The following is a 57,438-nucleotide window of genomic DNA, read 5'->3' as shown; positions in this document are numbered from 1 at the left end:
CGGCGGCGATGCCGCGTGCCGCCAGCGGCAGCGTCACGCGGAAGAACACGGCGGCCTCGGGCAGGCCCAGCACGCGCGCGGCGTTCTCCTGTTGATGATCAACGCCCTCGAAGGCCGCGCGGGCCGATTTCATGACCAGCGGAAACGCCACCACCGTTGAGGCGATCACGGCGCCCTGCCAGGTAAAGACGAGCTGGATACCAAGGCTGTCGAGCCATGCGCCGATCGGGCCGCGCCGGCCCAGCAGCACCAGCAAGTAATAGCCCAGCACCGTGGGTGGCAGCACCAGCGGCAGGGTCAGCAGCGAGTCGATCAGGTCGCGCAGGCGGCTGCGGGTGCGTGCCAACGCGTAGGCCGCAGCCACACCCAGGACGAGGTTGAGGACGGTCGCCCAACCGGCCACTTTCAATGACAGCAGCAGGGGCGTCCAGATGGAATCGGTCATGCGTTGCGAAATCGCTATGGGCCGCAGGAGGATCCCGTTGGTCGCCAGCGACGAATCAAGTGTGTTATGCGCAATATAGAGTTGACTATAACGGGCGGTCAATCCTTGAGCATTGATGTCCGGCATATGATCCTGCCACGGCGCCGGCTGGCCGGCCGAGCGGGTTTCCCAACATGACCGGAGGACGACAATGGCCGCCGCACATCGCTCGGATGGTTTGCAGGCAGTACGTTTTCCCCGCGCTGAAGACTTGGCGCCCCTACTGGACAGGCGCGCCACACTCAAGGGCGCGCAGCCCGGCATTTCCACCCCGCGAGCGCTTCCGTCCAGATTGACCTGGATGCGCGGCCCGCCCCGGGAGGGCGTGGCACCGTTGCCCGGGGCACGCCGACGCACTCTTTGAACGCGTTGCTCCGGACCACGCAGCCAATGGCGACCGCTCTTTCGTGCCGCTGCCGCCGGGCACGGAGATCATCCCGGTCGAAGAACATGCGCTGGTGTTCGAGTCCGCGCCGGCACAACCCGGCCGCCTGCACCTTGCCACGGAGCTGCTGGCCGCCCGTGGCGTGCCCGAACGCGCGCGCATCGTATCGGGGCTGCTGGGGCTGATGGGCTTTTCGTCGCTCACCTATGCTCTGACCGAGCGGCATGAAGGCGGGCCGCCGGCTGCTGCCATGCTGCAGAACTAGGTAGCACCGCGTTTCGCGCAGCGGTATTGCAATGAACGCTTGCTTGCCGTCGACCCACGCCTGCCGGTGGTGTTTGCTACCGGGTTGCCGCTGGTGTGGGATCTGGCATCGCTGGCGCGCAGCCAGCCGCGCATGGAGCCGGCGTTGCGCACGTTTCTGCAGGCGATGGACGAGCACGGCCTGCGCAGCGGCGTGATGTTCAGCCTGGGCGCGGGCAAGGGGACGAGCGACGCGGTGGTCAGCCTAGCATCGCCGCATGCGGGGCGCGAGTGGATCACCGATAGCGTGCTCGGCCAGTCGATCCTGTTCGGCACGGCGCTGCACCAAGTTTGGCGGACGCCGCTGCAAACGTTCACGCGCAACGCCCGCATGTGCCCGGCAGAGACCGCGTTGTCGGCCATTCAACGCAGGGTGGTGACTTGCCTGGCCGCCGGCATGAGCGACAAGGAGATCGCCATCAGGCTGCACACCACCGCGCACAACGTGGACTATCACCTGCGCCTGATCTGCCGCCGTTATGGCGCGTCCAACCGGGCGCAACTGGCCTACATTGCCGGTCGGCTGAACCTGATCTGATGGATGGAACGCTGCCGCCCTATAGGATCCCCTCGGAGCTGATTCCGCGGCAAACGTTGCCGGTATCCGTCAACTTCAAGATCGACCGCGCCAAACTGGCGCAGGATTACCGTGACATGCAGCTCAACCCAATCCGGCACACCGAGGGTGAACGCAATGGATGAACGCCGTTCTTCCTGGCGGTGTGCCGCGCTGGCCCTGGCCCTGTCCGGAATAGCGAAGGGCGGGGCGGTCGCGCAGGAGCTTGCCGGCGAGCCACTCGTCGATGGCTTACTCAAGCATCCGCTGCGGAAGACGCCGGGATTGGCGCTGGAGGCGCCGCAGTCACCGTCGAAGATCGGTTCGGGGCAGGATTCTTAGGCGCCCGGAACGCAGTGGCGACTCGGACATCGGCGTCGAGCAAACCTGCATTGAAAAACGCCTTGGCATGTGAGCGCGTGATCAAAAAAAAGCGCGGCCGAAGCCGCGCAGAGTCTCGCTTTCCAGAGAGAGAAGGAGAGAGTGTCCTTACTGTTGAGCCACCGTCGCTTGAGGCTTCGGCAGGTCACCCCACCCCCCGCCCAGCGCCTTGATCAGCCCCACCGTCGCATTCACGCGCGCACCGGTCAACTGCACGCCGATGCGTTCGGCCGAGAGCATGTTGCGCTCCGCGTCGATCACGTCCAGATAGTTGACCGAGCCCGCGTTATAGCGCGTGCGTGAGAGCTGCGCGGCGCGCGACGAGGCACGCACGGCGTCATCCTGGGCCTTGGATTGATCGGCCAGCAGGCGCAGGTCCGACAGGTTGTCTTCCACCTCGCGGAAGGCGACGAGCACGCTTTCGCGGTAATTGGCGACGTTCTCTTCATACGCGGCACGCGCTTGCTTCACGCCGGCGCTGCGGGCGCCACCGTCGAAGATCGGCAGCGACAGCGCGGTGCCGACCAGCGGCCCGAGAATCCACGTGCGGCTGCCCCACTTGAGGAGGTCGCCGATGTCGTGCGACTCGTAGCCGAAGCCGCCCGTGAGCTGCAGTTGCGGGAAGAACGCCGCACGCGCCACGCCGATGCGCGCGTTGGCCGCAGCCATCGAGCGTTCGGCGGCGGCAACGTCGGGGCGGCGCTCCAGCAGGGCGGAGGGCAGGCCGGCCGGTACGCGCACATCGGCCGATTGCAGCGGGTCTGTGCCCATCGTGAAATCGGCCGGTGCCTTGCCCAGCAGCGTTGCGAGCGCGTGTTCCAGCACCGCACGGCGGCGCTGTACGCCGATGCGGTCGGAGCGCGCCGTGGCCAGTTCGGCATCGGCGCGGGCGACGTCCAGTTCGCCAATGTCGCCCGTGTTGAAGCGGCGCTGCACCAGCTTGAGCGCCTCTTCACGGCCGACCAGCGTGCGCGAGAGCAACGCCTCTTCCGCATCCAGCGTGCGCAGGCTGAAGTACGTCTGCGCCACGTCGGCCTGCAATGACAGACGAGCCGCGCGGTACAGCGCTTCGACGCGCTCGGCGTCGGCGCCGGCGGCATCGATGTTGTTGCGCACGCGGCCGAACAGGTCGACCTCATACGCCACCGTGGACTGCGCGCGCCAGTACGTCTGCGGCTGCACGTTCGCGCCGACCGGCAAGCCGGCCGATGCCGCCGAAGCCCGCTGGCGCGTCGGGCCGAAGCCCGCATCCAGTTCCGGGAACAGCGATGCACGGTTGGCCTGCACGAACGCGCGCGCCTGCGTCACGCGGGCGGCGGCAGCGGCCAGCGTGGGGCTGGCTTCAGCGGCCTGCGCTTCGAGCTTGTCGAGCGTTGGGTCGTTGAAGATCTTCCACCATGCGCCGTCGGCGGGCAGGGCGGGCTCGGCGGTCTTCCACTTGCCTTGCTCGCCTGCGGTCAGGGGTGCATCAGCGGGTTGTGCCGCTTCCTTGAAGGCGTTGGGCGTGCCAACGTCCGGCTTCTCGTAGGTCGGGGCGAGCGAGCAGGCCGCGAGGAACAGCGCGGCGGCCAGCGCCAGCGGAGTCCAGCGGCCCGTGCGCATGGCCGGACCTGTTTGTTGTTGTGTCGACGCGTTCATAACGATGTCTTGATGAGTGTTGACCTTAGTGCTGGGCCGACGGTACGGGCAGCGCACCATCCAGGTCCAGATCACGATCGGGTGCATCTTCCGAGCGCTGGCCGCGGCGTGCCGCCAGCGTGCGCAGCAGCACGTAGAACACCGGCGTGAGGAACAGGCCGAACAGCGTCACACCCAGCATCCCCGCGAACACGGCCACGCCCATGGCATGACGCATTTCCGCACCGGCGCCGGTCGACAGCACCAGGGGCACCACGCCCATGATGAAAGCGATCGACGTCATCAGGATCGGGCGCAGACGCAGGCGGCAGGCCTCGATGGCGGCTTCCACGATGGTGCGACCTTGCAGCTCGAGCTCGCGCGCAAACTCCACGATCAGGATGGCGTTCTTGCACGCCAGCCCCACCAGCACCACCAGACCGATCTGCGTGAAGATGTTGTTGTCTCCATGCGAGAGCCAGACGCCCAGCATGGCGGCGAACAGGCTCATCGGCACGATCAGGATCACGGCCAGCGGCAGCGTCAGGCTTTCGTACTGCGCAGCGAGCACCAGGAACACCAGCAGCACGCAGATCGGGAAGATCCACACGGCCGAGTTGCCGGCCAGGATCTGCTGATACGTCAGGTCCGTCCACTCGAAGCGCACGCCCTTGGGCAGCGTTTCATGCGCGATGCGTTCCACGGCCGCCTGTGCTTGGCCCGACGAGAAGCCCGGGGCCGGGCCACCGTTGATGTCGGCAGCGGTGTAGCCGTTGTAGCGCACGACCATGTCCGGCCCGAAGCCTTGCGACACGCGCAGCAGCGACGACAGCGGAACCATCTCGCCGGCGGTGTTGCGCGTCTTCAGTTGCAGGATGTCTTCTGCATGGGCGCGGAACGGCGCGTCTGCCTGCACCTTCACCTGATACGTGCGGCCGAAGCGGTTGAAGTCGTTCACGTACAGCGAGCCCAGGTACACCTGCATCGTGTCGAACACATCCGTGACCGGCACGCCAAGCTGCTTGGCCTTCACGCGGTCCAGATCAGCATTCAACTGCGGCACGTTGATCTGGTAGCTCGAGAACGATGGGCCCAGCTCAGGCGTCTTGCGTGCCTTGGCCATGAAGGCCTGCGTGGCGGCAAAGAGTTGCTCGTAGCCGACCGAGCCGCGGTCTTCCAGTTGTAGCTTGAAGCCCCCCACCGTGCCGAGGCCTTGCACCGGCGGCGGCGGGAACACGGCAATGAAGGCGTCCTTGATGGCGCCGTATTGCTTGTTCAACTGGCCTGCAATCGCACCGCCCGACAGGTCGGCACTCTTGCGCTGGTCAAACGGTTTGAGCGTGACGAACACGATGCCAGCGCTCGGGCTGTTGGTGAAGCCGTTGATGGACAGGCCCGGGAAGGCCACGGCGCTTTCCACGCCGGGGTGCTTCAGAGCGATGTCGGACATGCGGCGGATCACGTCTTCTGTGCGGTCAAGCGAGGCGCCGTCCGGCAGCTGCGCGAAGCTCACGAGGTATTGCTTGTCCTGCATCGGCACGAAGCCGCCCGGCACCTTGTTGAACAGCAGCGCGGTCGCCCCGATCAACGCCAGGTAGATGCCCAGCATTACCGCCTTGCGGCCGATCACGCGCGAGGTGCTGCGGCCGTACGATTCGGATGCGGCACCAAACACGCGGTTGAACGGACGGAAGATCCAGCCCAGGCCCTTGTCCATCGTGCGCGCTAGCCAATCCTTCGGCGCGTCATGGCTCTTGAGCAGCAGGGCGGCCAGCGCCGGCGACAGCGTGAGCGAGTTGAAGGCCGAGATGACGGTCGAGATGGAGATCGTCAGTGCGAACTGCTTGTAGAACTGACCGGTCAGGCCCGTCATGAAGGCCAGCGGCACGAACACGGCAATCAGCGTCAGGGCAATGGCGATGATCGGGCCGCTCACCTCGCGCATGGCCTTGTACGTGGCCTCGCGCGGCGATAACCCTTCGGCGATGTTCCGCTCGACGTTTTCCACCACCACGATGGCGTCGTCCACCACGATCCCGATCGCCAGCACCAGCCCGAACAGCGACAGCGCATTGATCGAGAAGCCGAACATCAGCATCAGGCCGAACGTACCGATGATGGACACCGGCACCGCCAGCAGCGGAATGATCGATGCGCGCCACGTCTGCAGGAACAGGATCACCACCAGCACCACAAGCGCCACCGCTTCCAGCAGCGTGTGCGTGACGGCTTCGATACTGGACCGGACGAACTGCGTCGGGTCATAGACGATGCGGTAGTCGACGCCTTCGGGAAAGTCTTCCTTCAGCTCGGCCATCGTCTTGCGCACGTCATCCGAAATCTGCAGCGCATTGGAACCCGGTGCCTGGAAGATCGGAATGGCCACCGCCTGCTTGTTGTCCAGCAGCGAGCGCAGGCCATATTCCGACGCAGCCAGCTCGATACGGGCCACGTCACGCAGGTACGTGACGGCGCCATCGGGCGAACTCTTCAGGATGATGTCGCCGAACTCCTGCTCGGTCTTCAAGCGGCCCTGTGCGTTGACGGACAGTTGCAGGTCCGTGCCCGGCACCGACGGCGAGCCGCCGATCACGCCCGCTGCCACCTGCACGTTCTGGTCACGGATGGCCTTGACCACTTCGTTGGCAGTCAGGCCACGCTCGGCCACCTTGTTCGGGTCGAGCCACACGCGCATCGAATAGTCACCCGAGCCGAACAGTTGCACCTGGCCGACGCCGCTGATACGCGCCAAACGGTCTTTGACGTTCAGCACGGCGTAGTTGCGCAGGTACGTCATGTCGTAGCGGTCGTTGGGCGACAGCAAGTGCACCACCATCGTCAGGTCGGGGCTGCTCTTGACGGTGGTCACGCCCAGGCGTTGCACCACGTCGGGCAGACGCGGCAGCGCCTGCGACACGCGGTTCTGCACGAGCTGCTGTGCCTTGTCCGGGTCGGTGCCCAGCTTGAAGGTGACCGTCGTGGTCAGGTTGCCGTCGCTGTTGGCCTGCGACTGCATGTAGAGCATGTTTTCGACGCCGTTGATCTGTTCTTCGAGCGGCGAGGCGACGGTCTCGGCAATCACCTTCGGGTTGGCGCCCGGGAACTGCGCGCGCACCACCACCGAAGGCGGCACGACCTCGGGATACTCCGAGATCGGCAATCGCCAGATCGAGATGATCCCGATCAGCAGGATCAGCGTGGATAACACGCCCGCAAAGATCGGGCGGTCCACGAAAAATTTAGAGAAGTTCATGGCTGTGAGCGATGAGTTTCAGTCGCAATCAGGCGCGGTCGGCCGGAAGGCGTTGGGCGTTGGCTGCGGTCTTGGCGTTCGCGGGCTTGGTTTCAGCCTTGGCGGCAGGTGCGGCGGGTGTGTCGGCTTTGGCTTCGGCGGCGAGTTCGGCCGATTGGGCCGGTGCGTCAGGTTGTGCCCCCGGCAGCACCACGCGCTTGGTGACCAGGCTATCCATGGTCACCGTGTTGGGTGCCACGGCGTCGCCCGGGCGCACGCGCTGAATGCCGTTGACGACAATGCGCTCGCCGGCCTTCAGGCCCGACTTGACCACGCGCAGGCCGTCAATGGAGGCGCCCAGCACAACCGGGCGATAGCTCGTCTTGTTGGCGGCATCCACCACCAGGACGAACTTCTTGTCCTGGTCCGTACCGATGGCCTTGTCGGTGATGAGGATGGCGTCGTGCGGTGCCCCGGTGCTCATGCGCACGCGGGCGTAAAGACCCGGCGTGAGGCGGCCGTCGGCGTTGTCCAGCGTGGCGCGCACGCGGATGGTGCCCGAGCGCACGTCCAGCCGGTTGTCGACGGACTGGATCACGCCTTCGCGCGTGTAGCCGTCTTCATTGGCCAGCCCGATGTAGACCGGCGTCTTTGCACCCTGGGCCGCCTTGGCGGAGTAGCGCAGGTAGCTTTGTTCATCCGCATCGAACGCCACGTACATCGGCGAGACCGATACCAGCGTCGTCAGCACCGGCGCAGCACCACCGGCGGAGACGACGTTGCCGACAGTGATTTCTGCGCGCGACACGCGGCCCGCGACCGGCGCCACGATGTGCGTGTACTCCAGGTTCAGCCTGGCGGCTTCCAGCGCGGCGGCGGCGCCTTGCAGGTTGGCTTGTGCTTCGCGTGCGGCGTTTTCCTTCTCCTCAAACTCGCGGCGCGCGATGGCGTTGTCGGCCACCAGCTTTTGCGCACGGTCCAGCTCCGAAGTGGTGTAGGCCACGCGCGATTTGGCGGCGGTCAACGCAGCCTGCGTGCGGGCCACTTCGGCCGCATAGGGACGCGGGTCGATGGTGAACAGCGCGTCGCCCTTCTTGACGATGCTGCCGTCCTTGAAGCGGACGGCGGTGACGGTGCCGCTCACCAGCGGGCGGACTTCAACGCGTTGAACGGCTTCGATGCGGCCGGAAAACTCGTCCCATTCGGAAACGTTCTTGGCCAGCACCGGCGCCACATCCACCGGCGTGGCGGCGGGGGCGGCCGCTGGCTGCTGCGATGCGCCGGCACTGGAGACCAGACCGTAGGTGCCCACAGCTGCAACGCCGAGCACGGCGGCAACCGAAATGGCGAGTGTGCGTTTGGACAGGCTCATGATGACTCTCTCGATTTTGTTGGGGTAAGCAAAGAGAAAAGACTGGATCAAAGCGCTTTGGCCGCAGCGTAGAAATACGCGGGCGGCCTCGCACTCCGTTTCTTGTTGTATGGGTTCAGCCAGGCGTCTCCCCGGTCGGGTCAATGGAGGTGCGGTCCTTCCGGTCCGCACGTGGACGGCGTTTGCGGGGTGCTGCTGCCTGCCGCGTCATCCCGAGGTGCCAGCGCAGGAAGCACGTCATCTCGTCTTGCGCCACTGCGCTCATGGCAATCGAGTCATGGCAGGCCTCGTTCACGCGCACGACCTGCGTGACGACGCCCGCCTCAATCAGGCACGCGGCATAGCGCTCGGCTTCGGTGCGCAGCAGGTCTTGCGGCGCGGTGAGCAGCAGGGCGGGGGGCAGGCCCTGCAGGCGGCGCGATTCCACCGGCGCGGCGTAGGGGTGCACGCGCTCCGTCGGCCGGGGCAAGTACTGGCGATAGCAATCGGCGCAGACTTCGGCCGAGTTGTCGGCATCGGCCAGGTGGTCTGGGCGTACGCGGGCCATGGTCGGATCGAGCATCGGCGCGATCAGGACCTGCGCGCGCAGGTTCGGGCCGCCACGGTCGCGCGCAATCATCGACAGCGCGGCAGACAGGTTGCCGCCTGCGTCATGTCCGGCCACCGCGATGCGGCGACGGTCGATGCCCCATGCCTCGGCATGGTCGGCCATGCAGCACAGCGCGGCGTACACATCTTCCGGCGCGGCAGGGAAGGGCGCAGCCGGCGCCAGCGAGTAGCCAACCGTGACCACCACCGCCGGCAAGGTGGCGGCAAGGAGGCGCGCCGGCGCATCGGCATCGTCAATCGAGCCGCGCACGAAACCACCGCCGTGCAGGTACAGCACGCCGGGGCGGCGCAGCGGCGCGGCGGCATCGTCGGCGTGCATTTCAGGGCGGAACACACGCAGGCGGATGCGGCTGGCGTAACCCTGCGTCCAATAGTCTTCGGTTGTGACGTCGCGCGGCAGTGGCACCGCGCCGGCCGTTTCCTTGCACGCGGAAGCTTGCTCAGGCAGCGTTGATGCTGCACCGCGCAAATTGTTATTCAGTGCAACATTTGTGGCGGCGGGCGTGGCGTACGGTCGTGCTGGACGAACAGCGGCCTGTGCCGCATCGCTGGTGAGCGAACGATCCGAAACAACGAGGCGCGGAGGAGAAGAACCCATGATGTCAGGCGGGGCTTACCTTTGCGGATAACCCGGATATCGATGGGCTGAATGATGGTGATTAGACGAACGCGGATAAATGCCTATAATCAGACATCACTATTAGTTGCAGCCGAACAATCAAAATTTACGGTTGTGCTACAAAGTGTCATTGCTCGAGGCCGATCTTGTTGCACTGCGAAAACCCGTAGTCGCCGCCTTCCTGATCGCGCCAACCGGGTGCACCCCTTCAGACTCCACTGGTTGTACGCATTGCCGTTTTGATCTCGGCAGTGCGCACGCTCCGTGGAGTCCGACCCTCAGGAGCCGCAGATGGATCGATTGCAGGCCATGCAGGTTTTCACGCGTGTCGTGGAGGCCAGCAGTTTCACCAAGGCTGCCGACAGCCTTCAGTTACCCCGCGCCACGGTGACGAACCTGGTGCAAAGCCTTGAGGCGCACCTCGGCGTGCGCCTGCTGCACCGGACCACGCGCCGCGTGAATGTCACCGCCGATGGCGCTGCGTACTACGAGCGCTGTGTGCGTCTGCTCGGCGATCTGGAAGAGACCGAGGCTGCGTTCTCGCAAAGCGCATCGGGCGCACGTGGCACCTTGCGCATCGACGTGCCTGCGTCGATTGGCAAACGGTTGCTTGTGCCGCGCATTCGCGATTTTCACGAGGCGTACCCCGATCTTCAGTTGGAGATCGGCATGAGCGATCGCACCGTCGATCTCGTGCAGGAGGGTGTGGATTGCGCCGTGCGCGGTGGCGAGTTGCAGGACTCCAGCCTCGTCGCGCGCCGCATCGGCCAACTATCGATGGTCAATTGCGCGTCGCCGGAATACCTTGCGCGCTGCGGCACGCCCAAGACGTTGGAAGACCTGCAGGACCACACGGCGGTGAATTACTTCTCTGCGCGCAACGGCCGCCGCATGGACTGGGATTTCGTGATCGATGGGCAGAAGCAGATCCACAAGGTGCGCGGCATGGTGTCCGTCAATGATGCCGAATCGGCAGTGGCATGCGGCCTGCATGGCCTGGGGCTGCTGCAGACCTCGCGCTTCCTGGTGTACGAGCACCTGATGTCGGGCGCGCTGGTGGAAGTGCTGCCGGATCATATTTCCGAGCCGGTGCCTGTGTCGGTGGTGTATCCGCACAACCGACACCTGTCGCCCAAGGTGCGGGTGTTTGTGGACTGGGTGGCGACGCTGTTTGCCGACCATCCGTGCCTGCAGCTCAAGGAAAATCCGCGGCTGCAGATTGTTAGCGCCGCCTGAACAGTTATTTCTGCAAAGTCGCATTTATCAGACGGGAGCAACGATCTATTCTGCCCTCCAAGCGCAACAACGAGCGCAACGAACAAGGAACAGATCATGAACTCCCGCCTCTTCTCCGCTTTCTCCCGCCGCGCCGTTCTGGCCATGGTGGCCACCGTATCGGCTTCCGCCGCACTGCTGTCGGCCCAGCCGGCCGCCGCTTCGGTCCAGCCCAATTTCGACGCCCCGTCCGCCACGCAGGCTGGCCACTTCGACCCCTACACCCAGGGCGCTGCCGCCAAGTTCGACCCATACACGCAAGGCACGGATCGCCAAGCCGACACCTACGGCTACCTCTCGTGGAACGGCGATACGAGCTATCCGAAGGACAGCTCTGCATCGCGCGCTTAAGCTGTCCAGCAGTTTTTTTCCTCCTCCCTTGTTTGCGGCGTGGTTTTTTGAAGCCACGCCGCTTTTTCATTTCCGCGCTGACTTAGGTGCCGACAGGCCCTTAGGAGTATCGTGGCAGGCATGCAGACCGTCGCTTTCACATTCGATGCCAGCCTGACGCCGCTTCTGCCGCCCGCCTTGCGCGGGCGGACTGCCGCGCGCACGTGGGCACAAGGCGCCACCTTCAAGCATGCCATCGAGACACTCGGCGTGCCGCATACCGAGGTGGGGCGGGTGATGCTGGACGGCCGTGCCGAGGCGCTGGAGGCCATGCTGCCGACACGCGGCCACGTTGCCGTCTCCGGGGTGGAGCCCACATTGCCGGACGCACCGCTGCACTTCCTGTGCGACGCACATCTGGGCGCTACCGCGCGCCTGCTGCGCATGGCCGGCTTTGATACCGCCTACGACAACAATTACGCCGACGCCGCCATCGAAGTGCTGGCCCTGGACGAAGACTGGATCGTGCTCTCGCGCGACCGTGAATTGCTCAAGCGGCGCGGCATCCGTCGTGGCGCGTTCATCCGCGCGCAGGAACCCGGGGCGCAGATGCGCGAGATCGTCGCGCGCTACCGGCTGGCCAATGCGGCACGGCCGTTCTCGCGCTGCCTGAAATGCAACGCGCCGCTGCGCCTACTGAGCGCGGAAGAGGCCGCCGGCAGCGTGCCGCCGCGCGTGCGCGAGCGGCAGCACCTGTTCAGCACGTGCGACGTCTGCCGACGCATCTACTGGCCGGGTTCGCATTGGGCGCGCATGAACACCGTGCTGGCTGGCATGTTCATGCCCCCGGCCGACGAGGCACCCGAGGCCGTCGAGCGCATCCTGCGCAGTGGCTGCGCGGGCGCTTGAACGCAAAAAACCCGCCGCACATCACTGCGGACGGGGTCTTGTTCAACGTGCAATCGCTCAGACCAGGCTCAGGCGCACGTCGATGTTGCCGCGCGTGGCGTTCGAGTATGGGCAGACGATATGGGCGCGCTCGATCAGCGTTTGCGCTTCGGCGCGGTCCATGCCCGGCAGGCTGATCGCCAGGTCCACCTCAATACCGAAGCCGTTCGGGATACCGCCAATGCCCACGCTGCCTTGCACGCTGGCATCTGCGGGCATGCGCAGCTTGTCGCGTGCGGCCACGAACTTCATCGCGCCGATGAAGCAAGCGCTGTAGCCGGCCGCAAACAACTGTTCAGGGTTGGTGCCTTCGCCGCCCGCACCGCCGAGTTCACGGGGCGTGGCCAGACGCAGATCCAGTCGGCCATCGCTGGTGATGGCGCGGCCGTCACGGCCACCGGTAACGTTGGCTTGAGCACGGTAGAGGACGTTTTCGATCGACATGGCGGTTCTCCTTGAGAAGGGTGGGAAAACATGCAGCGGCTGTCGGGGCCGATGCACTGAGAGTAAAGTCGCTTGCTATTAAATTGCGTGCAATATATTGGATTCAAAAAAACGGATGCGTTGCGGCATCCGCCGGGGTGTTCAATTCAGGCCGCGTGCTTGAAGAGCTTGCCGCGTATGTCATTCAACTGCGTTCGCAGTGCCTCCAGCTCGCCAGGCGCAAATTCCATGGCAGCGCCCAGGCAGGTCGGGATGTCCTTGGCGCGATCTTCCAGGCGCCTGCCTGCGGCCGACAGCGAGATGATCACCTGCCGCTCATCCGCCTCCGAGCGCCGACGTTCGATCAGGCCTGCCGTCTCCAGCCGCTTCAGCATGGGCGTAAGGGTGGCGGAATCGAGAAACAAACGATCGCCGATTTCTGACACGGTCTGCGCGTCGCGCTCCCATAGCACCAGCATCACAAGGTATTGCGGATACGTCAGGCCCAGCGGCTTGAGCAGTGTCCGATACACCTTGTTGAGCCCGATCATGGTCGAGTACAGCGCAAAGCACAGTTGCTGATCCAGGGCCAGGTTGGGGTGCGAGAGAGCGGTCTTGCGTGCATCCATGCCCGGCATATTAGATAGTGCGCTATCTAATAGCAAGCTAATTTTGTGTAACAGCCGATGTGACGCCGCGTGCTGAGTGTGCGGGCGAGTTGCGCAGGTCGGCCACGAAGCGCTCGCGCCAGACCGTGAGATTGGCCGAGCGCAGTCGATCCATCATGTGGGCGTAGCGCGCCTTGCGTTCCTCCAGCGGCATCGTCAATGCGCGGTTCAGCGCCTCGGCCATGCCGCGCGTGTCGTACGGGTTGACGATGAGTGCGGCGTCCAGTTCGCGCGCCGCACCGGCAAAGCGCGAGAGCACCAGCACGCCGGGGTCTTCCGGGTCTTGCGCGGCGACATATTCCTTGGCGACCAGGTTCATGCCATCGCGCAGCGGTGTCACGTAGCCGATGTGCGCGCTGCGGAACAGCGCCATCAGCACGCGCCGTTCGTATTGCTTGTTGATGTAGCGGATGGGAGTCCAGTCCAGCTCCGAATGCTTGCCGTTGATGCGGCCGGATTCCGACTCCAGCCGCTGGCGGATCTGCTGGTAGCTCTGCACGTCCTGGCGCGAGGTCGGCGCGATCTGGATGAAGGTCACGTGCCGGCGGTGGTCGGGAAAATCGTCCAGCAATTGTTCGAACGCATGGAAGCGCTCGGGTAGGCCCTTGGAATAGTCCAGCCGGTCCACGCTCATGATGAGCTTGGGCTGACCGCAGCTGTGCCGCGCGAACGGGTTGCGCCGCGCCAGCGACGACACCGCAAGTTGCGCAATCTCGTCCGGATGCACGCCGATCGGGTAGACCTCGGCGCGCAGCGTGTGGCCAAAGGCGTGCACGGCGCCGTTCTGCTCCTTGTGCTCGATGTAGCCGCGCGCTTCGCGCTCGATGTAGTCGTAGAAGGCAATGCGGTCGGTTTCGGTCTGGAAGCCGACCAGGTCGTACGCGCACAGCGCGCGCATCAGGTCTTCGTGCGGAGGGATCGTCGCCAGAATCTCCGGCGTCGGAAACGGAATGTGCAGGAAGAACCCGATGCGGTTGGTCAGGCCCAACGCGCGGCATTCGGCAGCGAACGGGACCAGGTGGTAGTCGTGCACCCAGAGGATGTCGTCGGGCTCCACCAGCGCCTTGAGCTGATGCGCGAACTGTGCGTTGACGCGCCGGTAGCCGTGGTACTCCTGGCGCTGGAAGCGCGCGAGGTCAACGCGGTAGTGAAACACCGGCCACAGCGTCGCGTTGGCGAAGCCGCGGTAGTACTGGTCATAGTCGCGCCGGCTCAAGCCGACCGTGGCGTACGTGATGTTGCCCTTGTCGACGATGGCGGGCTCGGTGGATGCGGTGGGCGCCTGCGGGAGCACCTCGCCGCTCCAGCCGAACCAGATGCCGCCGGTCTCGCGCAGCGCGTCGAATACGCCCACGGCGAGGCCACCCGCACTGCCCTGGCCTTCGGTGATGGGCGCAACGCGATTGGAAACCACGATGAGCCGGCTCATGCGTCGCCACCCCTGTGCCCATGCCCGGTCAGCCAGACCAGTCCCGCGAGCCAGGCGCGCAGCGCCGCCGGATCGTCCACGCGCCAGCGCGCCTGGCTTGGACCCGTGCCTACCTTGATCGACCAGCCGCCCAGTGCATTGACGGCGTAAAACGCGCTCTCGTCGGTCAGGTCGTCGCCCGCGAACAGCACGTTGCGGCCCAGGAAGGGAGGCTCGGTCATCAGCGCGTGCACCACGTCGCCCTTGCTGGCGCCGCACGGCTTGAGCTCGACGACCATCTTGCCGGCTTGCAGGCGCACGTGGTCGGCATGGCGCCGTGCGAGGCGGTCGGCCAACGCGAGCACCGCGCTCTCGGCATCCGGCGCATGGCGGTAATGCAGCGCGAAGGCGATGCCTTTGTTCTCCAGCATCACGTTGGCGAACTGCGCGGATGACCGTTTGCAAAGTTGTGCGAGTTCGGCACGCAGCTCACGTTCGAGCGCGGCGAGAGCGTTGGCATCGGACCCCGTTCGGACGAAGCTGCCGTCGGCGTAGCGGCGTTCGGCGCCGTGCACGCCGGCGATCACGAGGCCGGGCAAAGAGAGCCGCGATTCGACGTCGTCCACCGTGCGCCCGCTGATGACGGCCAGCGCGCCGCCGCTGGCAGTGTGCAGGGCTGCCAGCGTTTCGCGCAGCGGTGCCGATACCTGCACGGCATCGGGGTGGGGTGCGATGTCGACGAGCGTGCCGTCAAAATCCAGCAAGAAGGCCGTGCGGGCAGGGTCGACGTGGGGCAGGGGTGCCGCGTTGGCGGAAGGAGAAGGGGAAGCGCGCTTGGACAAACCGGTTCATGTGAATGTGCGGGATGCGCCTGTTCACGCAAGAACCGGGCCGCCTGCGTCAGGCGTTGTCATTGCGCCATTCGTGGCCGGCCTGAAGCGAGATGACGTTGTAAAAAGCGGGCGAGTGGTGCAAATCCTTTACACCACACGCGTCCTAACCATCACAGCGTCAGAGCGATGCGGCCAGCCGTGTGCCCTGATCAATCGCGCGCTTGGCATCGAGTTCACGCGCTTCGTCCGCGCCGCCGATCACGTGCACCTTGGCGCCGCCGGCTTGCAGCGGTTCGACCAGTTCGCGCAACGGTTCCTGCCCGGCGCACAGCACGATGGAATCGACCGGCAGCCATTCGGCGGCTTCGCGCTTGTCGCCGTAGCTCACCAGCAGGCCTTCATCGCCGATGCGCTCATAGTTGACGCCGCCCACCATGCGCACGCCCATGTTTTTCAGGCTGGTGCGGTGGATCCAGCCGGTGGTCTTGCCCAGGCTTGCGCCCAGCTTGCCGGCTCGCCGCTGCAGGAGCGTGATCTCGCGTGCGGGCGCTTCGGGTTGCGCGCGGACGCCATCCACACCGCCGCGCACCTGTGTCGGATCGCCGACACCCCATTCGGTGCGCCACGTTTGCAGATCCAGTGTGGGCGAATGACCGTCCAGCGCCAGAAACTCCGCCACGTCAAAGCCGATGCCGCCCGCACCGACAATCGCCACGCGCTTGCCCACCGGCTTGCGATGGCGCAGCACGTCGATGTATGACAGCACGCTCGGATGATCCTGTCCCGGGATCTTCGGATTGCGCGGCGACACGCCGGTGGCGATGATGACCTCGTCGTACTTGCCCGCCAGCAGTTGCTGCGCATCGACGCGCGCACCCAGGCGCAGCGTTACGCCGGTGGACTCCACGCGGCGCGTAAAGTAGCGCAACATCTCGTGGAACTCTTCCTTGCCCGGAATCGTCTTGGCCATGTTCAACTGGCCGCCGAGTTCCGGCGCCGAGTCGAACAGGTCCACTGCATGGCCGCGCTCGGCCAGTGTGATCGACGCCGACAAACCTGCCGGGCCGGCGCCCACCACGGCAAAGCGTCGGCGGGCTGGCGTCTGGCGGATGACGAGTTCCGTCTCGTGACACGCACGCGGGTTGACGAGGCAGCTTGCGATCTTGGCCTTGAATGCGTGGTCCAGGCACGCCTGGTTGCAGGCGATGCAGGTGTTGATGTCCTGCGCGCGATTCGTCGCGGCCTTGCGCACGAAATCGGGGTCGGCCAGCAGCGGGCGTGCCATCGACACCATGTCGGCGCAGCCATCGGCCAGCACGCTCTCGGCCACCTCCGGCGTGTTGATGCGGTTGGACGTGACCAGCGGAATACCCACCTCGCCCTTCATCTTCTTGGTTACCCACGCAAACGCCGCGCGCGGCACGCTCGTCGCAATGGTGGGAATGCGCGCCTCGTGCCAGCCGATGCCCGTGTTGATGATCGTGGCGCCGGCGCGCTCCACGGCCTTGGCAAGCTGCACGACTTCTTCCCACGAGCTGCCGTCCGGGATCAGGTCGATCATCGACAGGCGATAGATGATGATGAAATCGCGGCCGACCGCCTCGCGCGTGCGCTGGACGATTTCCACGGGCAGGCGCATGCGGTTCGCATAGCTGCCGCCCCAGTCGTCGGTGCGCTTGTTGGTATGTGTGACGAGGAACTGGTTGATGAAGTAGCCCTCGGAGCCCATGATCTCGACGCCGTCGTAGCCGGCTTCGCGGGCCAGTTGGGCGCAGCGCACGAAGGCTCGGATCTGCCGCTCGATGCCTCGCGCGGACAGCTCGCGCGGCGTGAACGGGCTGATGGGCGAGCGCAGTGCGGCGGGCGCCACGGCAAACGGGTGATAGCCATAGCGGCCGGTGTGCAGGATCTGCAGCGCGATCTTGCCGCCTTCCTGATGCACGGCGTCGGTCACGGCGCGGTGACGGCGCGCTGCACCATGCGTGGCCAGGCGCCCGGCAAACGGCTTGGTCCATCCGGCAATGTTGGGCGCGAAGCCGCCCGTGACCATCAGGCCGACGTCGCCCCGGGCGCGCTCGGCAAAGTAGGCGGCCAGGCGGTCGAAGTGGTTGCCGTCTTCCAGCCCGGTATGCATCGACCCCATCAGCACGCGGTTCTTGAGCGTGGTGAAGCCGAGGTCGAGGGGGCTGAGCAGGTGGGGGTAGGGCGCGGAAGGTGTGGTCATGGCCGGCACATTATGTGGCGTGGGAACGCGCCGGACGGTAGCACCCCGACACCCGTTGGAACAACAGGGCGGGGTTCTAGTTTTGCTGGGTGCGTGTCAGGACTTGTCCTGTTCGGGCGCCGGTTTGCCGAGCAGCGCGGTGAGCAGCTTGTTCTTGTGAACTGGCTTGCTGCTGCCCTGACCTGGCTTGCCGATGCGCTGGGCGTCGCGCTTCAGGTTGTTGGCGATTTTGAGGCCTTTGAGCTTTTCGAGGTCGGTTTTCTTCATGATGCAATCCGATGACGGCGTGTTACGCTCGGCAGGATACGCTAAATGCCCACGCCGGCCCGCATCTGCCCCTGTTTTTCCTGCATGTCGTCCGTTTTTACGCCGCCCGCCGTGCCCGCGCCTGACCTCTTTCAGCCCAGCCTTCAGGACTGGGCTGACCAGCCCGCGCAAGCCTTCGAGCACTGGCTGGCCGCACGCGGTTACCGTGAATCGTCCGCCACCGTGTACCGCGCAATGTGGCGCAAATGGCTGCGCTGGGCCGAATCGCACCAGCGCGCGCTGGCCGACTGGAGCGCAGGCGACATCGCTGCCTTCCTCGACGAGTCGGGCCTCACCAAGTTGCATCGCTACCGGTACGCGCGCCTGATCGAGCGCGTCTTTCATCAGATCGAGCTGTTGCGTACCGGCATGCACAATCCCGCCAGCGTTGCCGTCAAGCAGAAGCTGGCCGAGGGCGAGAACGATCCGACCACCTTCCTTTCAGCCGTCGAGCGTGCCGCCATCGAGGCCTCGCTGGAGGTGAGCGTGCGCGCAAGCGAGGCCGCTGCCAATGCCAGCGCCTTCAAGCTCGCGCGCGATCGCGCACTGGTGGCGGTGTGCCATGGCGCAGGGCTGAAGGTGGCACAGGTGCAGTCGCTGCTGCTGCGCCAGGTGGACGAGGCGCTGGAGACCATCACCATCGAGCCACCGCGCGGCTCGTCATATCGGGCACCGTTGCTGGAAGCCGCGCGGCCTGCGCTGGCCGCCTGGCTGGCCGTGCGTGGCCAGGCCCAGGTGCCGGGCGAGCGCGTCTTCGTGGCCGACGCCGGCGGGCGCGTCATGCATGCGGCATCGCTGTACCGGCGCGTGGAGGCGTGGCTGGCCGCGCTGCCGGCATTGATGCATCGCAGCGAACGGCTCTCGCCGCAGACGCTGCGCAACGGGTATGCGGCAGCGCTGTTCGACGCGGGTGCCGCCCCCGCCGAAGTGGGGTACGCGCTGGGCCTGCGTGACGCGACCTCAGCCTGGCGCCTGCGCGCCGCCTATGCCGACTGGCAGGCAGCCGCCCATCCGGATGCCCACTCGGGCGCCCGGCCGGATGTCGCCCTGTAGCGCTGTTTTTTGCACAAGATTGCCCGCAAACCCTTGCCGGGCTTTGCTATGATCGCGCTGTTCCGCGCGCAGCAAACCCGGGCGACGCGGCGCAACACGATGCCGCGCTCGAACCGGCACGCCAAACACCGCCTTCCTCGATACCTCGCACCCAATGACCGAAACCATCTTGCTGACCGGCGCCACCGGCTATATCGCCTCGCACACCTGGGTAGAACTGCTGGACGCGGGCTATCAGGTCATTGGCCTGGATAACCTGTGTAACAGCAACGCCGCCGTGCTTGCGCGCATCGAGCAGATCACCGCCAAGACGCCCAAGTTCGTGCAGGGCGATGTGCGTGACCGTCGCCTGCTCGACGATCTCTTTGCCAGCACGCGCATCTCGGCCGTCATCCATTTTGCGGCGCTCAAGTCGGTGGGCGAATCGGTGCAGAAGCCGCTGGCCTACTACGACAACAACATGGGCGGGCTGGTGACGCTGTGTGCGGCCATGGCGCATGCCAACGTGCGCCAGTTCGTGTTCAGCTCGTCGGCCACCGTCTATGGCAACCCGCATACGGTGCCGATTACCGAGGCGTTTCCGCTGTCGGCCACCAACCCGTACGGCCAGACCAAGCTGATGGGCGAGCAGGTGCTGCGCGACCTGGAGATTTCCAATGCCGCCTGGCAGATTGCCTACCTGCGCTACTTCAACCCGGTCGGCGCGCACCACAGCGGCCTGATCGGCGAAGACCCGCGCGGCATTCCCAACAACCTCATGCCGTACGTGGCCCAGGTGGCAATCGGCAAACGCGAGAAGCTCTCGGTCTACGGCGGCGACTGGCCCACACCGGACGGCACCGGCGTGCGCGACTACATCCACGTGGTGGACCTCGCGCGCGGGCACCTCTCGGCGCTCGATGCCCTGCGTCGGGACGGCCGCGGCTTCACCGTCAACCTGGGCACGGGGCGCGGCTACTCGGTGCTGGAAATCGTGGAAGCCTACAAGCGTGTCAGCGGCCGCCCGATCCCTTACGAGATCGTCGATCGCCGGCCGGGTGACATCGCGGCCTGCTATGCCGATCCGGCGCTTGCGGCATCGCTTCTGGGCTGGCGCGCGCAATACGGCATCGAGCGCATGTGCGAAGACTCGTGGCGCTGGCAAAGCATGAATCCAGAAGGTTTTCAGACGCGCGGCTGATGCCTGACGTTCTTCTTTTTCCTGACACTCCAAGAACAGGAGACGCTTCGTAGTGGATGACGCGTTTGTCGCTCACCTGACCAGCACGCTTGCTGGCGCGTTGCTGCCGTTTGTCGTGGCGTGCGGCGCAGGCAGCCTGCTGCTGCGCCTGCTGGACGACTTGCGCAGCGCCGCCGCCGCGCGTGCGCGCCTGCCGCTGACGATGACAGCGCTGTTTTCTGCGATTGCCTTGTGGACCGTGCCGCTGCTGCCGCTGGTCGCGCACTGGCCGTTGCATGATGTGTCGGTGCTGCTGGTGATGACATTCGCCTCGTTCTGCTGGAGCCTGGCGGTGGCCGCGCTGTGGTGCGTGCTGGGTGGTCGGGCCGGCACGGTGCGCGCCCTCCTGCTGGGGGCATTGCTGAGCGCGAGCGGCCCCGTGGCCGTCTTGCTGCTGGCAGGCGTGACCAGCTTTGGCACAGCGGCCTGGCAGGACGCCGGGCTCCTTGGCATCGTCATGGTGCTGTCGGCGGCGGCTTGTGCGGCGGCGTTGCAGTTTGCGTTCTCGGCGCAGTCGGGTGCCATGGGTGTGGCCGTCCGTCGGCCCGTGGTGAGCCTGTTCGTGAGTGCGTTGCTCGGTATCGGGCTGACGCTCAATGCGGCGTATGCGGTCTCGCTGGCGGGCCCGTCTTCCACTGGGACCGGCAGTGCGCCGGCTTGGTTGCAATTGTTGCTGGTGGCCGGGGCGGTGGCGACGGTGCTTGCCGGTTTCCTGCTCGGCTACCGCGACCGCGCGGCTGGCGACACCTCCGCTGCGATTGCCGCGCGCGAAATCCGTCGGCGCAAGGAAACCATGCAGGCGCTCAACGACCTCGAACAAAGCTATCGCCAGCGCGAGGCTGAGCTGGTCGCGCGTCATCGGCTCCTGCTCGAAGGCGCGGATGTCGGTTTGTGGGAATTCGATCTGGTCACGCGCAGCGCACAGTTCTCTGCGCGCTTTGCCGGCATGCTCGGCTACGCGCTCAAGGAGATCGGACCGAGCACGAGCGAATACCTGCGCCTGGTGCATCCGGACGACCTGCCGCTGGTGCTCAATCGCATCCAGGCTCATGTCGACGGCAGCGCGGCGGCCTACACCGCGGAATTCCGCATGCGGCACAAGGACGGCGGCTACCGCCGGATCGCCGCGCACGGCGTGGCGCTGCGCGACGCTGGCGGCCACGCCACACGCATGGCTGGATCGCACGTGGAAATGGCCCTGAGCGCGTCCACAGTCGTAGCCGCAGCAGATACTGCCTTGGCAAAAATGGCATCAACCGCGATCGAGCCCCAACCGCTTCGGCGCGAGGCGCCTTGGGAATCGTGGTCGCCGCTGGACACTACGCCCGACGGGTCGGTGGCAGCCGAGCCTGCCCCCGCCCACTCTGCTGGCGGCGCGTTGCCCAGCATCAATCCCCACGCCCTGCGTTGAAGTCTTCCCCTCAGGCGGGTGCTTGGCCACCCGCGCTGCTCAAGTTTTCCTGTTGTCTGCCCGATAGCGCATATAGAGCGCGTGCAATCGCGCCGGGGAGCGCCGCCAGCATCACGCGGACAAAAGAAACGTTTGGAGGAAGGGAAGATGAACCGACTCACGCTTCGGCAGAAGCTGTGGCTGCCGCTCGTGCTGAGCTGGCTGTGCTTGCTGGTGATTACGTTGTGGAGTGCATGGAGCGCACGCACGGTGCGTATGGAGGAGCGGCAGCGCGATCTCCAGAATGTGAGCGCGACGGCGTTCAGCGTCATCAAGGAATACGCGCAACTTGCGCAAGACGGCAAGATGACCGTCGAGGAGGCCAAGGCCCAATCCATCGCGCGCCTGAAGGACATGCGCTACGGGACCGACGGTTATTTCTCGCTCTCGACCTCCGATACCGTCTCGGTCATGCATCCGTTCAAGCCGGAGATGGTGGGCAAGAACATGTCCGCCGCTACCGATCCGGCGGGCAATCACCTGTTCGTGGACATCGCGCGCGCGGCCAAGGCCGGTGGCGGCTTCGTGCATTACCTGTGGCCCAAGCCTGGCAGCGACAAGCCCGAGCCGAAATTGACCTACGTGTCGTATTACCAGCCCTGGGACTGGTCCATGACAACGGGTTTGTATATTGACGACGTTGAAGCAGCGTTCCACACCTCGCTGATGCAGTCGCTGGGCCTGCTGCTGGGGGTCGGCCTGCTGATGACCCTGGTGGTGGTCGCGGTGACCCGTGGGGTGCAGCGCCAGTTGGGCGGTGAGCCGGCCTATGCCGCCGACATTGCCACGCGCATCGCCGCCGGTGATCTGGCTGTGCCGGTGCAGACCCGTTCGGGCGATCGCGACAGCATGCTCTACGCCATGGCGCAGATGCAGCGCGAATTGACGGGGACGATCGGCAACATCAAGAACTCGGCCGACTCCATTGCCAGCGCCACCAAGCAGATCGCAGCCGGCAATGCCGACCTGTCGCAGCGGACCGAGCAGCAGGCCTCGTCGCTGGAAGAGACCGCCTCCAGCATGGAGGAGCTGACGTCGATCGTGAAGCAGAACGCCGACAATGCGCGCCAGGCAAGCACGCTGGCCGTCAACGCCTCGGACATTGCCGTCAAGGGCGGCGAAGTGGTTGGGCGCGTGGTCGAGACCATGTCGGGTATCAACGAAAGCAGCAAGAAGATTGCCGACATCATCGGCGTGATCGAGGGCATTGCGTTCCAGACCAACATCCTGGCCCTGAATGCAGCCGTGGAAGCCGCCCGAGCCGGTGAGCAGGGGCGCGGCTTTGCCGTGGTGGCGGGCGAGGTGCGCAGCCTGGCGCAGCGCTCGGCAGGGGCGGCCAAGGAGATCAAGGAGCTGATTGGCGATTCGGTGGGACGCGTGCAGAACGGCTCGGCGCTGGTGCAGGAAGCGGGCGGGGTGATTGAAGAAGTGGTGACGGCCGTCAAGCGCGTGACCGACATCATGAGTGAGATCTCGGCCGCATCCGACGAGCAAAGCTCGGGCATCGAGCAGGTCAACCAGGCCGTGAACCAGATGGACGAAGTGACGCAGCAGAATGCCGCGCTGGTGGAGCAGGCAGCGGCGGCCGCACTTTCGCTGGAAGAGCAGGCGCAATTGCTGCGCACGGCGGTGGGGCGCTTCCAGGTCTAGCGAAAACGCGCGAGATACGATGCAGAAAGCACAAGGCCGGCGATATTGCCGGCCTTGTGCTGTGTGGTTTGCGGACGCCTCTGAGTGCGGTCTCGGATGTGATGCGCGGAGATGCAGCGTCAGCGTAGGTCAGGCGACCAGAAAATCCTCCATCTTCCGGCCCGCCGACAATTCCTTGACCAGCCAGCCCGGGCGCTTGCCGCGGCCCGTCCAGGTATTGCCGTTGTTGTCGCGATAACGCACCGGAACTTTACGGCCGGCCTTCTTCGAGGGCACGCCACCCTTGGCGCCAAAACCGAGGTCGTCGGCGGTCAGGCCATATTCCACGATCTTCTGCTTGATTTCGGCAATCACCGACGCTTGTTCGCTGGCTCGGAGTTCATCGGCCTGGCGCTGCAGTTCAGAGATCTTCTGAACGATTTCCTTGTAAGTCGACATTATGGATTCCTCAACTTTGTCATTGAAACATGGGCACGCTCCCCGTAGCCCACGGCATTATAACGACTTTGCCCGAGTGAAATGAATTCCGTTAAGACCTCATGTCAACGGCGTGGATTTTTTGCGGCACTCTGCTTGGTGCAAATCGGCGCGGCGCCGCTATTTGTGGCCGATAACGGAAATTGTGAACATATGAAACACCGCAGCGCTGCAACACTTGGCGGGGGCAATACGGATGCGGTGCGTTGTTTGCGCCGGGCACACACTTTTATGTGAATACTTCATTGCGCCGGCAATCCCGCGTGGGAGGCCTTTGTTCCTAATGTATTTAGGAAGTCGACTTGAAAGGTGGACGAAAGGAAAACACAAATGCATCAAAATGGCGCATTTGCTGCCCTGGCTCAGGCGTATTGCATCTCCATCAAGGCTTGAAAATCCTTGGCCGGCAGCGGACGCGCCAGGTGATAGCCCTGCACCTGATCGCATTGCAGATTCACCAGCGCCTGCATTTGCGCGGCTGTTTCCACCCCTTCGGCCACGACCGTCATATCCAGTGAGTGCGCCATCGCGCAAATGGCGCGAATGATGGCGGCCGCCTCGGGCAGGTTATCGTCGAGCGACGAGACAAATGCCCGGTCGATCTTGATCTGCTGGGCGCGGAAGCGCTGCAGATAACTGAGGCTGGAGTAGCCGGTGCCGAAGTCGTCGATGGCGACCTCGAAGCCGAGCGACTGAATCTGGCGGATCGTGGCAATGCTCTGGCCAGCGTCGCGCATGGCCGCGGTCTCGGTGATCTCGAACATCAGCCGGTGCGCGGCGACCTGGTAGCGGTGCAGGATTTGCGACAGGCGCTGCACGAGATCCGGCTGCTGGAACTGGCGCGGTGAGAGGTTGACCGCGATCCGCTGCATAGGCATGCCAGCGGCATCCCAGTGCATGATCTGGCGGCAGACCTCTTCGACCACCCAGTCGCCCAGCTCGACGATGGCGCCGGTCCGCTCCGCCAGCGGGATGAACTCGGCGGGCGATATGGGCCCGAGTTCGGGATGGTTCCAGCGCAGCAGTGCCTCGGCACCCGCCATCGCCTGCGTGCGGGCATCGAACTTGGGTTGGTAGTGCACCGACAACTGACCGTTGAGCGCCGCGTGCGCAAGCGCACGCTGAAGCTGCAGCACGCGGTGTGCAGTGGTGTTCAGGCGCGGCTCGAAGAAGCGGTAGGCGTTGCCGGTGGATTGCTTGCAGTCGAACATGGCGGCATCGGCGTGCTCCATGAGCGCATCGACGGTTGCGCCATTGTGCGGGTGGACCGCCACGCCGATGCTGGCTGTCGCGCGCAGGCGGCGGCCGTCTACTTCCACTGATTCGCGCAGCCGGAACAGCAGCTTGTCGCCGATGGTGGCGGCGGCTTCCGGCAAGGCAAGGCCTTCGACCAAAATGCCGAATTCATCGCCGCCCACGCGCGCGACGACGTCTTCACCACGCACGGTCTGGCGCAGGCGTTCCGCAATGATCTGCAGCACGCGGTCTCCGATGGCGCGGCCATGTTGCTCGTTGATGTGCCCGAAGTTGTCGAGGTCCAGATAGAAGAGGGCGAAAGGGCGTCCGCGCCGTGTCGACGAGAGGATCGCACTGTCCAGCGCCTGGCGCAGTTGGGGACGGTTGGGCAAGCCCGTGAGGGCATCGTGATGCTGGGGCATCGGCGTCTGGCTTGTCACGCGCGCCAGCGATGCAGCCAGATGGGCTTGCGTCGAGTCGACCCGCGTTTCCAGCACGATCAGCACCGCATGCAGCCCCAGTGCGAGCAGCACACCACCGGCGCTCAGCATGATGACAGGCACCACATGCAGCATGGTCACGTCGTCGGCGGGCGAGGCAACAACCGATGGCCATGCCACCAGCGAGAGCATGGCGGACGTCGCTAGGACAGCGGCCGCGCGTGCGCGCAACCCCACTGCGACGCGGCGCTGCGTCTGCGGCAGATGGAAGGCCATGCAGATCGCCAGACAAGCGCCTGCGCCGAGGATGAGCGTACCGCCCCCCCAGCCGAGCACAGTGCGCCGCAGCGACAGCGCATTGTCATGAATCCAGGGGCGTGCCAGATAAAGCTCCACCGCCATCAGCCCGATGCCGAGCGCCACCGCGCCCAAGGCAATGCCGCGTTGATGCAGCGGCTGAGCAGTGCTTGCGCTGGTGGGCGGTGTGTCGGGCAGCGCCATCGAGAATGCAGCGAGCGAAGCCGCGAGCGCCGTCACGAGCGTGGCGAGCATCGGCGCGGCCAGCGGTGCGCTGACGTGCCGGTGCAATCCGATCTGGGCAAGCCAGAGCCCCGACCACAACCCGATCCCGAGAATGGCGGCGCTGGCGATGCGCCAGTTGCGGCGTTTTGCGACCGTCGAGCCCCCCGGCAGGCGTGTCGCAGCGTCCAGTGCGGCAAACGTGGTCAACCCAGTGCTGATCCACGCAAACAGCAGCAGCGCAATATGGAAATCGTTATGCATGCGAGCGCTTTCGGCGCGGCCCCGATCCGCACCTGTCTGTGTTTTGCGGCGAGGATAGCGCAAAAGCCTCATGTTTCAGGCCGTGAAAAAGCGCGCCTGTTGCGCGCTATTCACAGAATGCGCTCGGATTCTCCGTCGTTATTGCATTGCCTCAAGCGAGCATGACGGCGCCACGCCTGTCCTGATATATCGGCGGAAAACCAGGGAAGACGACCCGGGTATACGCGAATGGCTGGCCGGACGCGATTGCGCCTGGGAGGCTATGCGTTCAGGCGACCGCGCTTGCGCGAGGTGGGCGTGGCTGCCCCCGCGCGCTCCAGGTCGACGCTGGGCAGCAGGTGCAGCAGACGCACGAGTTCGGACTGTCGGTGCGTACCGGTCTTGCGCAGAATGTCGCGGATATGCACCCGCACGGTATGCAACGACAGGAATTCGCGATCGGCGATCTCCTGCAGCGTTTCGCCGGCAGCCAGGCGGGCGGCAACGACGCATTCCTTGTTGGTCAGCCCGAAGAGCGAAGCGAGCACGCCTGCGTCCATGACCGAGCGTGCCTCGGAGTTGCCCACCAGCACCAAGGCCAGCGGCGACGCCCAGGCCGAGCGCATGGCGTCGGAGGGCGCCAGCGGCGTCGCGATAAAGGGGACGGGGCGTCCGTCGCACGCGAGGTACATCCACGAGCCTGCTGCGCCCTGGACACCCAGCGAGCCCGCTGCGTGCTCGATGAGATTGCACAGCGCCGCTTCGTGCGCATGGTCGGCGGAGTGCAGCATGCCGCCATCGAGCGACAAGCGGTCGTCTTCCGCCGCCATCGTGCGTGCCCACGCGTTGGCGTACTTCACGCGCATGCTGCGCTCGATGACCATCACGCCAAAATCGAGCGTATCGAGCCCGGCCATGCCGAGCGCGGCGAGTTCGTTCAGTTCCTGATTGCGCTGCTGCATGCGCGCGGCACGCTGCAGATGGGGCAGCACGCGTTGCAGGCGCTCCTCGCGTTCGGCGGCGTCGACTTCCGAGGCGCCATCGCGCGTGTGCAGGCGCATGGTGACGCGCAGGTCGGGCGTATCCATCAGGGTCACGCCGGCTGTTGGCGTGTCTTCGGCCTGCGGGGCCTGGGCCACCTGAGGGTCCTGGCAGAAGGCATCGCAGTGGCCGGGCTGCGGGCAGTGCGGGCACCAGCCCGACGATACGCCTTGGCGCGGCATATCGGTGTGCTTGTCCCAGACAAAGTAATGTGCGCTTTCTACTCCGGCATAGACGGAGAGCAAGGCCAGGGCGATCGGCATCTGCGCGGGGTCGAGTACCGCCTCGTAGATGGTATCGACGAGTCGATGGAACTCTGCGTCATCCGATAGACGTTGCAGCATGGTGGCCCCCGGTGCGTATTGCGACGGCTGGGGGCGCGGCCCCTCGCCATCGGCGTGTTGCGGCGTGATGCCGCTGTCGCTGTGTTGATTATTGTTGTTCTGCGCGACTTCGTTACTAATCGGCAATTCTCTGGAAAAACTTAACATTGCGCTTTTGATGCTCCCAAATTCCGGCGGTGCTGTATCCCCCCCTTAGGAGGGGGGTGCGGGTGACTTTCAGCGCTGAAAATTAAAAAATATGAAACTTTAGTAAGCATGTTCACGGCCTGAGCCCTAGTTGAACTGGTAGGTGTAAGCCGCGTTGAACCGCAGGCTGCGTGAGTTCGTGTTGATCGGCTTGTCGCCCACGGGGCGCGCGATGGCCAGGTCCAGCGTGTAGTACTTCCGATCAGAGAATCGCACGCCCAGCGCAATCGAGCCGAGTTGATCATGCACCAGCGTGGTTGCGTTGGAATACACCTTGGCCGTGTCGTACAGCACATAGGGCTGCACGGTTTTCAGATACTCCATCGACACGGGGAAGACCCGGTTGAGCTCGATCGATGCGCCCCAGCCGCGGTCGCCCGCCACTTCACCAGCCGGATAGGCCAAGCCGAAGAAGCGCCCGCCAAAACTGATCTGCTCCGACGACGGCAGCACCGCGCCGCTGTACTGCGCTGCGCCCGAGACCACGATGCCGAAACCCAGCGGCAGGTCGTGTGCCTCGCTGGCGGTGATGCGCGTGCGCAGGAAGCTCAGGTCGACATTGTTGTTGAGCGATTTACCAGCCCCGAGGCTGTTGAGGCCCTGATACAGCCCGAAGGAGGCGCGGCGCGTCTCGCCGGGTTTCACTTCTGTATACAGCGCTTCTGCGCCGACCACGCGTACCTTGGCGTCCAGCTCGGCTTGCGGGAGGGCGGCGTCTTGCGGCGTATAACGTTGCTTGTCGTCGTTGCCGTAGAACGTGCCGGTCACCGTCAGGCTGCGCGTGTTCGACAAGAGCACCGGGTAGCTCAACGACAGGCCCAGCCGCTGCGTGTCGGTCAGGTAGCGCGATTGGTAACCGAACTGCTCGAGCGGCAGGTTCTCGGGCATGCCGCGATAGTGCGACCACGTGAGCTTGGCCAGCAGCCCATCGGTGCCGATCGGCTGCGCCCAGGTGGCGGAGTAGAACGTTTCGTGATCGGGCCCGCGCGGCTGCAGCGTGGAGACGGTGATCTGCTCGCCCAGCGGCGTCACGCTGTTGAGCGTGCCCGTGACGACCGCACGCACGCCGGGCGAGCGGTATGCGATGCCCGTGCCGATGGTGTACGGCTGACGCTTGACGTTGAGCACAAGGTCACTCGCGCCATCGGTCGTGGTGGGCGGCTGCACGGTCGCGGTGATCTGCACACCGGGCTGCAGCGCCAGCACGCCGGTCACACGCTCGAACGTCTCTTTGCGCAGCGGGCGCTCATCCATCAGGCGCTGCGAGATCTCGCGCAGGCGCTTCTCCAGCGGCCCCGGCGTGCCCTCGATACGCATGCGTGCCACGTAGCCTTCCACCACCGTGATACGCACCACGCCGCCTTCGAAGGTCTGTGCCGGTACGAAGGCGAACGACAGCGGATAGCCGCGATCGGCATACACCTTGGTGACCTCGTTCGCGGCCTGCAGCAGTTGCGCGACGGTGACGTCGTGCCCGGCCATCGGCGCGAAATGCGCGGCGATCTCGGGAAACGGCAGCGTCTTGACGCCTTCGATCTGGAACTTGGTTGGCGTGAGATGCGAGGCAAGCAGGTTCTCCAGGGCCGGATTCGGCCGTTGGACCTGCACCTGGATCTTCTGCTCGGGCGGGCGGGATGTGTCGACCTTGGGCAGCGTGTCGATCGGGTTGCCTTGGGTGGGGCTGCTTTGTGCCCAGCTCAGTGCCGGGTGGGTCAATGCAACGCCTGTGGCCAGGGCCAACCGCAGGGTGGTGGTCCGCACGCCTGTCTCCTCCGTGGTGTTCGTTTTGCTGTGAAGCGATGCTGTTGTGCGAGCTGTGGGCAGACCGGTCCGAGGACGGTCTACGCCGAGCAAAGCCGCACGCTGCATGGAACGATAACCGCGAGACATGGTGCTTTACAACAAAACACATTGAGGCAGCGTTCAACCGACGCAACGGCCATGGTTGATACCGATGGCGCATGCGGCCTTGCCGGTTTGCCTTGCAGCGATACCACTTGACGTAGCACTGCTGCGTTTTAAACGCGACGGCAGCGGACCGCCGAGATGGCGGGTCCGCTGCAAATCGATCAGTGATGCGTGCCGCCCAGCGCGCCGCCAATCGTGCCCAGCAGGCCACCCACCGCACCCGTCACCGGGGCCAGCGGCGTTGCCGCGCCGGTCGAGGTGAGGCTGCTGCCCACCGTGCCGACGACGGTACCGACCGGCGCCGTGATCGCGCTCACCGGGCCCAGCGGGTTGCTGCCGCCGGTTGCGCCACCTGTCAGACCGCCCAGGGCGCTGGTCACCGGTGCGAGCGGATTGCTACCGCCCGTTGCGCCGCCCAGGCCGCCGAGCGCGCCCGTGACCGCGCCCAGCGGGTTACCGCCCGCGCCGCCCGTCAGGCCGCCCAGGGCGCTGGTGATCGGTGCGAGCGGATTGCTACCGCCCGTTGCGCCGCCCAGGCTGCCAAGCGCGCCCGTGACCGCGCCCAGCGGATTGCCGCCCGCGCCGCCTGTCAAGCCGCCCAAGACGCCTGTGACGGGAGCCAGCGGGTTGCTTCCGCCGCTGCCACCCAGACCGCCCAGCGCGCCCGTGATCGGCGCAAGCGGGTTGGAGCCACCCGTCGCACCGCCAAGACCACCCAGCAGACCGGTGATCGGTGCGAGCGGGTTGCTTGGCGACGACGTGGATGAGTACGTCACCCCGCCCAGTGCGCCGACGGTATTGCCGACTGCCGTCACCACACCACCCAGGCCGCTGACGACCGGTGCGTGGGTGGCCGTGATCGCGTTGCCGCCATTGGCGATGGCACCACCCACTGTACCCAGCAGCGTATAGACCGGCGAGCCCAGGCCGGTAGTGGCCCCCGCGGTCTGCGTGGCGCTAGTGAGTTGCGAGGTGAGCGGCACGATGGCCGTGCTCAGTTGCTGCGTGAGTTGTTCCACCGGGCCGGTCGACAGGGCCGTGCCCAGCGTGCTGCCGCCGTTGGCTACGGCCTGGCCGATCTGTGTGACCACACCGGCCAGCGGCGTCGTGACCGGAGCCAGCGGCGCCAGCGGGCCGGTGCCGAGGTTGTTGACCAGCGTGCCGGCGCTCGTGACGGTGTTGCCTGCGCCAGTCACGACGTTACCCAGGCTCGATACCGTTGTGCCGACCGGGTTGGGATTGGCGCCAATGCTGCCCAGCCCGTTTTGTACGCCGGTGCCGAGCGCGGAGACCGTCGTTCCGAGGTTGTCCACCACACCGCCCAAGCCGCTCTGCACGCCGCTCAGTTGCGAGGGCAGCGGCGCATTCTGAATCGTCGAGCCGATGCCGCTGACAGTTGACCCCGCAGCCGAGACGATCTTGCCGGTGTTGTTGAGCACGGCGCCAGCCGGCGTCAGGGGGGCTGGCGCAGGTGTCGGAGAAGGCGAGGGGGACGGCGACGGAGAAGGCGAGGGCGACGGCGACGGTGCGGGGGATGGTGTCTGCGTTGAGCCGCCAGTGTTGTTGTTCGACCCGCCGGTTCCGCTCGTGCCGCCCAGCGAACCGCCCATATCGCCCGAGCCCGAGCTCGCGCAACCGCCCAGGACCAGCAGGCTCGCCATGGTGGCCGCCAGGCACTTGATGTTCTTGTTCATGTTCGTTCTCCCGTTTTTAAAAAGTCCGCTTTTGACAGCTAGAAATGATCCCAATGTCGATTTGGGTGGGCGGACTCTGCAAACGGCGTGCCATGTCAGCGTTATTTATCGATGCGTAATTCGTTATGTGAAATAAACGAGTTTCACCCCTGAAATACAGTGGAATCGTGAAAACTAACCGGAACACGGGATTTACATGCCCCCAAAGTATGGCGCAAACGTTTTCTTTTTTGGTTATGTCGGACACGAATATGTTCCGTGTCACGTTACAACGTAACGTCGGGAACACCGGTTTTCTGGTCGTAACGCCCATCTGACAGATTCGGGTTTTGCCGGATACGTCGCCTGTAAACCTTGTCGGGGCGCTGTTCTTCACAACCGGAGCTTCTATTCGAGTGAGGCTGGCACGCCAATTGCAGTATCTGGCCCGCAGTCCGCAGTACCGAGCTCAGACATCAGGTAATACAACATTCAAAGAAGAGGACCGACCATGATTCAGATTCGACACTCCATTCGCGTCGCGCCGTTGGCGTGCGCCGTTGCCGCACTCATGTTGGCGGCTTGTTCTTCGGGAGGTTCGGGGTCGGGCAGCTCGCCCACGGCCAATCCGAGCGATCTGACGGGCGTGACGCCTGTCGGCAAGGTGGCCAATGGCACCGGCAACGTCGTTGTCGCGACGGGCCAGGCCGTCAGCAGCCTGGGCACCACGCTGCAGAACGCAAATCTTCCGGGTCTCTCCGACCAGGCCAAGGCTGGGCTGGGCGGTACGGTTGGCAACGTCGGCAAGGCCGTCAGCGACCTCGGCCTGGGCGTACAAACCGGTCTGGGCAAGATGGGGCAAAACCCGAACCCGATCGGTACGACCGTGGCCAGCACGGGCAGCGTCGTGACCGACGTCGGTCAGGCCGCGGTGAGCGCGGGGTCGCTCGTGCAGGGCCTGGGCCAGGGCGCGGGCGCACCGCTAGCGCCGATCACCCAGCCGGTGGGTGGCGGCGTGCAGCAGGTCGGCCAGGCATTGATCGGCGGCGGCACGCTGCTGGGCAGCGCACTGGGTTCGGGAGCGGTCCAGCAGGTCACGCAGCAACTCAGCTCGGCCATCGTGCCGGTCACGAGCCAACTGACCAACGCCACCCAATCGGGCGGCGATATGACCGGCCTGGGCGGCCCGTTCAGTTCGTTGACGGGCACGGTCGGCGGCGGCGTGGCTGGCGCCGGCAACACCATCACTGGGACAGGCCTGCCGGTGGTGTCGAGCCTGGGCCCGGTGGTGACCTCGGTTGGCACGACGGTGGCGGCGCTGGGTGGCGTTGGCACCGCAGGTGGTTCGAGCGGTGGCAGCAACCCGCTGGGCGGCTTGCTTGGCGGCGTCGGTGGCACTGGCGGCGGTAATCCGCTGGCTCCTATCACCGGCTTGCTGGGTGGTCTGGGCGGTGCGACGGGCGGCTCCAACCCGCTGGCTCCTGTGACTGGCCTGCTGGGCGGCGCGACAGGTGGTTCCAATCCGTTGGCGCCCGTCACGGGCCTGTTGGGCGGCGCAGCCGGCGGCAGCAACCCACTGGCGCCTGTCACCAATCTGCTGAGCGGCGCCACTAGTGCCGCTGGCGGGACTTCGGGCGGCAACCCGTTGGCCCCTGTTACGAACTTGCTGGGCGGCGTAGGCAGCCTGGCGCACTGAGCAGTACCTGTCTGTGCTCTTGAAGGTGCGCGGGCGTGTTCCCGTCGCTCGCGCATCCTTTTTTTGCCTGGACAGAGATGGGGAGCGTTTGAACCGACCAGCGAATGAATGGATAACCCGCCCGTATGATGAGCCTAATCTGACGCCCATTAAGGGATTTCCATTAGATTTCAGTGGGTTGGCGCGTGTTTAATAAAATTAATTAGATTGTTTACTCTAATTTAACACAAGTACCTAGATTGAGTTATTCCAGGTGATGGGCCGCACGCTTATAACAGCGTTACGGAATGTTACGTGACATACGTGACACGCCGAACAAGATGATGCCGGAAGGGGTGGGCGTGTGGTGGTCATTAGACGTTTTTGCGGGACCAAAATCGTCTGATGACATTTCTCTTTCGTTTCATTGGTGAAGCGAGAGTGGGTGGCGGAATCTTCTTCCGCTTGCATCATCGCTGTAAATCTTCAGGTGCTTTATCCGTTATTCGGTATATGAACTGGCCACGGTTGAAGCGCCGCAGGCTGGTCGAGATCAACAACATCCGCGGGCGAGTGCAAACAGGAGAGATAGCATGAAAGACGTCATTCTGAAATTCCTTCGCGACGAACAAGGTGCCACGGCCATCGAGTATGGCCTGCTTGCCGGGTTGATCGCAGCAGTGATCGCAGTCACCGTCGGCAAGCTTGGTGGTTTGCTCGAAACTACCTTCGTGACCATCTGCAACTCGATCAAAGCGGGCACATGCTAGGCAACAGCCTTGTACAGCAACGTTGATATTGCAGCTTGGACAGGCGTAGCGGTACTCGCGGTTCTTACCATCGGTTTTGACATCCGCTCCCGACGCGTGCCGAACTGGCTCGTCGTCGTGGGCGTGATGTTGGCCATCGGACTCGTCAAGTCCGGAGGAGTGATGGCGCTCGCCTATGACTGGCAAGACGTGTGGCTGGGAGCGGCAATCGCATTTGTCAGTTTTCTGCCGCTCTATGCGCTTGGGTGGATGGGTGCGGGGGACGTCAAGTTCTTTACGGCAGCAGGCATGCTGGCCGGCTGGCATGGGCTGATTGCGGTCTGGCTGGTCGCCAGCCTGCTTTCAGGGCTGCATGCACTGGCGATTCTGTTGCTGCGCCGGCTTGACGCTGCTGGGTCATCTGGCTGGATGTTGATGCGGATGTGCCCGGCGCTCGTGCGCTGGAATGCCACGCAGGCTGGTCAACGCGGCATTCCCTACGCTGCCTATATGGCAATCGGCCTGCTGAGCTTGCCTTGGGTACCCACCTCGATGCGTATGCCGTGGTTGCCAGGCATGTAGCCAGGCCAGAACAGTTGAAGAGTTGAATAAGAGCCGCCAAGCGGCCTGCGCACAAAAAAAGGAGTCGGCCATGCCGACATTGCACAGGGAGCGGGAAAGCGCGCGCTGGAATGTGGGCGTGCGCGAAATCATCACACGGCGTCAAGCAAGCCGTGGCGCAACCTCTATTGAGTTTGCGATGGTGGTACCAGTGCTGCTGGTGCTGATGCTAGGCGTTGTTTACTACGGCGTCATCTTTGCCATGCAGCAGGTGCTCACCCTCGCGGCTGAAGAGGGCGCGCGCGCCGCGCTGCGCTATCAGCCCACCAATTCGCAGCGCGTGGCGGCGGCCTATACCGCCGTGTCTTCGGTGCTGCCGGCCTTTCTCAGTAACCAAGTCCAGACCAACCAGAACAGCACGCCGCTGGTCAATTGCCAGAACCAGAACGGCATGCAGTGCCTGAGCGTGGTGCTGACCCTGCCGCTCACTTCGGGCAACAACCCGATGCTGCCCGCGATTCCATTGTTGCCGGTGCCGAGCACGCTGACGGGCTCGGCGGTTGTGCAGTTGGTTGCCGGATCGTAATGCCCAAGTTGCACGTTTCCATCGACCTCCCCAAGACGCTGCCCAGATGACCAGCAAACATCTCCAGATCTTCGCTGCCGTGCTGTTGTTGCTCGCCGCCATCTTGGGCGCAGTGGCATGGAAGAGCGCGCATCGCCCACCTGCACCGGTGACCGTGCAGCAGAACGGTAAGACGTTGTATCCGGTGGTGGTCACCGTCAAGCCCTTGGAAGCCGGCAAGCCCATCACCGCAGATCAGGTTGGCATCGAGCCCCTGCCGATCAACCCAGCCGACGCGTTTTCCGATGTGAGCAAGGTCGTAGGACGCGAACCCATTACGCCGATCGGTGTGGGCGTTCCGCTTATCGGCGCGCAGCTCGCGTCGGGGCTGGCGCTGCAGGTGGAACCGGGGCAGCGCGCGGTGGCCATCAACGTCGATGAGGTGATTGGTGTGGGCAACCGCGTGATGCCGGGAGATTACGTCGATGTGTTTCTCGTGCTGCGCAAGGACAGCCAGGAAGTCGGCGGCAGTCAGGCGCGCTTGCTTCTGCCGCATCTGCGGGTGCTGGCGTTTGGTGCATTGGCGGTGAACGAGGCATCGCAGAAGCAGCCGGAGGCGAATGCCGCCGCACGCAAGGTCGATCAGGCGAGGACGGCGGTGCTGGCTGTGCCGGTGGAGTCCGTCAGCCAACTGGCGATGGCGCATCAATCCGGCCGCTTGCTGCTGGCGCTGCGCAACCCGACGGACGAGGCCGAACCGACCGTACGGCCCCAGGATGCGCGGCTGCTGGCCCTGGCCAGTCGCAACCCGCTTGACGCAGCGCAGGCAGGCGTGTCGCTCGCGAGCTTGACGGGCGTGCCGGGCGAAGCGCGCCGGTCGGTCGTCATGCCGCCGTTGCCGATTGCCGGTGCGAGTTCGCGTAGCGTCGTTCGCGCCGCTGGCGGAAGCGGCGGGGTCGAGATCATCCGGGCAGGAAAACGTGAGGAACAACATGACTGAAGCCGCCGTGGTTCGCGGTTGGGTAGGGGCGCTGGCGTTGGGTTGTGTGGCGCTGGTGTCGTCAGCGCATGCCGAAAGCGTCGCGGCTGGGCAGACACTGCACTTGCTGGCGGGCAGCCAACGTGAGATCCGCCTTGGCAAACCGCTTGAGCGCATTGCCATCGGCAACCCCGAGGTGGCCGACGCGCTGCTGCTCAAGGGGCGCGGTACCTCCACTAGCCTGCTGCTTGTCGCCAAGAAGCCGGGCGCGGCCAGCATCATGGTATGGACGCAAGGCGGCACGGCCATCACTTACAACGTGCAGGTCGATGCCGAGGCGCGCTCGCCGGGAGGCCCGGACCTCTCGGTGCAAGGCAATACCGCGGTGCTGACGGGGCAGGCCAAGGATGTCTATACCCTGGCACGGGCCCGCAAAGCGGCCGCAGCCGCGGGCGGTGGGGAGCCACCCAAGGGTGGCAACATGATCGACAACACCACGCTTCCCACGTCGGGCACAGTGCAGGTGGATGTGCGCGTGGTGGAATTCAGCAAGACGGTGCTTAAGGAAGCGGGCTTTTCGTTTACGCGCAAAAGAGGCGGGTTTTCTTTCGGGTCGTTCACGCCGTCATCGTTGACGCAGGCATCGTTCGACTCGTCAGGGGGGCTGACTACCCAAGCAACTCAGCCGATCAGCTCGGCGTTCAACCTCTTGTTTGGGTCGCTCAGCAGGGGCATCACCGCGGACCTCAGCCTGATCGAGTCGAATGGCATGGCGCGCGTGCTAGCCGAACCCAGCCTGGTAGCGTTGTCGGGCCAGAGCGCCAATTTTCTTGCTGGCGGCGAGATCCCGATTCCAGTGCCGCAGGGGCTGGGCACCACCACCATCGAATACAAACCGTTCGGCATCGGACTGACCGTGTCGCCGACCGTCTTGTCGGACAACCGTATCGCCCTGAAAGTCGCGCCTGAAGCGAGCGACCTCGATTTCAGCCGCGGCGTCACACTCAATGGTGCAACCGTGCCGGCGATCGTCACGCGCCGCGCAGATACCACTGTCGAACTGGGCGACGGCGAGAGCTTCGTCATCGGTGGGCTGGTCAATCACACCACGCTGTCGAATGTGGACAAGGTACCGATCCTGGGCGATTTGCCAATCATTGGGGCGTTCTTCAAGCGTCTTAACTTCAACCGGGAAGAGCGCGAGCTGGTCATCATCGTCACGCCGCACCTGGTACGGCCGATGGCACGCAATGCGCCTATTGAGCCGATGCTGCCGGGGCAGGACCGGGACAAGGCCGGGCAGCCCGTCTGGCAGCCGTTCGTGCTTGGGGTGGCTGATCCGGCCATGCCCGGCTTCTCACGCTGACGCAGGCAGGGACGGGCATGGACTACTTTCTCCTGCACGGCGGCGGACACGCTGATGCGCAGTCGGGCAGCGTGCATCGCTGGCTGGCCGGTGCCATCCGCGAGCTGGGCGTCCTGGTGGCCGAGACCGGCGGGCAAGATGCCTTTCTGGAGCAGATTGGCGCGGTGAACCCCGAGTTGGTGTTCGTGCGCTTTGCTTCATCGCCGGTGCCGGTCGATGCGCTGGGCCACGACCAGAAGCTGGGCGAGGGCAGGGACGCGATCGGCGAGGCGACGCAACTGGTGGCGCAGCTCACGCGGTTGTTTCCTGGCCTGCCGCTGGTCGCGGTGGGTTCGGCGGCCGATGGCCGGGCGATGTTGGCCGCGTTGCGCGCGGGCGTGAAGGATTTCATCGACACTGACGGCGCGCCGGCCGAGGCGGTGCGCGCGGTGCGGCGGCTGCTGGCCGAGCGTGCCTCGACCGAGCCGACGCGCCGGGGCCGCGTGCTGGCCATCCTCGGCGCGCGCCCTGGCGTGGGCGCGACCACGCTGGCCGCCAATCTGGCCACGCTGGTACGGCGCACCTCCGCCAGCGACGTCATGCTGCTCGATCTCGGCCAGCCGCTGCGTGACGGCGCGCTCTACCTGAATGTGCCGGCCAACTTCCATTTCGTGGAGGCCGTGCGCAACCTGCGCCGCTTCGATCAGGTGTTCGTGCAGACCGCGCTATCGCGCCATCCGAGCGGGCTGGCGGTGTTGCCGCTGCCGATCTCGCTGGCCGAGATGCGCGATATCTCGTTTTCCGAAGCCCTCGGGCTGCTCAATCGTCTGCGCACATTCTTCGATTTGCAGGTGGTCGACCTGGGCGGCTTCAACAACCTCGATTTCATCGCCCAGTTGGTCAAGGCCGCCGACGACGTGATGCTGGTGACCGAACAGAGCGTGGGGGCCATCGTCTCGGCCGCCGAACTCTTGCAGGAGTTGAAGAAGCGCGAGATCGACAGCGACCACCTGCACTTGGCCATCTCCAAGTTCGATGCGCGTTTGTCGCTGGATGCCGCGCAGATTGCGGAGCGCCTGGAGATTGCCTCGGTCATGACCGTGCCGAGCCGGCGGCAGGCGCTGGTGGTGGCGTCCAATCAAGGCACGATGCTGGCGGAGACCCATCCCTCGGATCCGTACGTCCGCGCGCTGGCCCAGATTGCGCAGCAGTTCGGCTACGCAGGGCAGATCGAGCGTCGGACTGGCGTATCGGCCTGGATGGCAGGTGCGCGCGCACGGCTGGGCGGGCGCTTCAAACGTAAATCGGCAGACCAGAGCGAACAACTGGATCTGGGCACCACCGAACGGAACGCGACATGACACAACCCATCGAGTTCTCCAACCAGGCGGATGCCGGCCACGGCGCGTTTGCCGTTACGCAGGCCTTCCAGGACATCAAGGAAGCCGCGCACGAGCATCTGCTTACGCGCATCGAAGAGCTGGGCGCAGAGTTCGGGCGCTGGTCACGCTCGGCCATCCAGCGCTTTGTCGATCTGGAGGTCGAAGGCTTCACGCGCATGCGCCGCATCCCGGTCAACGAGACGGAGGTGCGGCAGATTGCCGAGGCGCTGACCAAGGAGTTGGCGGGTTTCGGCCCGATCGAAGATCTGCTGGCCGACCCTGCGGTGGAAGACATTCTCGTCAATGGCCACCTCGATGTGTACGTGTCGCGCCACGGGGTGCTTGAGCGCATTCCGGTGCGCTTTGCCGACAACAACCACCTGCTGCGCATCGTGCGACGCATCCTCGCGCCCATCGGCCGTCGGCTGGACGAGTCGAACCCAATGGTTGATGCGCGCCTGCCCAACGGCGGTCGGATCAACGTCATCATCCCGCCGCTGGCGCTGGAAGGGCCTGTGGTGTCGATCCGCAAGTTCCGCAAGGATCCGCTCAAGCCCGAAGACCTGCAGTCACTCGGCACGATGAACGAGGAGATTGGCGAGTTGCTGCGCGCGGCGGTGCAGGCTCGCTGCAACATCCTGGTCAGCGGCGGTACCAGCTCGGGCAAGACTTCGCTGCTGAATGCGCTGGCGTATCACATCCCGAGCACCGAGCGTGTCATCACCATTGAGGACACCGCGGAGCTGTCGCTCAACCACCCGCATGTGGTGCGGCTGGAAAGCCGTCCGGGCGGTTTCGAAGGCACTGGCACGGTGACCATCCGCGAGCTGCTTCGCAACAGTCTGCGCATGCGCCCCGACCGCATCATCGTGGGTGAAGTGCGTGGCGGCGAGGTGCTGGAAATGCTGCAGGCCATGAGCACTGGCCACGACGGTTCCATGGGCACCATTCACGCCAGCAGCCCGCGCGAGTGCCTGTACCGGCTGGAGATGCTGGCAGGCTTTGCAGGCTTCCAGGGCAGCGAGGCGAGCCTGCGCCGGCAGATCAGCAATGCCATCGACTTCATTGTGCAGATCGGCCGGTTGTCCAACGGCAAGCGACGGATCCTGTCGGTCACGGAGATCACCGGGCTCGGCGACAACATCATTTCCACGCAGGAGCTGTACCACTACGAGCCGTATATCGGCCCGGACGGCGAAGAGATGGACCGCTGGACCTCGCTCGGCTTGCAGCCGCATTCGCCCAAGCTGGCGCGCATGCGCAACAACGGGATGGATGGTGGCGGCCTGGGGGGCGGATTGGGCGGTGGCCTCGGCGGTGGTTTTGGCGGCGGGGGACGTTTCCATGTCTGACGGCGCGCTCTGGCTCGGCTGCGCGGCGCTGCTGCTGGTTGGGGCGGCGATCATGCTGTGGGCGCAGGCGTTGCGCCGCCGCGAGTTTGAGGCCTCGCGCAGCTTCGTGCGCGCGCAGACCGCACAGATTCAAGCGCGCTACCAACCGAATGCCGAGGCTGTGCCCGCCAGCGTGCCGGACAGCCTGAACCGGATCTGGCTTGATGCGCTTCGCCGTGCCGATATCGAGCCGAGCCGCCGTTTTTACGTTCTGCTGCTCGCGCCGCCGGTGGCAATCGCGCTGATCGCTTGGGCGGTGTCGAGCCTGCTATCCGCGCTCACGGTGGTGTTGCTGTATGTGGGGCTGGCCGCCTTCCTGTTCTGGAACCGCACGCGCCGTATGAAAGAGCGGCTGTTGCAGCAGTTGCCGGGCTTTCTTGACGGCGTGGTGCGGCTAATGACCATTGGCAGCGCCGTACCGGCCGCCTTCCAGGCCGCCAGCGCCAATACCGAGCCGCCGCTGCGCAACTGCCTTGCCACTACGGTGCAGCTCCAGCGCGCAGGCAAGGATCTGGATGCCGCCGTCCTGGCTGTCGGGCAGCAGTATCGCGTCAACGAATTGATCCTGCTGTCGTCCGTGCTGCGGCTGTCGCTGCGCTACGGCGGCCGTGCCGACATCGTCATGGAGCGCACCGCCGCCTTCATGCGCGATCGCCAGCAGGCGCAGCAGGAGCTGCTGGCCCTCTCTGCCGAGACGCGCATGTCGGCGTGGATCCTTGGCCTTCTGCCGGTGGTGGTGGGCGGCATCATCATCATGTTCAATCCTGCCTACGTGATGTCGATGTGGCGCGATCCGTCCGGCAAGATGCTGATCATGGCGGCATTCGGGCTGGAAGTGGTTGGCACGCTGATGCTGGCCAGACTGGCAAAGTCGATCTAGGTGGGCGCGATGGAAGATACGCTCCTCACACTTAGCTTGACGGCCGCGATGGCGGGGCTGCTGGTGTTCGGCGGTATTGCGCTGCGCGCAGTGCTGATGCGTCATCGCAGCGTGCGCAAGCTCGATACGGCCCTCTCAAACGTACGGGCGGGCGGCGCGCAGGCGGTGCCGGGCGGCCAGGCGAGTTCGGCGGTGGCGCCAGCGGGCAAACCGCGTCCGTATGGCTTGCGTGAGGCCCAGCATATTCAGCAGCAGATCGCCAAGGTGGGCGAGCGCTGGATCGACACAGGGCTCGGCCACCGCATCGTGACCGACGAAGACCGCAAGCTGCTGGAGGAGTGCGGCTACTACGGCGAGCGCGCGCGCACGCTGTTTGGCGGCGTGCGCATTCTGCTGCCTTTGCTGCTTGCTGTGGCGGGCGCGCTGCACGCAGCGTCTTTCAAGTGGGTGCTGCTATATGGGTTCATCGGCTTCGCGCTTGGTTACATGGCACCCAAATGGCTGCTGGGCCGACGCAAGGAACGCCGACGCCAGCGCCTGGAAGACGAGCTGCCGGTGATGGTCGACATGCTGCGGCTGCTGCAGGGCGTTGGGCTGTCGATCGACCAGAGCCTGCAGGTCATCGCCAACGAATTCCACAGCATGCTGCCGGTGCTGGCCGGCGAATTCGGTCGCGCCAACCAGCAGTTTGCTTCGGGCCGGTCGCGCGAGCAGACACTGCTGCGCATCGGCAGGTTGTTCGACAGCGAAGACTTGAAAGGCCTGATCACGCTGCTGACGCAGGTGGATCGGTTTGGCGGTGCGGTGCAGGAGCCCTTGCGCCAATTCGCCCTGCGCCTGCAGGAAAACCGCCGCGCACGCTTGAAGGAGCGCGTGGGCAAGCTGACCGTCAAGATGACGATGGTCATGGTGCTGACGCTGCTGCCGGCCTTGCTGATCATCACGGCCGGGCCCGGCTTCATGAACGTGATGCGCGCACTGCACCCGACTTCTGGAGGACGTTGACCGTGCCGAAGTTTCAACCCTTAATGCGCGCCGGCGCGGCCGGCATGCTGACCCTGGCGGCGCTGCTGACCGGCTGCGGCTCGATGGCGACGTCCGACATGAGCCGCCGGGCGGACGCCGATATCGAGATGGCCCGCCAGCGCCAGAGCGAGGAGAAGACGGAGATCACCAACCCGGGCACATATCTGTCGCTGATTCGCCGCATGCAGGAGCAGGGTCTGTATTACGCATCGCTGGCGCACATCGATGCGTATCAGCAGCGCTTCGGCCGTTCGCCGGACGTGCTGCTGCTGCATGCCGATGCCCTGCGCGAGACCGATCAATTGGCCGCCGCCGAGGCAGACTACCGCGCGGTGGTGGCCGCTACATCGGCGTCGGGCGGCGGTACGCAAGGTGCGTTGCAGAACGCCAATGCCTGGCGGGGGCTGGGCATCACGGCCGGGCGACAGGGTCAGTTTGCAGAGGCTGCGCGTCGCTTGCAGGTGGCAGCCCAGGGCAATCCGACCGACGCCACCACCGCCAGTGATTTCGGCTATGCCCTGATGCGCGCCGGCGACGTCGAGCAGGCGCGCGTGCCGCTGATGCAGGCCGCGCAACTGGACGCAAGCAACCCGAAGATTGCCGGCAACCTGGCGATCTGGCTGACCGTCAATGACCGCAAGGCAGATGCCGCCGCCATGGCGGCGCGTGCCCAGTTGGGTGCTCCGGCGCGCAAGGCCATCGACGAGGATGCCGACCGCGTGCGCAGCGCCTGGCGCGATCGCCGTCTTGCGCGGCAGGCCGTGCCGGTGGTATCTGGCGCCTCGCGTGCAGTAGCCGCAGCACCGGCGACGTCCAACTCGAACACCAATAGCAGCGTTCTCGGTCCGCTTGCGTTGCAGCGTGGCCGCCTGCTCGACACCTTGGGAGCCGCACAATGACACGCCGAACCCTGTTGATCGCCTGCGCGATGGCTTTGCTCTGCAGTGGCCCGGCGGCCGCGCAGGGCTTCTCCGGCTCCGGCCCGCAATCGCCGGCGCCGGTACCGCCCAAGGCCGCCAACGAGGTCAACGTCGCCACGCGCGCATTGCTGGCTGCGCAGCGCGACGGCACCTACGCAGGCGAGGCTGTTCCGTTACGCGGTGAGCAGGCCGCGCTGGCCTACCAGCGCTATCTCGACACGTTTAGCCGACCAATGCCGGGGCTGTCGCAGGGAATGACGGGCCAACGTGGCAGCTCATCGGCAAGCCCTTCCGGCACGTCACGCTGATCGTTACTTCTAATGCGCTTTTGATGCCTGTGACACGTCTGCCCAATACCTCTGCACGTGCGCGCCACCTCCATCGTTCAGCACGAGGGGCGGTCAGCGTTCTCACGGCCATCTTTATCGCCACGGTCGGGCTGGCGGTGCTGGTGAGCGTCGACATCGGTAATCTCTTCTTCTCGCAGCGCGCGCTGCAGCGCGCGGCGGATATGGCGGCCATGGCGGCGGTGCAGCGGTTGGACTTGGCCAGTGCCGTGCCCAACCCGGCGCAGCTTGCGGTCCAGCAGAATGGGCTGACACTGGATTCAGGCAACGTCAATGTGGTGTATGGCGTGTGGGATGTCAGTGCCGGCACCGCGCCCACGTACTTCACCGCACAAGCGGCCATTGACGACAATACCAATGCTGCGCGGGTCACGCTCAAGCAGAACGTGCCGTATTTCTTCTCCGTCGGTACGCGCACCCTGACGGCAACGGCGATCGCCAAGAACACGCCGATTGTCGGGTTTTCGCTTGGGTCTGGGCTGCTCTCGCTGGACAACGGGCTGCTCAACCAGCTACTGGGCGCGTTGCTGCACACCAATCTCAATTTGAGCGCGGTGTCGTATCAGGGGCTGGCGACGACCAGCATTCGTCTGGGCGATCTGATGATTGCACTCAATGTCGGCACCATTCAGGAGTTGCTGGCGCTCTCGCCCAGGCTTGGGGATCTCTATGCGGCCATGCTGTCGGTGGCAAACCAGAGTGCGCTGGCAGGAGTCTATTGGGGCGCGCCCGGAGCGTCCAATGCCTTGTCTGTCGGCTCCGATCTGAATATTCCGATCAATATCGGCGATGGCGGGCCGGGTGCACCGGGCCTGCTCGAACTCCAGGCGTTGGTTGGCAACGAGCAAGCCGCGCTCAATACGCAGCTCAACGTGCTGAACCTTTTGACCACGGCCGCGCAGATCGCCAATGGCAAGTCCGCCGTTGCGATCGACGCGTTGAATCTGAACCTGCTTGGCTTGGGGACGGTGGGGCTTTCACTCAAAATCATCGAACCTCCAGTCATTGCCATCGGGCCACCAGGGAAGTACCTCTCGGGGCCCAATGCGGGGCAATGGCGCACGCAGGCACGCACTGCGCAGGTTGCGCTGGGGTTGAACGTCAACGTGAGCGTTCCATATCTGGTGGGCGTCAGTCTGCCAGTGGCGGTGACGGTGGCGGGCGCACAAGCTCATGCGACGCGTGCCAGTTGTGCAGTGCCACGCTCGAGTTCGACTGCGACCATTTCCGTGCAGCCGCAGCCGGCCTCTGTGTGCATTGCCCAAAAGGCCTATTCGGACGTAATGAAGAGCGCCTTTAACTGTTCCAGTGAGTCGCCCGCGCCTCTTTTGAGTTTGCTCGGTTTGGACGCCGTGAGTATCAAGGCGAACATTTCCCAGGCTCCCAGTGCCGGTTGGACGGACGTGACCATTGCAGCCAGCCAGATCAATCAGAATCCGCAAACGGATACCAGTGGACACTCGCCACCGCGAGCGGGCACGCCGGGATTTTTCAGCTCAATCCTCAACACCAACTTCAACCAACTGCAGTTGACGCTGCTTGGGCTGCCGCTTGGGGATGTCGTTGCGGCACTGGTGGCGCCGATCCTGATTACTGTCGGCGGCTTGCTGGACGCGATCCTTACGCCCGTGCTCGAACTGCTTGGCATCCAACTGGGCTATGCCGATGTGCAATTGCTCTCACTCGACTGTGACGCTGTCGAGTTGGTCTTCTGACATGGAAGCGACGACATGAAAACCGATCGCTGGGCATATGAAACGCTAGAAATATTTGTCTGGGAAGGGCGCCACGACATCGCGGACCGTGTCACGCGATTTATGGCGCCGTTCGGGGCAGAGGTGATCCGCGCGGGCGGCATCGACTTCCAGCCGACCGAGCCGCGTCTGAAGCCGAGCGTGGCCATTATCAGTGCCTCGGTGGTGGAGAGCGGTGGCTTTACCGTGCTCGACTGGCAGGCCGCGCAGGGTATGCCGGTGATCTGGGTGGCGGGTGATACGCAGCACGATCCAACCCGTTTCCCGCCCGAATACACGCATGTACTGGGGCCGGACTTTGGCGCCGCCGAGTTGCGCGCGCAGATCACCAAGTTGTTGCCGTCGATGACGCCGGCGCAGGATCAGGGGCAAAGCCAGAGCGACCTGGTGGCCGCGTCCCCGGCCATGCAGGCGCTTCTGGACCACGTCGACACCTTCGCCGATTGCGACAGCAATGTCATGCTCTACGGCGAAACCGGTGCAGGCAAGGAGCGTATCGCGCGCCTGCTGCACGACAAGAACAGCGTGTATGGCAAGGGGCCGTTCGTGGCGGTCAACTGCGGGGCCATTCCCGATGGGCTGTTCGAATCGCAGTTCTTTGGCCATGCCAAGGGCGCCTTCACGGGGGCCATGTACGCGCACCGCGGCTACTTCGAGCAGGCCAACGGCGGCACGCTCTTCCTCGACGAGCTGGGCGACCTGCCGCTGTATCAGCAGGTGAAGCTGCTGCGTGTGCTCGAAGACAGCGAATGCACGCGGCTGGGCTCCACCGTGCCAGTGAAGCTGGACTTCCGCCTGGTGGCCGCCACCAACAAGAACCTGCGCGAGATGGTCGCTCGTGCTGCATTCCGGGCAGACCTGTATTTCCGCCTGGCGGTGATCGAGCTACGCATCCCCAGCCTGGAGCAGCGCGGCGCCGATGACAAGGTCGCGTTGCTGCTGTCTTTCCTGCGGCACCTGCTGGGCGACAAGACCTACGAGAGCATGCCGCCGGTGCCCGAGTGGGTGCGCGCGTCGGTCGGTCGGGCGTACTTTGCCGGCAACGTGCGCGAGCTGCGCAACCTGGCCGAACGCATCGGCATCACCCTGCGCCAGTTCGGCCGCTGGGACGAGGCGCGCATCCTGCCCCTGTTTGCCAGCTTGCAGCGCGACGCGTTTGATCGCGAGACGAGTGGCGGTAACGGAGGCAATGGCGGCAGTCACGACCGCGGCAGCGGCAGTGACGAGGAGCGCCGCCGCATCCTCGTCGCCCTGGACGCCAACAACTGGCGTCGCCAGGACACCGCCGCCACGCTGGGGATCAGCCGCAAGGTGTTGTGGGAAAAAATGCGCAAATACCAGATCTCCGACGGCGAAACCGAGTTGCGCGAGCTGGAGTGACACCAAACAACACCCTCCCGCCGGGCGGCGTGCCCGGCATGCCACTTGGGCGGCGGATCGCGTATAGTTTTCGGCTGCAACACCTGCGCAGAGTCCACAGGGTCGAAATGAGAACTACAAAACAGTCAGGGAAAGGGTCGAGAGAGGCGTTTCAGAGGGGATTGGCCATCGCGGCCGCGGTGGCAGCCTTGGGGGGCACCGCCGCTTGCACATCGGTCGTGGCACAGAGCCCGGCTGCACCACCCACCGCTATCGCGCCGATTGCCGCCGCCGCACCGGTGCCGGCATTGACCGCCACGGTCGGCGAGGGCACTGCAACTGCCGGCAAGCCTGCCGTCCCCGGCAGCATCGCACGAACTGAAGGGGCCGCAACCAGCCCAGGCGCCGGCAGTACCGTGCTGGAACTTCAGCGCCGCATGCAGGCGCATGAGCTGTCCGAGCTGCGCACCACCTACAACGGGGCCTACGGCGCCAGCCTGCTGTTTGCGCAGAGCGACCTGACGTATTACGTGACGCTGTTCCAGCAGAAAGACCTCTGGCGCGTCATCAAGACCACCAACGAGGTTTTTGCTGAACGCCTGTACAACGACTTCGCCCGGCAGACGCGCTCGATGGCCGATCTGGAGTTGCAGCGCATCCGCCTGGAAGCTCAGAAGGAACGCGCCGAGCGCCTGATTGCCGCACAGGAAGACAAGCTGCGTGGCCTGCGGACGGATCTGGATATTCAGCGCCAGCAGCAGGCCCAGGCACAGGAACGCCAGAAGGTTGCCCGCACCGAAGCCGATACGCTGGACGTGGAGCGCCGTGCCGCCCGCGCTCGCCTGGACGAGTTGCAGCGCCAGATCCGCGTGCTGGAGTCGCAAGTCAACGCGCCGTTCAATTCGTCGCATCGCAATCGCTGAGCCGGGCAGCGCATCACTCCCACACGCACAATCGGGCGGCCTACGGGTCGCCCGATGCATTTCTAGGCGGCTGCATTCAAACGCGGCGTTGCCGTTTGATGCCAGCCGACACGACGCGTACATTGGCGGACAACCCATTTTCGCAGTCGACCGCGCATGCGCTCCGCCTCAGAGTTGCCCGCCAATGCCTCCGCAGCAGCGGCGGTGCCCATCCCGCAGCCCGAGGGCCTGCCGTGGCTGGGCAACCTGCTTCAATTGCCCAAAGACCGCCTGGCCCAGACGCTGCTGGAAACCAGCCGGCTGTTTCCCGAAGGGATCTATCAGCTCGACTTCGCCGGCCGCCGGGTGCCGTTCGTCTATTCCGCCGACCTGGTGGCCGAGCTGAGCGACGAAACACGCTTTCGCAAGCTGATCGGCCCGCCGCTGTCGTTCCTCCGGGCGGGGGCGGGCGATGGGCTCTTCACCGCCCATCAGGACGAGCCCAACTGGGGCAAAGCCCACCGCATCCTGCTGCCCGCCTTCGGCCAGCGCGCCATGAAAGGCTACTTCGACGTGATGCTGGAGGTGGCCAACGCCCTGGCCGACAAATGGACGCGCCAAGGGCCGGACGCCGACATTCCGGTGGCCGATGACATGACACGGCTCACGCTCGACACCATTTCGCTGGCGGGCTTCGGATACCGCTTCAACTCGTTCACCACGCCCGAACTGCATCCGTTCCTGGCGGCCATGGTGGGCGTGCTGTCCGAGGCCATGGGCAAGCTCACGCGGCTGCCGCTCAAAGACCGGTTCATGCGCGAGCATCACCGTCGCTTTGCGCGGGATGTGGCCGCCATGCACCAACTGGTGGACGAGGTGATCCGCGCGCGCCGTCAGGCGCAGGACGGCGGCGTCGGCGCGAGCGATCTGCTGGGCCTGATGCTTAACGCACGCGATCCGGTAACGGACATGCCGCTGGACGACACCAACATCCGCTTCCAGGTCATCACTTTCCTGATTGCCGGGCATGAAACCACGAGCGGGCTGCTGACCTTCGCGCTGTATCTGCTGCTGCGCCACCCGGCCGTGCTGGCGCAGGCTTATGCCGAAGTCGACCGCGTGCTGCCGGGCGAGACCGTGCCGCAATATGCGCACCTGGCACAGCTCGACGTGATCGAGCGCGTGCTGAAGGAAACGCTGCGCCTGTGGCCGACCGCCCCGAGCTTTGGCGTGGCGCCGTACGAGGACACGCGCATCGGCGGGCGTTACGCCATCCGCAAGGATCAGCGCGTGGTGACCGTGCTGATGGCCTTGCACCGCGACCCGGCCGTGTGGGATCGCCCCGAAGTGTTCGACATCGACCGTTTCCTGCCCGAGAACGAGGCGAAGCTGCACCCGCACGCCTACAAGCCGTTCGGCAATGGCGAGCGCGCGTGCATCGGCCGCCAGTTCGCGCTGACCGAAGCCAAGCTGGCGCTGGCAGTGATCCTGCAGCGCTTTGCGTTGTCCGATCCATATGACTACGGCTTCCGTATCAAGGAAACACTGACCCTCAAGCCCGACGGCTTCCGCCTGCGCGCACGGCTGCGCAACGCGCGCGAGCGGCTTGTCGTGGCGGTGCCCTCGCGTGCCGATACGCTTGTGCAAACCGATGCTGAAGCCGCGCTCACAGGTGGCGGCGAACCCATGCACGTGTTGTATGGCGGCAGCCTCGGCACCTGCCAGGACATCGCGGAGCAGATCGCTGCCACGGCCTCGCGCGCCGGCTTTGATGCCAAGGTGGCGCCGCTCGACGCGATTGCCGATGCGTTGCCGCAGCAGGGCACGCTGATCGTGGTGGCCGCTACCTACAACGGCCGCGCGCCGGACAGCGCCCGTACGCTGGAGGCGCGGCTCGATGCCGCCGGTGGGGGTGTGCCGGCGCGGGAGGCCCCCGGACTGCGCTATGCCGTGCTCGGCTGCGGCAACTCGCAGTGGCCGGCATTCCATGCGTTCCCCAAGCGGGTGGAAGCCATGCTCATCGCCTCCGGCGCGCAGGCCATCGTGCCGCGCGGCGAAGCCGACGGCAACGGCGGTTTCGATGCCGCCGTCGACGCCTGGACGCGCAGCCTGTGGAGCGCCCTGGGTGCCCGCCAGGCGCAAGGCGACGATCTGGCCGTGCATGTCGACTATCTCGCCCCCGACGTCGTGCGCGCCCCCACGTTGCCGCCGGCCGCCCGCACCATGACCGTGTTCGCCAACGACGAGCTTGTGAGCGACCCGGCCGGCCTGTGGGACTTCGCCCGTGAGGCGCCGCGCGGTCCGACGCGTCACCTGACGGTGCGACTGCCCGATGGCGTGACCTATGCCACCGGCGATCACCTCGCCGTCTATCCGCGCAATGCCGATGACCGCGTCGACGCCGCCATCGCCCGGCTCGGCCTGGAGGGCGATGCGCTTGTCACGCTGACCGCGCGCCACGCCCATGTGCGGCACCTGCCGCTCAACCAGCCGGTGTCGGTGCGCCAGTTGCTGCGCGACTTCGTCGAGTTGCAGGACACGGCCACCATGCGCGACATCGCCGCGCTGCAGGCGGGTACGCGCTGCCCCTTCACGCGCGGCCAGCTTGCGGTGTGGCTGGAAGGCGAGGCCGCCGCGCAGCGCTTTGATCACGACATCCAGGCCGCGCACGTGAGTGTGCTCGACTTGCTGATCCGCTTTCCGGCCATCGAGCTGACGCTCGAAGGTTTTCTCGCGCGCCTGGGCGCGATGCGACCGCGCTTCTATTCCATTGCCTCGTCGGCGCGCGTGTCGCCGGGCGTGGCGGCGCTGACGGTGGGAATGGTGTCGGGGCCGGCGTGGTCGGGCGTCGGCACGTATCGCGGTACGGCGTCGCATTACCTGATGCGGTTGCCGGCTGGAGCGGAGATCGCTGCCGCCGTGCGTACGCCCAACCCGCCGTTCGCGCCGGATGCGGATGCGAGCAAGCCGATGGTGCTGATCGGGGCGGGTACGGGCATCGCGCCGTTCCGCGGCTTTCTGGAGGAGCGCGCCGCGCAGCACGCAGCCGGCGAGGTGGTGGCAACATCGCTTCTGTGCTTCGGCTGCCGGCATCCCGAGCACGACTTCCTGTACCGCGACACGCTGCGCGACTGGGAAGACGCAGGCGTGGTGCGCGTCTTCCCGGCGTACTCGTGCGTGGACAGTCATCCGCACCGCTTCGTGCAGGATGCCTTGTGGGCGGCGCGCGAGGCTGTCTGGGCCGCTTTCGACGCAGGCGCCACGTTGTACGTGTGCGGCGACGGCCGCGCCATGGCGCCGGCTGTGCGCGATACGCTCATCCGCATGCACCAGGCGCGCCACGGCAGTGATCTGGCCACCGCATCGGATTGGCTGACCTTGCAGATGCAATCCGGGCGTTATCGGCAAGACGTCTTCAACTGACCCGGCTGTGGTTGTCGCGCCGCAGCATTGCGGGTCGCGGTGGGGTGAGGCGGGCACGCCGCATGTTACGATTTGCCCTCGAAGCACCGCGCTTATGTCCTGGCGACGCACTGTCTGACGCGTCCGGCGCGGGGTTTCGCGAGGAGAAATGACAATGCGACGCCCGATTAAAGCGTCCTGGATGGCGATCCTGGTTTTTACCCTGATAGGTGCCGGTTACTTGTGGATGTACCGGTTCGAGCCGCTGCTCTCCGGCGAGGCGGGCAGCGACGTGTTCGTGTGGGACCGCTGGACCCACCGCGTCTGCGCGCTGACCGACCGTGGCGAGGCCACCGAATGGCGCTGCGATAACGCCATGGAAACCGACGGCGGCAGCAACAGCAACTCCGACGTCTCTACACGCCTGCGCATGCGCGACGCTGTGCAGCGCATCAAGCTGTAGTTCGGCCTTTCCTGCGCCTGCCGTTCGTGCGGGCGAGGTTTCCTTCTGGCTTCAACCCATGCTCGGCTCGGCCGTTTCGACCAATTCCGGCGCAGGCACGGCCGGCAGCTTGCGCGCCTGCGCTGCCTCCATGCGGCCCTGACGCTGGAACGGCCCGAGGTTCTGCGGCTGCCCTGACTCCAGCGCGCGTTCAATGGCAGCCAGCACGCGCACGTCGGCCAGGCCTTCCTCGCCATTGGGTTCGGGCTCGCGGTGGTTCAGGATGCAGTCGGAGAAATACTGCAGCTCGCCGCCAAACTGGTTGGTGGCCGCGAATGCGCGCTCATGCACCTGGCCGCCCAGCGTGAGCCGGTGCCGCAGGCCCGTGCCAAACGTAAAGCCTGGCGACACTTCCAGATCCCCCTTGGTGCCGACGATGCGGTACTGATCGACGTTTGTGCTGCTGTAGCTGACGATGAACTGCGCGACGCGGTGGTCGGCAAAGCGCAGCGTCACGCAAACCGTGTCGTCAAAATTGAAGGGCAGGTGCGGATCGCGCACGCCGACGGCCGCCACTTCTACCGGCTCCTCGCCAAAGAGATTGCGCACGGCGTTGATCGGATACACCCCCATGTCGGACACAGGGCCGGCCCAGTAGCCGTGGTTGGCGCGGTGGTTGGACGGCGCCACCGACTGGCTGAACATGGCCGAGAACGAGCGCACGCGCCCCAGCTTGCCCGAGCGCACGAGTTCGATGGCGGCCAACGTGGCCGGCTCGAAATGCAGGCGGTAGGCGATCATCAACTTGGCGTTGCCCTGCTGGGCGGCTTCGATCATGGCTTCGCAATCGGCCTCGCTGGTGGCCATGGGTTTCTCAAGCAGGACATGGATGCCGCGTTGCAGCGCAGGCAGGGCGTACTGCCGGCGCATGTCGTTGGGCAGGGCGAGGTAGATGGCGTCGATCTCGCCGGAGCCGAGCAGGTGCTCGTAGTCCGCATAGCTGTGGACGTGCTCGATGCCATAGCGCGCGCCCAGTGCGGCAGCCTTGACCGCGTCGCCCGTCAGCAGCGCGGTGACGACGGAGTTGCTGCTGTGCGCCACGCCTGGCAGGAAGGCTGCCTGAGAGATCCAGCCGGCGCCCACCACGGCATAGCGCACCGGGTTGTGCGGGGCGCGTTGCGCCGCAACCGCGGCGGTAAATGGCGGTGTGCGTTCGGCTTCATGGGAAGCGGTAGACATGACAACTCCTTTGCAATCGTTGCGCACGGGTGTGCGAGCGCCATGGGGCGGCGCTCGGTCACGGGCGGGCTCTGCAACGAGGTAGCAAATGAGGTGCCTGTACCAGGCAAAGGGCGTCAGATCGGGCTTGGCGGGCGGCTCAGGTGTGCGCGGCCCGGCTGTCGCTGGGGGCCTGATCGCGCTCGTTCAGGCCGTAGTCGCGCACCACGTGAGCGATGCGCAGGCGATAGTCGGCGAATGCCTTTTCGCGGCCGAAGTGCTGGGCACTGCGGTGTTGCTCCAGGTTGCGCCAGGCCTTGATGGCCTCTTCATCGCGAAAGAACGACAGCGAGAGCATCTTGTCCGGATTGGTGATGCTCTGGAATCGTTCCACGGAGATGAACCCGTCGATCTGTTCGAGCAGCGGCTTCAGATGTGCGGCCAGGTTGAGGTAGGCGTCGCGCTGGCCCGGGGCGGGCACGACTTCAAAGATGACGGCGATCATGGCGGGGTTCCTGCTGGGGTCTTGGTCTTGGAATGTCAGGCTGAAAACACCGGGATACGTGCATTGGGCGATGGGCGGTATGTCACCTCGGTTGTCTCGCCAAGGCGGGCGAACCAGCGTGGGGCGCCGTGCAGATTCAGCAGATGCTGCACCGTTTCGCGCGCGATGACGACTGCCAGGGTTTCGGCTGGGCAGCGGTGTACGCCGGCGCCGAATGTCCACAGGCGCGGCCGGGTGCGGTCGATATCGAAGCGCAGCGGATCGGGGTTGACTGCGGCATCCACATTCGCTGCGGCCAGCAGCACGAGAATGCGGTCGCCGGCGCGCACGGGCTGCCCGAGGACTTCGGTATCGTGGGCGACAAAGCGGCGCGTGTTCTGCACTGGTGCATCCCGACGCAGGACTTCACGCACGAACGGCTCGACGGCCTCCGACTGCGCGCGCAGGCGCTCGATGAGCTCCGGATGCCGTGACAGCGTGACGATGCAGTTGCCGAGCAACCCGGCGCAGGCGTCGTACGTTTGGGCGAGCAGGGCGGCGAGGTTGCTGATTTCGGCGGCGTCTTCGCCCGTGGCGAGCCGCGAGCCCGCGAAGCGCTGCTGCAAGCGGCCGACGGCGGCATCCGCGTGTTCAACGGCCGATGGACTTGCGCCAGGCCCGAGCGCGGCCAGATAAGCAGCGATGTCTGTCTGGCAGGCTTGCGTGTCGGCATGGTCGGCCAGCAGTGTCTGCGCGATGGTGGCCAGCGGTACGCGGAAGTGCGCATCGGCGCCCAGCGCAGCATCGAGCGACGCGGTATCGGGCAGCGCTGCATATGCCTGCCGATGCGCGCGGGCGGCCAGCGCGGAGATATCGAGCCGGCCCAGTGCGGCCATCACGGTGGCCTTGCGTGCGCCGTGGTCTGGCCCATCGATCTGGCGTACGAGTCGGCTGAAGAAGGCGCCTGTGGGCGACGCGGCTACCGCCTTTGGCACGGGCTCATCGACGGGGCGGACCCGGCATGCGGTGCTGCCGAGTACGGCATCCACCACATCGGCGCTGGCGGCGACCCACCAGCCGAGAGCGGCATCGAAGAAGATGGGCCGTGTGGCTGCGAGCCCAGCGTAATACGGTGCTGGATCGGCGTGCAGGATGGCTTGCAGCGGATCGGCAGGCGGGGCAGCAAGCCGGGCGGGGGCGATGTCCATGATGGCAATCAGCGCGGTGGAGCGCGGGAGTAAGATGGCCCCTATTGTCTGGACTGGCCCCACACCTGTCACGCACCAACAGTTTGGTCTGCATCGAACCATGACCGCATCGTCCCCAGCCACGCAACCTGATATCGGGCGGGTGGCCGCCACCATCGGCGATCCGACACGCATCCGCATGCTGCTGCTCCTGATGGAGGGCCGTTCGCTGACCGCCAAGGAGCTGGCTTACGGCGCGGGCGTCGAACCCGCGACTGCCAGTGCGCACTTGCGCCGGTTGGAGGCGGATGCGTTGGTGACCTCGCTGGCCAGCGGGCGCTACAAATATTTCGGTCTGCGTTCGCCGGCGGTGGCGGAGATGATCGAATCATTGATGGTGGTCGCGCCCGAGAAACCGGCCGATCCGCGCCGCTCGACCGTGCCCGAGAACCTGCGCGCGGCGCGGCTCTGCTATGACCACCTGGCCGGAGAACTGGGTACCGACGTTTCTGCAAAGCTGCTGGCACATGGCTGGATCACCCAGCCCGGTGACACCCATGCCGAGTACGACGTCACGCCCGCAGGCGAGCGCGCTTTCGCCGCCATCGGCATCGACGTGTTGGCCCTGCGCGAGGGCCGCCGTCGCTTTGCGTACGGCTGCATGGATTGGAGCGAACGCCGTCCGCACTTGGCAGGCGCGCTGGGTGCTGCCGTTGCCGAGCGCTGCATTGCGCTGGGGTGGCTGGCGCGGCAGAAGCACTCGCGTGCGTTGACGATGACGGTTGCGGGGGAGGCCGGTTTGCGGGATTGGCTGGCGGGTGAATAAACCCTGATGATTATCAGATTCTTTAATTAGGAATTAATTTTTCTTAAAATCAGTGTTGCGCGGCTTGAATCAGGGTTTTCCCTCCGCGGTGAACTCAAATTTGGTGCTTCCGGTATTAATCTGGAAGTCGTAAGTTGCATCCTTTGTGCTAAGGGCGCAATGCGCTAGCCGATGCTCAAGTGCGATCATTTGATGCTGTCTCTGGTTTTCTCTCGCCTGGGAGTGCCAAGAGCGGCGCCAGTTCTTATGCGCAGTGGGGCGCCAGGTTCCAGTGGCCGGCCAGCGGAAGATTGCTGACATCCCCATCAGCCGAATTTACTAATACGAGCATTAGCCGAGGGCGGCTATCGTCGGTCTTGTATAACCATCCTGAATCCAAGTTGTGGGTTGAATGTGATTTTCTGGAATTGACGCTGAAGAATAATCACCGGATGATTGTTTGCCGGCATGCCATTGCTAATGCATGCGCATGCCGCCGAATCCGCAGGGGGGTGTCGTATGTCGCGGCCCGTTTTTCAGGCCGCGCGACGCGATGTGGCTGACTCAATAAAGAGAAAAGAAAATGGGGCAATCGCGGGAGATGCGCGGGTCGGCGGCCGGCGCGGGGATGGCCGTAGGGCAGCCAGATGCTCCGGAGCGATATGCATTGTCGCAATGCAACAGCAGGAGGCGAGGGGGATTCCGCTCAAGCGGAGGGCCGCGCGCGTATGTGGCCCGCCTCAGTGCCTTTTTGCGTGCGTTGCTGCTGTTGTGCTTGCTCAGTTTCGGTTATGCGCCGCTTGCAGCGCATGCGGCGGGTTGCCCGAGCAGTATCGCAGTGGTATCGGGCGGCGCGTCCACGTTCGATACCTTCCCTTGCACGAGTAGTCAGGGTACCAACGGTAGCTTGTTCTTACCGACGCCCCCCTCCCACGGCACAGTCACGCAGGACCCTAACGATCAGTACATCACCTATACCAACAATGGCGACAGTGCCACCAGCGACTCGTTCGTGTGGCAGGACTTCTTTGGCGCCAACCACACCGTCACGGTCACCATCGCGGCGGCGCTGAGTATCACCACGAGCAGTCTGCCGGCTGCGACGGTGGCGACGGCGTACAGCCAGACAATCAGTGCCAGCGGCGGCACTGCACCTTATACGTTCGTGATTTCGTCTGGCTCGCTGCCGGCGGGTCTGAGTCTCTCCAGCGGCGGTGTGATTTCTGGCACGCCGACCGCCAGCGGCTCCTATGCGTTCACCGTGCGGGTGACCGACGCCAGCAGCAACACGGCCACCCGAACCTATTTCGGTTTCACGGTCGCTGCGCCAACCATCTCGCTGTCGCCATCGACGCTGCCGTCTGCCACGCAAAACAGCAGCTATAGCCAGACCGTCACGGCCAGCGGCGGGACGTCGCCCTATACCTATGCGGTCACGAGCGGCAGTCTTCCGAGCGGCGTGGCCCTGAGCAGCAGCGGCACGCTGTCTGGCACGCCCACGGCATCCGGCACGTTTACCTTTACGATCACCGCGACCGACAGCACGACCGGCACGGGGCCGGCGACCGGCGGCCACAGTTACACGCTGACGGTGACACCGTCCTCGCCGACGATCACCACCAGCAGCCTCGTCAACGGCGAGGTGGGTGCGTCCTACAGCCAGACGATTAGCGTCAGTAACGGCACCGCTCCTTATACGTTCAACGTGTCGTCGGGTACCTTGCCGACGGGCCTGAGTCTCTCCAGCGGTGGGGTGCTGTCCGGCACGCCGACGACCACTGGCAGCTTCAGCTTTACCGTGCAGGTCACGGACGTGAACAGCAATACCGGGACGCATAGCTATACGGTCACCGTCGCTGCAGGACCGAGCATCGGCACCGCAAGTCTTGCCAGCGGCGAGGTCGGCGTCGCTTACAGCCAGACGATCAGCGCTAGCGGGGGCACGACGCCCTATACGTTTAGCGTGTCGTCGGGCATCTTGCCGACGGGGCTGAGCTTTTCCAGCGGGGGTGTGCTGTCTGGCACGCCAACGGCCAGCGGTAGCTTCAGCTTCACCGTGCAGGTCACCGACGCGAACAGCAGCACCACGTCGCGTGGCTACACCGTCATCGTCGCGGCAACGCCGAGCGTCAGTACGGCAAGCGTTCCCAACGGCGAGATCGGGATGGCGTACAGCCAGACGATCAGCGCCAGCGGGGGCACGACGCCCTATATGTTCAGCGTGTCGTCGGGCACGCTGCCGACTGGGCTGAGCCTCTCTAGCGGCGGCGTGTTGTCCGGCACGCCGACGGCGGCCGGCAGCTTCAGCTTCAGCGTCCAGGTCAAGGATGCGAACAACATCACGGCCACGCAAAGCTATACCGTCAGCATCACGGCCGCACCGAGCATCAGTACGGCCAGCCTTCCCGGTGGCGAGGTTGGTGTCGCGTACAGCCAAACCATCAGCGCCAGCGGCGGCACCACGCCCTATACGTTCAGCGTGTCGTCGGGCAGCCTGCCGGCGGGCCTGAGCCTCTCCAGCGGTGGCGTGCTGTCGGGCACGCCCTCGGCGGGCGGCAGCTCCACCTTCACCGTCCAGGTCAAGGACGTGAACAACATCACGGCCACGCAGAGCTATACCGTCACGGTGGCGGCGGGACTCGGCATCACCACG

Annotated in this window: 49 protein-coding genes and 1 pseudogene (2 of these 50 cut by a window edge); 31 read left to right on the top strand and 19 right to left on the bottom strand. The window is 65.2% G+C overall.

All coding sequences use genetic code 11. The features are described from left to right. Positions 1 to 445: the 5' portion of a molybdate ABC transporter permease subunit gene (gene modB, locus B4F51_RS06130; protein ID WP_296224200.1), read on the bottom strand. Its footprint begins 242 nt before the window's first position; 445 of the gene's 687 nt are visible here — the first part of the coding sequence; it begins with the start codon at positions 443 to 445; its stop codon lies off the left edge, out of view. 446 nt (positions 446 to 891) lie between these two features. On the opposite strand from modB, the gene B4F51_RS06125 reads away from it, so the two are divergent. The 5 genes and pseudogenes from B4F51_RS06125 to B4F51_RS06105 all read left to right on the top strand — a co-directional run bounded on the left by B4F51_RS06125 (position 892) and on the right by B4F51_RS06105 (position 2,070). Next, positions 892 to 1,134, top strand: a complete 243-nt coding sequence (locus tag B4F51_RS06125; protein ID WP_296224199.1) for a hypothetical protein — start codon at positions 892 to 894, stop codon at positions 1,132 to 1,134. Between the two features lie 24 nt (positions 1,135 to 1,158). After that, positions 1,159 to 1,446 (top strand): annotated as a pseudogene (locus tag B4F51_RS06120) (autoinducer binding domain-containing protein); the annotation flags it as partial. A gap of 57 nt (positions 1,447 to 1,503) precedes the next feature. Beyond that, the gene (locus B4F51_RS06115) at positions 1,504 to 1,710 is read left to right on the top strand and encodes a response regulator transcription factor (RefSeq protein ID WP_296224353.1); all 207 of its coding nucleotides are present in this window, start codon (positions 1,504 to 1,506) and stop codon (positions 1,708 to 1,710) included. Continuing rightward, positions 1,710 to 1,874 (top strand): hypothetical protein, encoded by a 165-nt coding sequence (locus tag B4F51_RS06110; RefSeq protein ID WP_296224198.1) that lies wholly within the window; start codon positions 1,710 to 1,712, stop codon positions 1,872 to 1,874. Before B4F51_RS06115 ends, B4F51_RS06110 begins: the two co-directional genes overlap by 1 nt. Beyond that, the gene (locus B4F51_RS06105; protein WP_296224197.1) at positions 1,867 to 2,070 is read left to right on the top strand and encodes a hypothetical protein; all 204 of its coding nucleotides are present in this window, start codon (positions 1,867 to 1,869) and stop codon (positions 2,068 to 2,070) included. Before B4F51_RS06110 ends, B4F51_RS06105 begins: the two co-directional genes overlap by 8 nt. A 147-nt stretch (positions 2,071 to 2,217) precedes the next feature. On the opposite strand, the gene B4F51_RS06100 is transcribed toward B4F51_RS06105, so the two are convergent. From B4F51_RS06100 to B4F51_RS06085, 4 genes are all read right to left on the bottom strand, one after another. Next, positions 2,218 to 3,711: an efflux transporter outer membrane subunit gene (locus tag B4F51_RS06100; protein ID WP_296224196.1), complete on the bottom strand. Its 1,494-nt coding sequence runs from the start codon at positions 3,709 to 3,711 to the stop codon at positions 2,218 to 2,220. 61 nt (positions 3,712 to 3,772) lie between these two features. After that, a complete protein-coding gene (locus B4F51_RS06095) occupies positions 3,773 to 6,979 on the bottom strand; it encodes an efflux RND transporter permease subunit (RefSeq protein ID WP_296224195.1) in 3,207 nt (1,068 codons plus the stop codon). A 28-nt stretch (positions 6,980 to 7,007) separates the two neighbouring features. Further along, positions 7,008 to 8,330, bottom strand: coding sequence for an efflux RND transporter periplasmic adaptor subunit (locus tag B4F51_RS06090; protein ID WP_296224194.1), 1,323 nt, complete (start codon positions 8,328 to 8,330; stop codon positions 7,008 to 7,010). Between the two features lie 115 nt (positions 8,331 to 8,445). Further along, positions 8,446 to 9,537 (bottom strand): alpha/beta hydrolase, encoded by a 1,092-nt coding sequence (locus B4F51_RS06085; protein ID WP_296224193.1) that lies wholly within the window; start codon positions 9,535 to 9,537, stop codon positions 8,446 to 8,448. Positions 9,538 to 9,849: 312 nt separating this feature from the next. Between B4F51_RS06085 and B4F51_RS06080 the strand changes: the two genes are divergently transcribed. From B4F51_RS06080 to B4F51_RS06070, 3 genes are all read left to right on the top strand, one after another. After that, positions 9,850 to 10,794, top strand: coding sequence for a LysR family transcriptional regulator (locus B4F51_RS06080; protein WP_296224192.1), 945 nt, complete (start codon positions 9,850 to 9,852; stop codon positions 10,792 to 10,794). A gap of 96 nt (positions 10,795 to 10,890) precedes the next feature. Continuing rightward, positions 10,891 to 11,184 (top strand): hypothetical protein, encoded by a 294-nt coding sequence (locus tag B4F51_RS06075; RefSeq protein ID WP_296224191.1) that lies wholly within the window; start codon positions 10,891 to 10,893, stop codon positions 11,182 to 11,184. A 120-nt stretch (positions 11,185 to 11,304) separates the two neighbouring features. Beyond that, positions 11,305 to 12,072, top strand: a complete 768-nt coding sequence (locus tag B4F51_RS06070) for a Mut7-C RNAse domain-containing protein (RefSeq protein WP_296224190.1) — start codon at positions 11,305 to 11,307, stop codon at positions 12,070 to 12,072. Between the two features lie 57 nt (positions 12,073 to 12,129). Here B4F51_RS06070 and B4F51_RS06065 read toward each other — a convergent pair whose 3' ends face one another. The 6 genes from B4F51_RS06065 to B4F51_RS06040 form a co-directional block, all read right to left on the bottom strand. Beyond that, a complete protein-coding gene (locus tag B4F51_RS06065) occupies positions 12,130 to 12,555 on the bottom strand; it encodes an organic hydroperoxide resistance protein (protein ID WP_296224189.1) in 426 nt (141 codons plus the stop codon). A 146-nt stretch (positions 12,556 to 12,701) separates the two neighbouring features. Beyond that, positions 12,702 to 13,172, bottom strand: a complete 471-nt coding sequence (locus tag B4F51_RS06060) for a MarR family winged helix-turn-helix transcriptional regulator (RefSeq protein ID WP_414706689.1) — start codon at positions 13,170 to 13,172, stop codon at positions 12,702 to 12,704. Between the two features lie 28 nt (positions 13,173 to 13,200). Beyond that, positions 13,201 to 14,631: an alpha,alpha-trehalose-phosphate synthase (UDP-forming) gene (otsA, locus tag B4F51_RS06055; protein ID WP_296224187.1), complete on the bottom strand. Its 1,431-nt coding sequence runs from the start codon at positions 14,629 to 14,631 to the stop codon at positions 13,201 to 13,203. Further along, positions 14,628 to 15,452, bottom strand: coding sequence for a trehalose-phosphatase (gene otsB, locus B4F51_RS06050; protein WP_296224186.1), 825 nt, complete (start codon positions 15,450 to 15,452; stop codon positions 14,628 to 14,630). The genes otsA and otsB overlap by 4 nt, the downstream gene beginning before the upstream one ends. Positions 15,453 to 15,621: 169 nt before the next feature. After that, entirely contained in the window at positions 15,622 to 17,667 is a 2,046-nt protein-coding gene (locus B4F51_RS06045) for an NADPH-dependent 2,4-dienoyl-CoA reductase (protein ID WP_296224185.1), read from the bottom strand. 96 nt (positions 17,668 to 17,763) lie between these two features. Then, positions 17,764 to 17,934: a hypothetical protein gene (locus B4F51_RS06040; RefSeq protein WP_296224184.1), complete on the bottom strand. Its 171-nt coding sequence runs from the start codon at positions 17,932 to 17,934 to the stop codon at positions 17,764 to 17,766. Positions 17,935 to 18,018: 84 nt separating this feature from the next. Here B4F51_RS06040 and B4F51_RS06035 point away from each other — a divergent pair, with 84 nt between their 5' ends. The 4 genes from B4F51_RS06035 to B4F51_RS06020 all read left to right on the top strand — a co-directional run bounded on the left by B4F51_RS06035 (position 18,019) and on the right by B4F51_RS06020 (position 23,345). Then, on the top strand, positions 18,019 to 19,026 hold the full coding sequence (locus B4F51_RS06035; RefSeq protein ID WP_296224183.1) for a tyrosine-type recombinase/integrase: 1,008 nt from the start codon (positions 18,019 to 18,021) through the stop codon (positions 19,024 to 19,026). Between the two features lie 154 nt (positions 19,027 to 19,180). Next, positions 19,181 to 20,206, top strand: coding sequence for a UDP-glucose 4-epimerase GalE (gene galE, locus B4F51_RS06030; protein ID WP_296224182.1), 1,026 nt, complete (start codon positions 19,181 to 19,183; stop codon positions 20,204 to 20,206). A 52-nt stretch (positions 20,207 to 20,258) separates the two neighbouring features. After that, positions 20,259 to 21,656: a PAS domain-containing protein gene (locus B4F51_RS06025; protein ID WP_296224181.1), complete on the top strand. Its 1,398-nt coding sequence runs from the start codon at positions 20,259 to 20,261 to the stop codon at positions 21,654 to 21,656. 147 nt (positions 21,657 to 21,803) lie between these two features. After that, complete coding sequence (locus B4F51_RS06020; protein WP_296224180.1) at positions 21,804 to 23,345, top strand: methyl-accepting chemotaxis protein; 1,542 nt, start codon at positions 21,804 to 21,806, stop codon at positions 23,343 to 23,345. A 129-nt stretch (positions 23,346 to 23,474) separates the two neighbouring features. Here the strand turns inward: B4F51_RS06020 and B4F51_RS06015 are convergent, their stop codons facing one another. The 5 genes from B4F51_RS06015 to B4F51_RS05995 all read right to left on the bottom strand — a co-directional run bounded on the left by B4F51_RS06015 (position 23,475) and on the right by B4F51_RS05995 (position 31,433). Next, the gene (locus tag B4F51_RS06015; protein WP_296224179.1) at positions 23,475 to 23,783 is read right to left on the bottom strand and encodes an H-NS histone family protein; all 309 of its coding nucleotides are present in this window, start codon (positions 23,781 to 23,783) and stop codon (positions 23,475 to 23,477) included. A gap of 401 nt (positions 23,784 to 24,184) precedes the next feature. Continuing rightward, positions 24,185 to 26,281 (bottom strand): putative bifunctional diguanylate cyclase/phosphodiesterase, encoded by a 2,097-nt coding sequence (locus B4F51_RS06010; RefSeq protein ID WP_296224178.1) that lies wholly within the window; start codon positions 26,279 to 26,281, stop codon positions 24,185 to 24,187. A gap of 260 nt (positions 26,282 to 26,541) precedes the next feature. Continuing rightward, complete coding sequence (locus B4F51_RS06005) at positions 26,542 to 27,792, bottom strand: helix-turn-helix transcriptional regulator (protein WP_296224177.1); 1,251 nt, start codon at positions 27,790 to 27,792, stop codon at positions 26,542 to 26,544. A 126-nt stretch (positions 27,793 to 27,918) separates the two neighbouring features. Continuing rightward, complete coding sequence (locus B4F51_RS06000) at positions 27,919 to 29,592, bottom strand: ShlB/FhaC/HecB family hemolysin secretion/activation protein (RefSeq protein WP_296224176.1); 1,674 nt, start codon at positions 29,590 to 29,592, stop codon at positions 27,919 to 27,921. Between the two features lie 308 nt (positions 29,593 to 29,900). After that, entirely contained in the window at positions 29,901 to 31,433 is a 1,533-nt protein-coding gene (locus B4F51_RS05995; protein ID WP_296224175.1) for a collagen-like triple helix repeat-containing protein, read from the bottom strand. 490 nt (positions 31,434 to 31,923) lie between these two features. On the opposite strand from B4F51_RS05995, the gene B4F51_RS05990 reads away from it, so the two are divergent. From B4F51_RS05990 to B4F51_RS05910, 17 genes are all read left to right on the top strand, one after another. Further along, positions 31,924 to 33,108 (top strand): collagen-like triple helix repeat-containing protein, encoded by a 1,185-nt coding sequence (locus tag B4F51_RS05990; protein ID WP_296224174.1) that lies wholly within the window; start codon positions 31,924 to 31,926, stop codon positions 33,106 to 33,108. Positions 33,109 to 33,680: 572 nt separating this feature from the next. Beyond that, complete coding sequence (locus tag B4F51_RS05985; RefSeq protein ID WP_296224173.1) at positions 33,681 to 33,857, top strand: Flp family type IVb pilin; 177 nt, start codon at positions 33,681 to 33,683, stop codon at positions 33,855 to 33,857. 96 nt (positions 33,858 to 33,953) lie between these two features. Further along, positions 33,954 to 34,418 carry a prepilin peptidase gene (locus tag B4F51_RS05980; RefSeq protein ID WP_414706702.1) on the top strand — a complete coding sequence of 155 codons (465 nt, stop codon included), beginning with the start codon at positions 33,954 to 33,956 and terminating at the stop codon, positions 34,416 to 34,418. 70 nt (positions 34,419 to 34,488) lie between these two features. Then, entirely contained in the window at positions 34,489 to 34,983 is a 495-nt protein-coding gene (locus B4F51_RS05975; RefSeq protein ID WP_296224171.1) for a TadE/TadG family type IV pilus assembly protein, read from the top strand. Between the two features lie 46 nt (positions 34,984 to 35,029). Beyond that, positions 35,030 to 35,962 (top strand): Flp pilus assembly protein CpaB, encoded by a 933-nt coding sequence (gene cpaB, locus B4F51_RS05970; protein WP_296224170.1) that lies wholly within the window; start codon positions 35,030 to 35,032, stop codon positions 35,960 to 35,962. Then, positions 35,955 to 37,307 carry a type II and III secretion system protein family protein gene (locus B4F51_RS05965; RefSeq protein ID WP_296224169.1) on the top strand — a complete coding sequence of 451 codons (1,353 nt, stop codon included), beginning with the start codon at positions 35,955 to 35,957 and terminating at the stop codon, positions 37,305 to 37,307. Before cpaB ends, B4F51_RS05965 begins: the two co-directional genes overlap by 8 nt. 17 nt (positions 37,308 to 37,324) lie before the next feature. Then, a complete protein-coding gene (locus B4F51_RS05960; protein WP_296224168.1) occupies positions 37,325 to 38,647 on the top strand; it encodes an AAA family ATPase in 1,323 nt (440 codons plus the stop codon). Next, positions 38,644 to 40,020: a CpaF family protein gene (locus tag B4F51_RS05955; RefSeq protein WP_296224167.1), complete on the top strand. Its 1,377-nt coding sequence runs from the start codon at positions 38,644 to 38,646 to the stop codon at positions 40,018 to 40,020. Before B4F51_RS05960 ends, B4F51_RS05955 begins: the two co-directional genes overlap by 4 nt. Next, complete coding sequence (locus B4F51_RS05950) at positions 40,013 to 40,939, top strand: type II secretion system F family protein (protein ID WP_296224166.1); 927 nt, start codon at positions 40,013 to 40,015, stop codon at positions 40,937 to 40,939. The genes B4F51_RS05955 and B4F51_RS05950 overlap by 8 nt, the downstream gene beginning before the upstream one ends. A 9-nt stretch (positions 40,940 to 40,948) precedes the next feature. Next, entirely contained in the window at positions 40,949 to 41,944 is a 996-nt protein-coding gene (locus tag B4F51_RS05945) for a type II secretion system F family protein (protein WP_296224165.1), read from the top strand. Between the two features lie 23 nt (positions 41,945 to 41,967). Continuing rightward, positions 41,968 to 42,864: a hypothetical protein gene (locus B4F51_RS05940; RefSeq protein ID WP_349676275.1), complete on the top strand. Its 897-nt coding sequence runs from the start codon at positions 41,968 to 41,970 to the stop codon at positions 42,862 to 42,864. Further along, positions 42,861 to 43,193: a DUF3613 domain-containing protein gene (locus B4F51_RS05935; protein WP_296224163.1), complete on the top strand. Its 333-nt coding sequence runs from the start codon at positions 42,861 to 42,863 to the stop codon at positions 43,191 to 43,193. The genes B4F51_RS05940 and B4F51_RS05935 overlap by 4 nt, the downstream gene beginning before the upstream one ends. Positions 43,194 to 43,216: 23 nt before the next feature. Then, complete coding sequence (locus B4F51_RS05930) at positions 43,217 to 44,947, top strand: TadG family pilus assembly protein (protein WP_296224162.1); 1,731 nt, start codon at positions 43,217 to 43,219, stop codon at positions 44,945 to 44,947. Between the two features lie 15 nt (positions 44,948 to 44,962). Beyond that, complete coding sequence (locus tag B4F51_RS05925) at positions 44,963 to 46,366, top strand: sigma-54-dependent transcriptional regulator (protein WP_296224161.1); 1,404 nt, start codon at positions 44,963 to 44,965, stop codon at positions 46,364 to 46,366. 107 nt (positions 46,367 to 46,473) lie between these two features. Next, on the top strand, positions 46,474 to 47,268 hold the full coding sequence (locus B4F51_RS05920; protein WP_296224160.1) for a DUF2968 domain-containing protein: 795 nt from the start codon (positions 46,474 to 46,476) through the stop codon (positions 47,266 to 47,268). 156 nt (positions 47,269 to 47,424) lie between these two features. Next, positions 47,425 to 50,670 carry a bifunctional cytochrome P450/NADPH--P450 reductase gene (locus tag B4F51_RS05915; protein WP_296224159.1) on the top strand — a complete coding sequence of 1,082 codons (3,246 nt, stop codon included), beginning with the start codon at positions 47,425 to 47,427 and terminating at the stop codon, positions 50,668 to 50,670. A gap of 154 nt (positions 50,671 to 50,824) precedes the next feature. Further along, the gene (locus B4F51_RS05910; RefSeq protein ID WP_296224158.1) at positions 50,825 to 51,112 is read left to right on the top strand and encodes a hypothetical protein; all 288 of its coding nucleotides are present in this window, start codon (positions 50,825 to 50,827) and stop codon (positions 51,110 to 51,112) included. A gap of 51 nt (positions 51,113 to 51,163) precedes the next feature. On the opposite strand, the gene B4F51_RS05905 is transcribed toward B4F51_RS05910, so the two are convergent. From B4F51_RS05905 to B4F51_RS05895, 3 genes are all read right to left on the bottom strand, one after another. Further along, the gene (locus tag B4F51_RS05905; RefSeq protein ID WP_296224157.1) at positions 51,164 to 52,330 is read right to left on the bottom strand and encodes a Gfo/Idh/MocA family protein; all 1,167 of its coding nucleotides are present in this window, start codon (positions 52,328 to 52,330) and stop codon (positions 51,164 to 51,166) included. Between the two features lie 139 nt (positions 52,331 to 52,469). Beyond that, a complete protein-coding gene (locus tag B4F51_RS05900) occupies positions 52,470 to 52,814 on the bottom strand; it encodes an antibiotic biosynthesis monooxygenase family protein (protein WP_296224156.1) in 345 nt (114 codons plus the stop codon). A 35-nt stretch (positions 52,815 to 52,849) separates the two neighbouring features. After that, entirely contained in the window at positions 52,850 to 54,001 is a 1,152-nt protein-coding gene (locus B4F51_RS05895; protein ID WP_296224155.1) for a cytochrome P450, read from the bottom strand. Positions 54,002 to 54,101: 100 nt separating this feature from the next. Between B4F51_RS05895 and B4F51_RS05890 the strand changes: the two genes are divergently transcribed. Both B4F51_RS05890 and B4F51_RS05885 read left to right on the top strand, forming a co-directional pair. Continuing rightward, positions 54,102 to 54,806: an ArsR/SmtB family transcription factor gene (locus B4F51_RS05890; protein ID WP_296224154.1), complete on the top strand. Its 705-nt coding sequence runs from the start codon at positions 54,102 to 54,104 to the stop codon at positions 54,804 to 54,806. Between the two features lie 886 nt (positions 54,807 to 55,692). Then, positions 55,693 to 57,438, top strand: the 5' end (the start) of a protein-coding gene (locus tag B4F51_RS05885; protein ID WP_296224153.1) for a putative Ig domain-containing protein. The gene runs 1,992 nt beyond the window's last position; only the first 1,746 of its 3,738 coding nucleotides appear in the window; its start codon is at positions 55,693 to 55,695; its stop codon lies beyond the right edge, outside the window.

The sequence above is a fragment of the Ralstonia sp. UBA689 genome, assembly GCF_002298975.1.
GTDB lineage: Bacteria > Pseudomonadota > Gammaproteobacteria > Burkholderiales > Burkholderiaceae > Ralstonia.
Note: the sequence above shows the minus strand (reverse complement) of the source record. Positions and strands in the feature narration are given on the sequence as shown.

Excerpts from the sequence above, each read along its gene's own strand:
- B4F51_RS05920 (WP_296224160.1), top strand. The coding sequence starts at position 46,474 with ATGAGAACTACAAAACAGTCAGGGAAAGGGTCGAGAGAGGCGTTTCAG.
- B4F51_RS06010 (WP_296224178.1), bottom strand. The coding sequence starts at position 26,281 with ATGCATAACGATTTCCATATTGCGCTGCTGCTGTTTGCGTGGATCAGC.
- B4F51_RS05935 (WP_296224163.1), top strand. The coding sequence starts at position 42,861 with ATGACACGCCGAACCCTGTTGATCGCCTGCGCGATGGCTTTGCTCTGC.
- B4F51_RS05900 (WP_296224156.1), bottom strand. The coding sequence starts at position 52,814 with ATGATCGCCGTCATCTTTGAAGTCGTGCCCGCCCCGGGCCAGCGCGAC.
- B4F51_RS05945 (WP_296224165.1), top strand. The coding sequence starts at position 40,949 with ATGGAAGATACGCTCCTCACACTTAGCTTGACGGCCGCGATGGCGGGG.
- B4F51_RS05890 (WP_296224154.1), top strand. The coding sequence starts at position 54,102 with ATGACCGCATCGTCCCCAGCCACGCAACCTGATATCGGGCGGGTGGCC.
- B4F51_RS05905 (WP_296224157.1), bottom strand. The coding sequence starts at position 52,330 with ATGTCTACCGCTTCCCATGAAGCCGAACGCACACCGCCATTTACCGCC.
- B4F51_RS05965 (WP_296224169.1), top strand. The coding sequence starts at position 35,955 with ATGACTGAAGCCGCCGTGGTTCGCGGTTGGGTAGGGGCGCTGGCGTTG.
- B4F51_RS06105 (WP_296224197.1), top strand. The coding sequence starts at position 1,867 with ATGGATGAACGCCGTTCTTCCTGGCGGTGTGCCGCGCTGGCCCTGGCC.
- B4F51_RS06060 (WP_414706689.1), bottom strand. The coding sequence starts at position 13,172 with ATGCCGGGCATGGATGCACGCAAGACCGCTCTCTCGCACCCCAACCTG.
- B4F51_RS05940 (WP_349676275.1), top strand. The coding sequence starts at position 41,968 with ATGCGCGCCGGCGCGGCCGGCATGCTGACCCTGGCGGCGCTGCTGACC.
- B4F51_RS06085 (WP_296224193.1), bottom strand. The coding sequence starts at position 9,537 with ATGGGTTCTTCTCCTCCGCGCCTCGTTGTTTCGGATCGTTCGCTCACC.
- B4F51_RS06115 (WP_296224353.1), top strand. The coding sequence starts at position 1,504 with ATGTGCCCGGCAGAGACCGCGTTGTCGGCCATTCAACGCAGGGTGGTG.
- B4F51_RS06110 (WP_296224198.1), top strand. The coding sequence starts at position 1,710 with ATGGATGGAACGCTGCCGCCCTATAGGATCCCCTCGGAGCTGATTCCG.
- B4F51_RS05910 (WP_296224158.1), top strand. The coding sequence starts at position 50,825 with ATGCGACGCCCGATTAAAGCGTCCTGGATGGCGATCCTGGTTTTTACC.
- B4F51_RS05990 (WP_296224174.1), top strand. The coding sequence starts at position 31,924 with ATGATTCAGATTCGACACTCCATTCGCGTCGCGCCGTTGGCGTGCGCC.
- B4F51_RS05895 (WP_296224155.1), bottom strand. The coding sequence starts at position 54,001 with ATGGACATCGCCCCCGCCCGGCTTGCTGCCCCGCCTGCCGATCCGCTG.
- B4F51_RS06040 (WP_296224184.1), bottom strand. The coding sequence starts at position 17,934 with ATGAAGAAAACCGACCTCGAAAAGCTCAAAGGCCTCAAAATCGCCAAC.
- B4F51_RS05950 (WP_296224166.1), top strand. The coding sequence starts at position 40,013 with ATGTCTGACGGCGCGCTCTGGCTCGGCTGCGCGGCGCTGCTGCTGGTT.
- B4F51_RS05975 (WP_296224171.1), top strand. The coding sequence starts at position 34,489 with ATGCCGACATTGCACAGGGAGCGGGAAAGCGCGCGCTGGAATGTGGGC.
- B4F51_RS06080 (WP_296224192.1), top strand. The coding sequence starts at position 9,850 with ATGGATCGATTGCAGGCCATGCAGGTTTTCACGCGTGTCGTGGAGGCC.
- B4F51_RS05915 (WP_296224159.1), top strand. The coding sequence starts at position 47,425 with ATGCGCTCCGCCTCAGAGTTGCCCGCCAATGCCTCCGCAGCAGCGGCG.
- B4F51_RS05955 (WP_296224167.1), top strand. The coding sequence starts at position 38,644 with ATGACACAACCCATCGAGTTCTCCAACCAGGCGGATGCCGGCCACGGC.
- B4F51_RS06090 (WP_296224194.1), bottom strand. The coding sequence starts at position 8,330 with ATGAGCCTGTCCAAACGCACACTCGCCATTTCGGTTGCCGCCGTGCTC.
- B4F51_RS05960 (WP_296224168.1), top strand. The coding sequence starts at position 37,325 with ATGGACTACTTTCTCCTGCACGGCGGCGGACACGCTGATGCGCAGTCG.
- B4F51_RS05925 (WP_296224161.1), top strand. The coding sequence starts at position 44,963 with ATGAAAACCGATCGCTGGGCATATGAAACGCTAGAAATATTTGTCTGG.
- B4F51_RS05985 (WP_296224173.1), top strand. The coding sequence starts at position 33,681 with ATGAAAGACGTCATTCTGAAATTCCTTCGCGACGAACAAGGTGCCACG.
- B4F51_RS06100 (WP_296224196.1), bottom strand. The coding sequence starts at position 3,711 with ATGCGCACGGGCCGCTGGACTCCGCTGGCGCTGGCCGCCGCGCTGTTC.
- B4F51_RS06045 (WP_296224185.1), bottom strand. The coding sequence starts at position 17,667 with ATGACCACACCTTCCGCGCCCTACCCCCACCTGCTCAGCCCCCTCGAC.
- B4F51_RS06020 (WP_296224180.1), top strand. The coding sequence starts at position 21,804 with ATGAACCGACTCACGCTTCGGCAGAAGCTGTGGCTGCCGCTCGTGCTG.
- B4F51_RS06005 (WP_296224177.1), bottom strand. The coding sequence starts at position 27,792 with ATGTTAAGTTTTTCCAGAGAATTGCCGATTAGTAACGAAGTCGCGCAG.
- galE (WP_296224182.1), top strand. The coding sequence starts at position 19,181 with ATGACCGAAACCATCTTGCTGACCGGCGCCACCGGCTATATCGCCTCG.
- B4F51_RS05930 (WP_296224162.1), top strand. The coding sequence starts at position 43,217 with ATGCCTGTGACACGTCTGCCCAATACCTCTGCACGTGCGCGCCACCTC.
- cpaB (WP_296224170.1), top strand. The coding sequence starts at position 35,030 with ATGACCAGCAAACATCTCCAGATCTTCGCTGCCGTGCTGTTGTTGCTC.
- otsA (WP_296224187.1), bottom strand. The coding sequence starts at position 14,631 with ATGAGCCGGCTCATCGTGGTTTCCAATCGCGTTGCGCCCATCACCGAA.
- B4F51_RS06035 (WP_296224183.1), top strand. The coding sequence starts at position 18,019 with ATGTCGTCCGTTTTTACGCCGCCCGCCGTGCCCGCGCCTGACCTCTTT.
- B4F51_RS06095 (WP_296224195.1), bottom strand. The coding sequence starts at position 6,979 with ATGAACTTCTCTAAATTTTTCGTGGACCGCCCGATCTTTGCGGGCGTG.
- B4F51_RS05995 (WP_296224175.1), bottom strand. The coding sequence starts at position 31,433 with ATGAACAAGAACATCAAGTGCCTGGCGGCCACCATGGCGAGCCTGCTG.
- B4F51_RS06070 (WP_296224190.1), top strand. The coding sequence starts at position 11,305 with ATGCAGACCGTCGCTTTCACATTCGATGCCAGCCTGACGCCGCTTCTG.
- B4F51_RS06075 (WP_296224191.1), top strand. The coding sequence starts at position 10,891 with ATGAACTCCCGCCTCTTCTCCGCTTTCTCCCGCCGCGCCGTTCTGGCC.
- B4F51_RS06015 (WP_296224179.1), bottom strand. The coding sequence starts at position 23,783 with ATGTCGACTTACAAGGAAATCGTTCAGAAGATCTCTGAACTGCAGCGC.
- B4F51_RS06065 (WP_296224189.1), bottom strand. The coding sequence starts at position 12,555 with ATGTCGATCGAAAACGTCCTCTACCGTGCTCAAGCCAACGTTACCGGT.